The sequence below is a fragment of the Salmonella sp. A7 genome, assembly GCF_020181675.1.
Taxonomy (GTDB): Bacteria; Pseudomonadota; Gammaproteobacteria; order Enterobacterales; family Enterobacteriaceae; genus Salmonella; species Salmonella enterica.
Genome location: NZ_CP084001.1, coordinates 57,672 through 115,342, shown reverse-complemented (window position 1 = coordinate 115,342; position 57,671 = coordinate 57,672). Strand labels below are relative to the sequence as shown.

General features: G+C 51.4%; 53 protein-coding genes, 1 tRNA gene and 2 pseudogenes (1 of these 56 only partly in view). 23 read left to right on the top strand and 33 right to left on the bottom strand.

Annotated features, from left to right (window positions below):
• Together dut and slmA are read left to right on the top strand one after the other, a co-directional pair.
• Positions 1 to 188, top strand: partial view of a dUTP diphosphatase gene (dut, locus tag LCS67_RS00540; RefSeq protein WP_000976078.1) — the 3' end only. It extends 271 nt beyond the left edge of the window; 188 of the gene's 459 nt are visible here — the last part of the coding sequence; its start codon lies beyond the left edge, outside the window; it ends in the stop codon at positions 186 to 188.
• 107 nt (positions 189 to 295) lie between these two features.
• The gene (gene slmA, locus LCS67_RS00535) at positions 296 to 892 is read left to right on the top strand and encodes a nucleoid occlusion factor SlmA (RefSeq protein WP_000818607.1); all 597 of its coding nucleotides are present in this window, start codon (positions 296 to 298) and stop codon (positions 890 to 892) included.
• A 77-nt stretch (positions 893 to 969) separates the two neighbouring features.
• On the opposite strand, the gene pyrE is transcribed toward slmA, so the two are convergent.
• Positions 970 to 1,611, bottom strand: a complete 642-nt coding sequence (gene pyrE, locus LCS67_RS00530) for an orotate phosphoribosyltransferase (RefSeq protein WP_000806167.1) — start codon at positions 1,609 to 1,611, stop codon at positions 970 to 972.
• A 78-nt stretch (positions 1,612 to 1,689) separates the two neighbouring features.
• On the bottom strand, positions 1,690 to 2,406 hold the full coding sequence (rph, locus tag LCS67_RS00525) for a ribonuclease PH (protein ID WP_001247078.1): 717 nt from the start codon (positions 2,404 to 2,406) through the stop codon (positions 1,690 to 1,692).
• Positions 2,407 to 2,531: 125 nt separating this feature from the next.
• Between rph and LCS67_RS00520 the strand changes: the two genes are divergently transcribed.
• Entirely contained in the window at positions 2,532 to 3,395 is an 864-nt protein-coding gene (locus tag LCS67_RS00520) for a YicC/YloC family endoribonuclease (RefSeq protein WP_000621352.1), read from the top strand.
• Between the two features lie 49 nt (positions 3,396 to 3,444).
• Here the strand turns inward: LCS67_RS00520 and LCS67_RS00515 are convergent, their stop codons facing one another.
• Positions 3,445 to 4,347, bottom strand: a complete 903-nt coding sequence (locus LCS67_RS00515) for a LysR family transcriptional regulator (RefSeq protein ID WP_031567181.1) — start codon at positions 4,345 to 4,347, stop codon at positions 3,445 to 3,447.
• A 73-nt stretch (positions 4,348 to 4,420) separates the two neighbouring features.
• On the opposite strand from LCS67_RS00515, the gene LCS67_RS00510 reads away from it, so the two are divergent.
• Both LCS67_RS00510 and LCS67_RS00505 read left to right on the top strand, forming a co-directional pair.
• On the top strand, positions 4,421 to 5,302 hold the full coding sequence (locus LCS67_RS00510) for an HARLDQ motif MBL-fold protein (protein ID WP_001082972.1): 882 nt from the start codon (positions 4,421 to 4,423) through the stop codon (positions 5,300 to 5,302).
• 250 nt (positions 5,303 to 5,552) lie between these two features.
• Positions 5,553 to 6,170, top strand: coding sequence for a trimeric intracellular cation channel family protein (locus tag LCS67_RS00505; protein WP_000924334.1), 618 nt, complete (start codon positions 5,553 to 5,555; stop codon positions 6,168 to 6,170).
• Here the strand turns inward: LCS67_RS00505 and ligB are convergent.
• Positions 6,167 to 7,852, bottom strand: a complete 1,686-nt coding sequence (gene ligB / locus LCS67_RS00500; protein ID WP_001241852.1) for an NAD-dependent DNA ligase LigB — start codon at positions 7,850 to 7,852, stop codon at positions 6,167 to 6,169. The two genes, LCS67_RS00505 and ligB, sit on opposite strands and share 4 nt — an antisense overlap.
• 256 nt (positions 7,853 to 8,108) lie before the next feature.
• Here ligB and gmk point away from each other — a divergent pair, with 256 nt between their 5' ends.
• The 5 genes from gmk to recG are packed head-to-tail and all read left to right on the top strand — an operon-like array spanning position 8,109 to position 13,973.
• Positions 8,109 to 8,732 carry a guanylate kinase gene (gene gmk, locus LCS67_RS00495; RefSeq protein WP_000046966.1) on the top strand — a complete coding sequence of 208 codons (624 nt, stop codon included), beginning with the start codon at positions 8,109 to 8,111 and terminating at the stop codon, positions 8,730 to 8,732.
• Between the two features lie 54 nt (positions 8,733 to 8,786).
• Positions 8,787 to 9,062: a DNA-directed RNA polymerase subunit omega gene (gene rpoZ, locus LCS67_RS00490; protein ID WP_000135058.1), complete on the top strand. Its 276-nt coding sequence runs from the start codon at positions 8,787 to 8,789 to the stop codon at positions 9,060 to 9,062.
• An 18-nt stretch (positions 9,063 to 9,080) separates the two neighbouring features.
• A complete protein-coding gene (gene spoT / locus LCS67_RS00485) occupies positions 9,081 to 11,192 on the top strand; it encodes a bifunctional GTP diphosphokinase/guanosine-3',5'-bis pyrophosphate 3'-pyrophosphohydrolase (protein ID WP_000280481.1) in 2,112 nt (703 codons plus the stop codon).
• 4 nt (positions 11,193 to 11,196) lie between these two features.
• Complete coding sequence (trmH, locus tag LCS67_RS00480; RefSeq protein WP_001068433.1) at positions 11,197 to 11,886, top strand: tRNA (guanosine(18)-2'-O)-methyltransferase TrmH; 690 nt, start codon at positions 11,197 to 11,199, stop codon at positions 11,884 to 11,886.
• A gap of 5 nt (positions 11,887 to 11,891) precedes the next feature.
• On the top strand, positions 11,892 to 13,973 hold the full coding sequence (recG, locus tag LCS67_RS00475; RefSeq protein ID WP_031567165.1) for an ATP-dependent DNA helicase RecG: 2,082 nt from the start codon (positions 11,892 to 11,894) through the stop codon (positions 13,971 to 13,973).
• A gap of 35 nt (positions 13,974 to 14,008) precedes the next feature.
• Here the strand turns inward: recG and gltS are convergent, their stop codons facing one another.
• Positions 14,009 to 15,214 carry a sodium/glutamate symporter gene (gene gltS / locus LCS67_RS00470; RefSeq protein WP_000462249.1) on the bottom strand — a complete coding sequence of 402 codons (1,206 nt, stop codon included), beginning with the start codon at positions 15,212 to 15,214 and terminating at the stop codon, positions 14,009 to 14,011.
• Positions 15,215 to 15,442: 228 nt separating this feature from the next.
• Between gltS and xanP the strand changes: the two genes are divergently transcribed.
• Positions 15,443 to 16,834 carry a xanthine/proton symporter XanP gene (gene xanP, locus LCS67_RS00465; RefSeq protein ID WP_000115428.1) on the top strand — a complete coding sequence of 464 codons (1,392 nt, stop codon included), beginning with the start codon at positions 15,443 to 15,445 and terminating at the stop codon, positions 16,832 to 16,834.
• A gap of 120 nt (positions 16,835 to 16,954) precedes the next feature.
• Complete coding sequence (locus tag LCS67_RS00460; RefSeq protein WP_000766646.1) at positions 16,955 to 18,664, top strand: AsmA family protein; 1,710 nt, start codon at positions 16,955 to 16,957, stop codon at positions 18,662 to 18,664.
• Positions 18,665 to 18,766: 102 nt separating this feature from the next.
• Here LCS67_RS00460 and yicI read toward each other — a convergent pair whose 3' ends face one another.
• Together yicI and LCS67_RS00450 are read right to left on the bottom strand one after the other, a co-directional pair.
• Complete coding sequence (gene yicI / locus LCS67_RS00455; RefSeq protein WP_031567156.1) at positions 18,767 to 21,085, bottom strand: alpha-xylosidase; 2,319 nt, start codon at positions 21,083 to 21,085, stop codon at positions 18,767 to 18,769.
• 11 nt (positions 21,086 to 21,096) lie between these two features.
• Positions 21,097 to 22,479, bottom strand: coding sequence for a glycoside-pentoside-hexuronide family transporter (locus LCS67_RS00450; RefSeq protein WP_000834259.1), 1,383 nt, complete (start codon positions 22,477 to 22,479; stop codon positions 21,097 to 21,099).
• Positions 22,480 to 22,766: 287 nt separating this feature from the next.
• On the opposite strand from LCS67_RS00450, the gene LCS67_RS00445 reads away from it, so the two are divergent.
• A tRNA-Sec gene (locus LCS67_RS00445) sits at positions 22,767 to 22,861 on the top strand.
• Between the two features lie 35 nt (positions 22,862 to 22,896).
• Here the strand turns inward: LCS67_RS00445 and LCS67_RS00440 are convergent.
• Positions 22,897 to 23,236, bottom strand: a pseudogene (locus LCS67_RS00440) (transposase); the annotation flags it as partial.
• A gap of 385 nt (positions 23,237 to 23,621) precedes the next feature.
• Between LCS67_RS00440 and LCS67_RS00435 the strand changes: the two are divergent.
• The 3 genes and pseudogenes from LCS67_RS00435 to misL form a co-directional block, all read left to right on the top strand.
• Positions 23,622 to 23,732 (top strand): annotated as a pseudogene (locus tag LCS67_RS00435) (transposase); the annotation flags it as partial.
• A gap of 756 nt (positions 23,733 to 24,488) precedes the next feature.
• Complete coding sequence (locus tag LCS67_RS00430) at positions 24,489 to 25,106, top strand: helix-turn-helix transcriptional regulator (protein WP_000984812.1); 618 nt, start codon at positions 24,489 to 24,491, stop codon at positions 25,104 to 25,106.
• A 74-nt stretch (positions 25,107 to 25,180) separates the two neighbouring features.
• Entirely contained in the window at positions 25,181 to 28,048 is a 2,868-nt protein-coding gene (gene misL, locus LCS67_RS00425) for an intestinal colonization autotransporter adhesin MisL (RefSeq protein ID WP_080183735.1), read from the top strand.
• A gap of 94 nt (positions 28,049 to 28,142) precedes the next feature.
• Here the strand turns inward: misL and LCS67_RS00420 are convergent, their stop codons facing one another.
• Positions 28,143 to 28,607: a hypothetical protein gene (locus LCS67_RS00420; protein ID WP_023213975.1), complete on the bottom strand. Its 465-nt coding sequence runs from the start codon at positions 28,605 to 28,607 to the stop codon at positions 28,143 to 28,145.
• A 10-nt stretch (positions 28,608 to 28,617) separates the two neighbouring features.
• The gene (locus LCS67_RS00415) at positions 28,618 to 29,475 is read right to left on the bottom strand and encodes a winged helix-turn-helix domain-containing protein (protein WP_001278063.1); all 858 of its coding nucleotides are present in this window, start codon (positions 29,473 to 29,475) and stop codon (positions 28,618 to 28,620) included.
• Positions 29,476 to 30,260: 785 nt separating this feature from the next.
• On the opposite strand from LCS67_RS00415, the gene LCS67_RS00410 reads away from it, so the two are divergent.
• The gene (locus LCS67_RS00410; protein ID WP_000106461.1) at positions 30,261 to 30,941 is read left to right on the top strand and encodes an isochorismatase family protein; all 681 of its coding nucleotides are present in this window, start codon (positions 30,261 to 30,263) and stop codon (positions 30,939 to 30,941) included.
• Between the two features lie 162 nt (positions 30,942 to 31,103).
• Here LCS67_RS00410 and cigR read toward each other — a convergent pair whose 3' ends face one another.
• The 5 genes from cigR to LCS67_RS00390 all read right to left on the bottom strand — a co-directional run bounded on the left by cigR (position 31,104) and on the right by LCS67_RS00390 (position 35,540).
• Positions 31,104 to 31,583, bottom strand: a complete 480-nt coding sequence (gene cigR / locus LCS67_RS00405) for an anti-virulence regulatory inner membrane protein CigR (protein WP_001065322.1) — start codon at positions 31,581 to 31,583, stop codon at positions 31,104 to 31,106.
• Positions 31,584 to 31,684: 101 nt separating this feature from the next.
• Positions 31,685 to 31,771: a magnesium transporter protection protein MgtU gene (mgtU, locus tag LCS67_RS22730; protein ID WP_252515021.1), complete on the bottom strand. Its 87-nt coding sequence runs from the start codon at positions 31,769 to 31,771 to the stop codon at positions 31,685 to 31,687.
• A 12-nt stretch (positions 31,772 to 31,783) separates the two neighbouring features.
• Positions 31,784 to 31,876 carry a protein MgtR gene (gene mgtR, locus LCS67_RS00400; protein ID WP_001082118.1) on the bottom strand — a complete coding sequence of 31 codons (93 nt, stop codon included), beginning with the start codon at positions 31,874 to 31,876 and terminating at the stop codon, positions 31,784 to 31,786.
• Positions 31,877 to 31,897: 21 nt separating this feature from the next.
• Positions 31,898 to 34,624 (bottom strand): magnesium-translocating P-type ATPase, encoded by a 2,727-nt coding sequence (mgtA, locus tag LCS67_RS00395; protein ID WP_080183794.1) that lies wholly within the window; start codon positions 34,622 to 34,624, stop codon positions 31,898 to 31,900.
• A gap of 220 nt (positions 34,625 to 34,844) precedes the next feature.
• Positions 34,845 to 35,540 carry an MgtC family protein gene (locus LCS67_RS00390; protein ID WP_000392699.1) on the bottom strand — a complete coding sequence of 232 codons (696 nt, stop codon included), beginning with the start codon at positions 35,538 to 35,540 and terminating at the stop codon, positions 34,845 to 34,847.
• A gap of 505 nt (positions 35,541 to 36,045) precedes the next feature.
• Here LCS67_RS00390 and LCS67_RS00385 point away from each other — a divergent pair.
• The gene (locus LCS67_RS00385) at positions 36,046 to 36,948 is read left to right on the top strand and encodes an EamA family transporter (protein ID WP_000535970.1); all 903 of its coding nucleotides are present in this window, start codon (positions 36,046 to 36,048) and stop codon (positions 36,946 to 36,948) included.
• A gap of 42 nt (positions 36,949 to 36,990) precedes the next feature.
• Here LCS67_RS00385 and LCS67_RS00380 read toward each other — a convergent pair whose 3' ends face one another.
• The 8 genes from LCS67_RS00380 to dagR all read right to left on the bottom strand — a co-directional run bounded on the left by LCS67_RS00380 (position 36,991) and on the right by dagR (position 45,689).
• On the bottom strand, positions 36,991 to 37,920 hold the full coding sequence (locus LCS67_RS00380; RefSeq protein WP_000749536.1) for an Rpn family recombination-promoting nuclease/putative transposase: 930 nt from the start codon (positions 37,918 to 37,920) through the stop codon (positions 36,991 to 36,993).
• 235 nt (positions 37,921 to 38,155) lie between these two features.
• Positions 38,156 to 38,899 carry a 2-dehydro-3-deoxy-phosphogluconate aldolase gene (gene dagF, locus LCS67_RS00375; RefSeq protein ID WP_001186149.1) on the bottom strand — a complete coding sequence of 248 codons (744 nt, stop codon included), beginning with the start codon at positions 38,897 to 38,899 and terminating at the stop codon, positions 38,156 to 38,158.
• Entirely contained in the window at positions 38,886 to 39,995 is a 1,110-nt protein-coding gene (gene dgaE, locus LCS67_RS00370) for a D-glucosaminate-6-phosphate ammonia lyase (RefSeq protein ID WP_031567125.1), read from the bottom strand. Before dgaE ends, dagF begins: the two co-directional genes overlap by 14 nt.
• Before the next feature lie 3 nt (positions 39,996 to 39,998).
• Positions 39,999 to 40,859: a PTS system mannose/fructose/sorbose family transporter subunit IID gene (locus tag LCS67_RS00365; RefSeq protein ID WP_001614580.1), complete on the bottom strand. Its 861-nt coding sequence runs from the start codon at positions 40,857 to 40,859 to the stop codon at positions 39,999 to 40,001.
• Positions 40,856 to 41,605: a PTS mannose/fructose/sorbose/N-acetylgalactosamine transporter subunit IIC gene (locus LCS67_RS00360; RefSeq protein ID WP_000380259.1), complete on the bottom strand. Its 750-nt coding sequence runs from the start codon at positions 41,603 to 41,605 to the stop codon at positions 40,856 to 40,858. The genes LCS67_RS00365 and LCS67_RS00360 overlap by 4 nt, the downstream gene beginning before the upstream one ends.
• 145 nt (positions 41,606 to 41,750) lie before the next feature.
• Complete coding sequence (locus tag LCS67_RS00355; protein ID WP_001284295.1) at positions 41,751 to 42,236, bottom strand: PTS system mannose/fructose/N-acetylgalactosamine-transporter subunit IIB; 486 nt, start codon at positions 42,234 to 42,236, stop codon at positions 41,751 to 41,753.
• Positions 42,237 to 42,246: 10 nt separating this feature from the next.
• The gene (locus LCS67_RS00350; RefSeq protein WP_000214106.1) at positions 42,247 to 42,672 is read right to left on the bottom strand and encodes a PTS sugar transporter subunit IIA; all 426 of its coding nucleotides are present in this window, start codon (positions 42,670 to 42,672) and stop codon (positions 42,247 to 42,249) included.
• 218 nt (positions 42,673 to 42,890) lie between these two features.
• Positions 42,891 to 45,689 (bottom strand): transcriptional regulator DagR, encoded by a 2,799-nt coding sequence (gene dagR, locus LCS67_RS00345; RefSeq protein WP_031567119.1) that lies wholly within the window; start codon positions 45,687 to 45,689, stop codon positions 42,891 to 42,893.
• A 196-nt stretch (positions 45,690 to 45,885) separates the two neighbouring features.
• Here dagR and LCS67_RS00340 point away from each other — a divergent pair, with 196 nt between their 5' ends.
• Entirely contained in the window at positions 45,886 to 46,179 is a 294-nt protein-coding gene (locus LCS67_RS00340) for a YicS family protein (protein WP_000824215.1), read from the top strand.
• A gap of 105 nt (positions 46,180 to 46,284) precedes the next feature.
• On the top strand, positions 46,285 to 47,667 hold the full coding sequence (locus LCS67_RS00335; protein ID WP_031567113.1) for a glycoside hydrolase family 1 protein: 1,383 nt from the start codon (positions 46,285 to 46,287) through the stop codon (positions 47,665 to 47,667).
• Positions 47,668 to 47,726: 59 nt separating this feature from the next.
• Here LCS67_RS00335 and nepI read toward each other — a convergent pair whose 3' ends face one another.
• Complete coding sequence (gene nepI, locus LCS67_RS00330; RefSeq protein ID WP_001004800.1) at positions 47,727 to 48,920, bottom strand: purine ribonucleoside efflux pump NepI; 1,194 nt, start codon at positions 48,918 to 48,920, stop codon at positions 47,727 to 47,729.
• A 215-nt stretch (positions 48,921 to 49,135) separates the two neighbouring features.
• On the opposite strand from nepI, the gene LCS67_RS00325 reads away from it, so the two are divergent.
• The 3 genes from LCS67_RS00325 to LCS67_RS00315 all read left to right on the top strand — a co-directional run bounded on the left by LCS67_RS00325 (position 49,136) and on the right by LCS67_RS00315 (position 50,766).
• Complete coding sequence (locus LCS67_RS00325) at positions 49,136 to 49,495, top strand: type II toxin-antitoxin system RelE/ParE family toxin (RefSeq protein WP_001217953.1); 360 nt, start codon at positions 49,136 to 49,138, stop codon at positions 49,493 to 49,495.
• A complete protein-coding gene (locus LCS67_RS00320) occupies positions 49,479 to 49,802 on the top strand; it encodes a helix-turn-helix domain-containing protein (protein ID WP_001274842.1) in 324 nt (107 codons plus the stop codon). Before LCS67_RS00325 ends, LCS67_RS00320 begins: the two co-directional genes overlap by 17 nt.
• Positions 49,803 to 49,986: 184 nt before the next feature.
• The gene (locus tag LCS67_RS00315) at positions 49,987 to 50,766 is read left to right on the top strand and encodes an LEM-3-like GIY-YIG domain-containing protein (protein ID WP_000353909.1); all 780 of its coding nucleotides are present in this window, start codon (positions 49,987 to 49,989) and stop codon (positions 50,764 to 50,766) included.
• 27 nt (positions 50,767 to 50,793) lie between these two features.
• Here the strand turns inward: LCS67_RS00315 and LCS67_RS00310 are convergent, their stop codons facing one another.
• The 9 genes from LCS67_RS00310 to LCS67_RS00270 all read right to left on the bottom strand — a co-directional run bounded on the left by LCS67_RS00310 (position 50,794) and on the right by LCS67_RS00270 (position 57,553).
• Positions 50,794 to 50,955 (bottom strand): hypothetical protein, encoded by a 162-nt coding sequence (locus LCS67_RS00310; protein WP_000343619.1) that lies wholly within the window; start codon positions 50,953 to 50,955, stop codon positions 50,794 to 50,796.
• A 161-nt stretch (positions 50,956 to 51,116) separates the two neighbouring features.
• Positions 51,117 to 51,386: an HPr family phosphocarrier protein gene (locus LCS67_RS00305; protein ID WP_000621109.1), complete on the bottom strand. Its 270-nt coding sequence runs from the start codon at positions 51,384 to 51,386 to the stop codon at positions 51,117 to 51,119.
• 9 nt (positions 51,387 to 51,395) lie between these two features.
• Complete coding sequence (locus LCS67_RS00300) at positions 51,396 to 52,256, bottom strand: class II aldolase (protein ID WP_001131800.1); 861 nt, start codon at positions 52,254 to 52,256, stop codon at positions 51,396 to 51,398.
• Between the two features lie 62 nt (positions 52,257 to 52,318).
• On the bottom strand, positions 52,319 to 53,803 hold the full coding sequence (locus LCS67_RS00295; RefSeq protein ID WP_001113551.1) for an FGGY-family carbohydrate kinase: 1,485 nt from the start codon (positions 53,801 to 53,803) through the stop codon (positions 52,319 to 52,321).
• The gene (locus LCS67_RS00290) at positions 53,796 to 55,154 is read right to left on the bottom strand and encodes a PTS galactitol transporter subunit IIC (protein ID WP_000997826.1); all 1,359 of its coding nucleotides are present in this window, start codon (positions 55,152 to 55,154) and stop codon (positions 53,796 to 53,798) included. The genes LCS67_RS00295 and LCS67_RS00290 overlap by 8 nt, the downstream gene beginning before the upstream one ends.
• A gap of 75 nt (positions 55,155 to 55,229) precedes the next feature.
• Positions 55,230 to 55,517, bottom strand: a complete 288-nt coding sequence (locus LCS67_RS00285) for a PTS sugar transporter subunit IIB (protein WP_000041396.1) — start codon at positions 55,515 to 55,517, stop codon at positions 55,230 to 55,232.
• Positions 55,514 to 55,987, bottom strand: a complete 474-nt coding sequence (locus tag LCS67_RS00280) for a PTS sugar transporter subunit IIA (RefSeq protein WP_001152237.1) — start codon at positions 55,985 to 55,987, stop codon at positions 55,514 to 55,516. The genes LCS67_RS00285 and LCS67_RS00280 overlap by 4 nt, the downstream gene beginning before the upstream one ends.
• 17 nt (positions 55,988 to 56,004) lie before the next feature.
• On the bottom strand, positions 56,005 to 56,748 hold the full coding sequence (locus tag LCS67_RS00275) for a GntR family transcriptional regulator (RefSeq protein ID WP_000854957.1): 744 nt from the start codon (positions 56,746 to 56,748) through the stop codon (positions 56,005 to 56,007).
• Positions 56,749 to 57,100: 352 nt separating this feature from the next.
• On the bottom strand, positions 57,101 to 57,553 hold the full coding sequence (locus tag LCS67_RS00270) for a DUF1198 domain-containing protein (protein ID WP_001519640.1): 453 nt from the start codon (positions 57,551 to 57,553) through the stop codon (positions 57,101 to 57,103).
• Positions 57,554 to 57,671: the final 118 nt, after the last annotated feature.

Here is a 57,671-nt window from a genome sequence, read left to right as displayed (position 1 = left end):
CCGATTATCAGGGGCAACTGATGGTTTCGATCTGGAACCGTGGTCAGGACAGTTTTACCATTGAACCGGGCGAACGTATCGCGCAAATGGTGTTTGTTCCGGTCGTTCAGGCCGAATTTAATCTGGTGGAAGCATTTGACGCCACCGAACGTGGCGAGGGCGGCTTCGGTCATTCTGGCCGTAAGTAAATTTTACGCATCCCCATAACGTCATAATACTGCCGCAAGCGCTGAGTTTGCGGTTATAGCGTGGGTGCTCGCCTGGCAAGTGCTTATTTTCAGGGGTATTTTGTAACATGGCAGAAAAACAAACTGCGAAAAGGAATCGTCGCGAAGAAATACTTCAGTCACTGGCGCTGATGCTTGAATCCAGCGATGGAAGCCAACGCATCACGACGGCAAAACTGGCGGCCTCGGTCGGCGTTTCCGAAGCGGCGCTATACCGCCATTTTCCCAGCAAGACCCGCATGTTCGATAGCCTGATTGAGTTTATCGAAGACAGTCTGATTACCCGTATCAATCTGATTTTAAAAGATGAAAAAAACACCAGCACGCGTTTGCGCCTGATTGTGTTGCTGATTCTGGGTTTTGGCGAACGCAACCCTGGCCTGACGCGCATTCTTACCGGGCACGCGCTGATGTTTGAACAGGATCGCCTGCAGGGGCGCATTAATCAGCTTTTTGAACGCATCGAAGCGCAGCTCCGCCAGGTGCTACGAGAAAAAAGAATGCGTGAAGGCGAAGGCTACACGACGGATGAAAATCTGCTGGCAAGCCAACTGTTAGCCTTCTGTGAAGGTATGCTTTCACGGTTCGTGCGTAGCGAATTTAAATACCGCCCAACGGACGATTTCGACGCCCGCTGGCCGCTCATTGCCGCTCAGCTACAGTAACGCTGACTGGATAGTGGCTCACGCCTTATCCAGGCGACAGAAACATAGGCCCGGTAAAGCGCCACCGGGCAATTCGCTTACACGCCAAATTCTTCCCGGTATGCTCGCACAGCCGCCAGATGCTCAGCCATATCAGGTTTTTCTTCCAGATAGGCAATCAGGTCTTTCAGCGTAATGATGGAGATAACCTTACAACCATAGTCGCGCTCCACTTCCTGAATCGCGGAAATCTCGCCGCGGCCACGTTCCTGACGATCCAGCGAAATCAGTACGCCAGCCAGTGTAGCCCCGTGCGCCTGAATAATCTCCATCGACTCGCGAATCGCCGTACCTGCGGTAATCACGTCATCCACCAGCATCACGCGGCCCTGTAGCGCGCTGCCCACCAGACTCCCGCCTTCGCCATGATCTTTTGCCTCTTTGCGGTTAAAGCAGTACGGCAGGTCTTTATCGTGATGTTCCGCCAGCGCAACCGCCGTCGTCGTCGCGATCGGAATACCTTTGTATGCGGGGCCAAACAGCAGATCAAATTCAATACCGGAATCCACCAGCGCTTCGGCATAAAAACGGCCTAACAACGCCAGGTCGCGCCCGGTATTAAACAGCCCGGCGTTGAAGAAATAGGGGCTTTTGCGCCCGGATTTCAGCGTAAACTCGCCAAACTTTAGTACCTGCTTGTTAAGCGCAAACTCAATAAACTGGCGCTGATACGGTTTCATGGATTCGCTCCTTTTCTTACTTTCATCATTTACGAAATTTACGGACAAAAAAAAGGCGACTTTTCAGTCGCCTTAAAATCAATTTTCTAACGCCGCCTTCTGCGTCGCCACAATGGATTCAATTCCCCCTCGGGCCAGCGCCAACAAAGTGAGAAGTTCTTCATGGCTGAACGGCTCGCCTTCCGCGGTACCCTGTACTTCAATAATGCGGCCGTCTTCAGTCATCACGACGTTCATGTCGGTTTCTGCGGCGGAATCTTCAACATATTCCAGATCGCAGATCGCTTCGCCGTTAACGATGCCTACGGAAACCGCCGCCACCATGCCTTTCATCGGGTTGGTTTTCAGCTTACCGTTGGCAACCAATTTATTCAGCGCATCCGCCAACGCCACGCAGGCACCGGTAATAGACGCTGTACGCGTACCGCCATCGGCCTGGATTACATCGCAGTCCAGCGTAATGGTAAATTCGCCGAGCGTTTTCAGATCGACCGCCGCACGCAGCGCACGCGCGATCAAACGCTGAATTTCCATAGTACGACCGCCCTGCTTACCCTTTGCTGCTTCACGCGCGTTACGGGTATGGGTAGCGCGAGGCAACATGCCATACTCTGCGGTGATCCACCCCTGTCCTTGTCCTTTCAGAAAACGTGGGACGCCTTCTTCAATGGAGGCAGTGCACAACACTTTGGTATCTCCAAATTCGACCAGTACCGAGCCTTCAGCGTGTTTTGTATAGTTACGGGTCAGGGTTACGGGACGCACCTGATTAGCGCTACGGCCTGCTGGACGCATATTGAGATCTCCGGCTTAAAACGAATGTGGCTGCGCATTATACGGACTTCCGATGGTTATTCCTATCCTGACAAGGCCTGGATAGCTATAATCCCCTCATCTCTCCTTTAAAAACGGGAACATCTATGATCCGCAGTATGACCGCCTACGCCCGGCGTGAAATCAAGGGTGAATGGGGTAGCGCGACCTGGGAAATGCGCTCGGTAAACCAGCGTTATCTGGAAACTTACTTTCGTCTGCCGGAACAGTTCCGTAGTCTTGAACCCGTCGTGCGCGAACGCATTCGTACACGCCTGACGCGTGGCAAAGTCGAATGTATGCTGCGTTTTGAACCCGATGCCAGCGCGCAAGGCGAGCTTATTCTGAATGAAAAGCTAGCGAAACAATTAGTTAGTGCCGCAAACTGGGTCAAAATGCAGAGCGACGAAGGGGAAATCAATCCGGTTGATATTTTGCGCTGGCCAGGTGTCATGGCGGCGCAAGAGCAGGATCTGGACGCGATTGCCGCAGAAATTTTAGCCGCGCTGGACGGTACGCTGGATGACTTTATCGTCGCGCGCGAAACGGAAGGCCAGGCGCTGAAAGCGCTGATTGAACAACGGCTGGAAGGCGTCAGCGCCGAAGTAGCGAAAGTCCGCGCGCATATGCCGGAAATCCTGCAATGGCAGCGTGAGCGCCTGGTCGCGAAGCTGGAAGATGCTCAGGTTCAGTTGGAAAACAACCGTCTGGAGCAAGAGCTGGTGATGATGGCGCAACGCATTGATGTGGCGGAAGAGCTGGATCGTCTGGAAGCGCACGTCAAAGAGACTTACAACATTCTGAAGAAAAAAGAGGCGGTAGGTCGCCGTCTGGACTTCATGATGCAAGAATTTAACCGTGAGTCGAACACCCTGGCCTCCAAATCCATCAACGCTGATGTAACTAACTCCGCTATTGAATTAAAAGTGTTGATCGAGCAAATGCGCGAGCAAATCCAGAATATTGAATAATTCTGGCGCTCAATATGTCACAGAGCCCGCCTTATGCGGGCTCTCGCGTTTATCGGTAGTACGTTTTTAATTTCCGGCGAATAGCGTCGATAAGGCGTCGCTTCCACTCTACCGTTGAAGCCCGATACTGCATAAAAATAGCGCCTTCCGCCTGCTCCCCGGCAAGCGGCAGGACAAAAAGACCGCGCTTATCGGATAAATTTTCATACCAGGGGCGCGGTACAATCGCCATTAGCGGCGCCGACTGGACAGCAGGCGCAAGTTGACTGTAATCATGACAAACAAACGCCAGCGGACGTTCAAACCCGGCACGAGCCTGCTGCCTGTCCAGTTCGTTGTTCTCTTTTGTCCACGGCAAACAGTAAATGTGTTGATAATACTGTAGATCAGCAAAATTCAACTCTGCGGCATTCTCCAGACGTGAACGCAATGGCGCGCCATAAACCGCGATCAAACGCGTCGTCCCCACCCGCTCGTAATGCAGAGCGCTGACCTGCTTTTGATGGTCGCCAATTGCCAGCACCAAATCAACCGAGCTATCCAACAGTTCATCACGCCAGGGTCGGCGGGCAAAAGGAAGGCACTCGATCACCGCCTGATGAAGATGACCTTTCTCTGCGAGAACGGGCGTAAGCAGCGCGTTCAATGCGGGAGGAAGTACCACCCGAAAACAACGGGAGCCGTTCTCTTTATCGCCAAACAGCTCCTCATTAAGCGAAACAAACACAGGTGCCAATTTGTCACGCAGCGCCTGCGCATAAGGCGTAGGAATCTGGCGGTTCCCTTCCCGTCGAAACAACGGGTCGTTTAGCGCATCGCGCAATCTCATTAACGCATGACTTACCGCAGAAGGCGACAAAGCCAGCTTTTGCGCCGTTTTCCCCGTAGAGCTCGTCTCCAGCAGCACATACAGTACTTTTAACAGGTTCATATCCATTTGCAGCAAGTTCATTAAACGTCTCTCTTATTGAACCTGACTAAATTACTGCCAGGTATACTGCGGGCGCTTCAATCAGGAGAACATTATGAATCGCTATGCATTATTCTTTGTATGTATATTTTCAACATCAGCACTTCCTGCCATGGCGGCATTAGATCCTTCACAACCGTTATCACCCGCGCCTCCGTTATCACTGTTTAAAGCGTGGGCTAAGCCTATGAAGCCGTTTCAAATCACAGAAGGCGTGTGGTATGTCGGCACGGAAAATCTCTCTTCTATTCTGCTGACCACCCCGACAGGGCATATTCTTATTGATGCGGGATTGGATGAAAGCGCACCGCAAATTAAAGCGAATATTGAAGCGGCAGGATTCCGCCTCACAGACATACGCTATCTATTGAACAGCCATGCGCGGCTGGATCAAGCGGGGGGCATGGCACGTTTGAAAGCGTGGAGCGGCGCACAATTGGTCGCCAGCCAACCCAACGCCGATCAGATGGCGAGGGGTGGACGAGAGGATTTTGCGCTTGGCGATGCGCTCCCCTTCCCGCCCGTCACCACTGATAAAATTATCCACAACCAGGAAAGCATCAGCCTCGGAGGGATAACCGTGACAGCACTATTCACGCCCGGACATCTGCCCGGCTCAACTTCCTGGCGCGTAACGCTCCGCAACGGCAAGACGCTAATTTACGCAGATAGTCTCGCCACACCTGACTATCTGCTGATTAACAACAAAAATTACCCTGACCTGGTTACTGATATTCAGAGCAGCTTTAAGACACTGGCCGCCCAGCATGTTGATATCTTTATTGCCAACAAAGGTGACCGCTTCGGGCTACTGGAGAAACGACAGCAACTTCGCAACGGCGATACACAGGCATTCTTTGATTCCAATGGCTTGCAACAGTATGTGGAACGCTCACGTCAGCGCTTCATCACACAACTTACCGGACAGCAGCCATAATGAAATGACTCACCGGCGGCGCGTCCAGGGCGCCGTTCAGGTAATTTATCTAAGTCAAAACAGAAAAACCTTGCATACAATAAACCACAAAAATGATGTACAATTTATTGATATTTATAATAAATAATTATTAATCATAAATTTAAAATCATTACTAAAATTTATTAATCGTGTAATGCCTTAGAAAATCTCAATCGTGATACAGCGCACAAATCGTTAATCTTCGCCCCCAGTAAACTAGGGGGAAATCATGCTGTTGCACGTTCTTTATTTAATTGGCATCACTGCCGAGGCCATGACGGGCGCACTCGCTGCGGGTCGTCGTCGCATGGATACATTCGGTGTAATTATTATTGCTACCGCCACCGCCATTGGTGGAGGCTCGGTTCGCGACATTCTGCTCGGTCACTATCCGCTGGGTTGGGTGAAGCATCCCGAATATGTCATTATTGTGGCGACTGCCGCTGTATTGACCACTATTGTTGCTCCCGTCATGCCCTATTTACGCAAGCTTTTCCTGGTACTTGACGCGCTGGGGTTGGTGGTTTTCTCTATTATTGGCGCGCAGATAGCCCTTGATATGGGCGAAGGGCCAATTATCGCCGTGGTGGCCGCCGTCACTACCGGCGTCTTTGGCGGCGTGCTCCGCGATATGTTCTGCAAACGCATTCCACTGGTGTTTCAAAAAGAGCTATATGCCGGCATTTCGTTCGCCTCGGCGGTGCTCTATATTGCGCTACAACATTACGTCATGAATCCGGATGTCGTCGTTATCTCTACGTTACTGTTTGGCTTTACAGCAAGGTTATTAGCGCTACGTCTTAAACTTGGCCTGCCGGTATTTTATTACCGCCATGAAGGACACTAAGACCCAAATCCGGGAATATGCTGAGCAGCCAGCCATCTGCTCAGCGCTTTGATCTGCGGATTATCCCGCCAGTCGATAACTCTCCCGGCACGGCGCTCGCCCGTCGATGGCAACTGCCGCCAGTGTTGCTCTGTTCGCATTAATAACTGCTCCCATGAGCGATCGCCGCTGGCCTGTAATGCGGCCTGCGTTAAGGGGATATCCATCGCCATGATCCAGCGGGTAAACGGCTGCCGGCGAGCCAGGTTAAATTGCCGCCATATCTGCTCGCTTTTTCCTTTAGCAAAGCCTGGCGTGTTGGCTATTTGCGCTGACGTCAGGGCAAGCCAGGAGAAGATATGCTCAAAGCGATGCGTCTGATGCAAGGCCCGCCAGCTGGCTTCGCCCATTCCGTCCAGACCCAACGCCGACCGTGACCCCAACCATACCAGCCTGGAGATAAACTGTTCCTGACACGTTGCCGACGCGTAAAAGCAGGTCAGCGAGTTGAAATGGCTATCAGGCGGTACAGGCTTACTCCGCTCACGACTCCGCCAGACGACCTCATCAAGCCGGGGAATGCCTTGCCCGGCCAGACTCACCAGGATCTGATCGCCCGGCGCGATATCCCACGCTTCCCAACGCTTCACAGAACCGATATTGACCCGCTGAACCCGCTTATCATCCAACATAACGGGGACAAGCGACGCTACTACGGTAATTTTGCCGCTTTTACCCACCGAGAACTGAATAGCGCTCACTTGCGCGACCTGCGCTACTGGCGGATATTTCCATGCTGCCAGCCAGTCGCCCTGCCCGGGTCGCCAGTGTTGTGACGCGGGTTCTTTAGCCATGCGTATCACTACGCCATCCGTCACAAAGGGTAACGCTGACGTCAGCCATGACTGGCGCGCCCGCTCGACCTCGCTGGCATTTTTTACCGCCAGGGAATATTTCTTCGTCAGACTGAATCCAGCCTTAGCAAGTTGGCTTAACCTTTCGGGCATATTTGCCGGACCGTCCGGCCACGCCCAAATAAAAATACCCAACGAATTTAGCGCGGAGGCGTTATCCTGGCGCATTAACATTCCTGCGACTTTCGAGCGCGCATTCATCCCGCCCATCCGTTGCTGGATATGCCCCTCGCGCTGTAGAAAGATTTCGCCCTGCAACACCGCGTTAGCAAGCGTGCCTTGTGTTGTCTGCGGTATAGAGGGGATCAGGCGAATTTTTGGCGTCCAGTCCTCGCCTTGTAGTCCGTTACCCCGGCTGATAGCCCTGGTCAGTTTACCGTTTTGATAAACCAGCGTTACCGCTACGCCATCCACTTTTGGCTGTACCCAAAGCTCGCTGCGCCCGCGCATCCACTGTTCTACCGCCTGCCGGTCCGCGAGTTTACGTACGCCCGTATGCGCAACAGGATGCCTTGTTGTACCGTTTAACGGCGGTGAAACCGGAGTAGATGAAACATCCTGACCAACACAGCGTTGCCACTGAACCAGCCTTGCGCTGAGTTGGTCGTACACACTATCGTCAACCGCGCTAACACCTTGTTTCCAGTAGATGTCATTCCAGTCAGCGAGCTGTTGCTGTAAACGGGCGATTTCTTCAGCGGCCCTTGCTGGCGGCCAGGTCGGGCAAAGCGCCCCACTCTGCGAATGCCACAATAAAATTCCCCACGCCATGCTTTTCCATAATCTCATCACGACCTCCTGCGCACATTGCCCGGCAGGTATAGCGCTTTAGTGAATAAAAACCGACAGGTAAAAATGCATCATCCGAGCCACTTTCCAGATTTTTTGGTGGGTTGCTGCAACGACGCGATAAAAGCGGAAAAAGGGACGCAAAATGCAATAATCTGGCGCAAAAAGTGTGACAAAGACTACGTCGCATAACGGCGATGTGTATAATAAGCCCGTATCAAGGCTCTATTTCGATAATCACAGACGTAAGATACTCATGGCTCAAGGTACGCTTTATATTGTTTCTGCCCCCAGTGGCGCGGGTAAATCCAGCCTGATTCAGGCTTTATTAAAAACCCAACCGTTGTATGACACTCAGGTTTCCGTTTCACATACCACGCGCGCGCCGCGTCCGGGTGAAGTGCACGGTGAGCACTATTTCTTTGTAAATCATGATGAGTTTAAAACCATGATTGGCAGGGAGGCGTTTCTGGAGCACGCGGAAGTGTTTGGCAATTACTACGGCACTTCGCGCGAAACCATTGAGCAAGTGCTGGCAACCGGCGTTGATGTTTTTCTGGATATCGACTGGCAGGGCGCCCAGCAAATTCGCGAAAAGATGCCGCAAGCACGCAGCATTTTTATTTTGCCGCCGTCAAAGATCGAATTGGATCGCCGTTTACGCGGTCGCGGGCAAGATAGCGAAGAAGTCATTGCCAAACGAATGGCGCAAGCGGTTGCAGAAATGAGCCATTACGCCGAATATGATTATCTTATTGTGAATGACGACTTTGATACCGCGTTAAGCGACTTGAAAACCATCATTCGCGCTGAACGTCTGCGTATGAGCCGCCAAAAGCAGCGTCATGACGCTTTAATCAGCAAATTGTTGGCAGACTGAACCCACTTTCAGTATCATGCCCAGTCATTTCTTCACCTGTGGAGCATTTTAAGTATGGCACGCGTAACTGTTCAGGACGCTGTAGAGAAAATTGGTAACCGTTTTGACCTGGTACTGGTCGCCGCGCGTCGCGCTCGTCAGATGCAGGTAGGCGGAAAGGATCCGCTGGTACCGGAAGAAAACGATAAAACTACCGTTATCGCGTTGCGCGAAATCGAAGAAGGTCTGATTAACAACCAGATCCTCGACGTCCGCGAGCGCCAGGAACAGCAAGAGCAGGAAGCCGCTGAATTACAAGCCGTTACCGCTATTGCTGAAGGTCGTCGTTAATCACAAAGCGGGTCGCCCTTGTATCTGTTTGAAAGCCTGAATCAACTGATTCAAACCTACCTGCCGGAAGACCAGATTAAGCGTCTTCGGCAGGCGTATCTCGTTGCACGTGACGCTCACGAGGGCCAGACACGTTCAAGCGGTGAACCCTATATCACGCACCCGGTAGCGGTGGCCTGTATTCTGGCCGAGATGAAACTCGACTACGAAACGCTGATGGCCGCTCTGCTGCATGACGTGATTGAAGATACCCCCGCCACTTATCAGGACATGGAACAGCTTTTCGGTAAAAGCGTTGCCGAGCTGGTAGAGGGGGTGTCGAAACTTGATAAGCTCAAGTTCCGCGATAAGAAAGAGGCGCAGGCCGAAAACTTTCGCAAAATGATTATGGCGATGGTGCAGGATATCCGCGTCATCCTCATTAAGCTTGCTGACCGTACCCATAACATGCGCACGCTGGGCTCGTTACGCCCGGATAAACGTCGTCGTATTGCCCGTGAAACCCTCGAAATTTACAGCCCGCTGGCACACCGTTTAGGTATCCATCACATCAAGACCGAGCTTGAAGAGCTGGGTTTTGAAGCGCTGTATCCCAATCGTTACCGCGTCATCAAAGAAGTGGTAAAAGCGGCGCGCGGCAACCGTAAAGAGATGATCCAAAAAATCCTCTCTGAAATCGAAGGACGTTTGCAAGAGGCGGGAATTCCGTGTCGCGTTAGCGGTCGCGAAAAACATCTTTACTCGATCTACTGTAAAATGGTGCTCAAAGAGCAGCGTTTTCACTCGATCATGGACATTTACGCGTTTCGCGTCATCGTTCATGACTCCGATACCTGCTATCGCGTACTCGGCCAGATGCACAGTCTCTATAAGCCGCGTCCGGGACGGGTGAAAGACTATATTGCCATTCCCAAAGCGAACGGCTATCAGTCTTTGCACACCTCAATGATCGGCCCGCACGGCGTTCCTGTTGAAGTCCAGATCCGTACCGAAGATATGGATCAGATGGCGGAAATGGGGGTCGCGGCGCACTGGGCGTATAAAGAACACGGTGAGACCAGCACCACGGCGCAGATCCGCGCCCAGCGCTGGATGCAGAGCCTGCTGGAGCTACAACAGAGCGCCGGTAGTTCGTTTGAATTTATCGAAAGCGTAAAATCCGATCTCTTCCCGGATGAGATTTACGTTTTCACCCCGGAAGGACGCATTGTCGAACTGCCCGCTGGCGCTACGCCGGTGGACTTCGCCTACGCCGTGCATACCGATATCGGCCACGCCTGCGTCGGCGCGCGTGTCGACCGGCAGCCTTATCCGCTGTCGCAGCCGCTTAGCAGCGGTCAGACCGTCGAAATTATTACCGCGCCGGGCGCGCGTCCCAACGCCGCCTGGCTGAACTTTGTCGTCAGCTCTAAAGCGCGCGCTAAAATTCGTCAGTTGCTGAAAAACCTCAAACGTGATGACTCCGTAAGCCTGGGCCGTCGTCTGCTTAACCATGCCTTAGGCGGTAGTCGTAAGCTGGCGGAAATTCCGCAGGAAAATATTCAGCGCGAATTGGATCGTATGAAGCTGGCAACGCTTGACGATCTGCTGGCGGAAATCGGTCTCGGCAACGCGATGAGCGTAGTGGTCGCGAAAAATCTGCAGCAAGGCGAAGCCGTGGTGCCGACCGTTGCGCAATCGAATCACGGCCACCTGCCGATTAAAGGCGCGGATGGTGTGCTTATCACCTTTGCGAAGTGTTGTCGTCCGATCCCAGGCGACCCGATCATCGCTCACGTCAGCCCAGGTAAAGGACTGGTGATCCACCATGAATCCTGCCGTAATATCCGTGGATACCAGAAAGAGCCAGAGAAATTTATGGCGGTCGAATGGGATAAAGAGACGGAGCAGGAATTCATTACCGAAATCAAGGTGGAAATGTTTAACCATCAGGGCGCGCTGGCTAACCTGACGGCGGCGATTAATACCACCACCTCCAATATTCAAAGCCTGAATACTGAAGAGAAAGATGGTCGCGTCTATAGTACCTTTATTCGCCTTACCGCACGCGATCGCGTACATCTGGCGAATATCATGCGCAAAATCCGCGTGATGCCAGACGTTATTAAAGTCACCCGTAACCGAAACTAGCGCCATGAATCCAAAACGTTATGCGCGTATATGCGAAATGCTCGCCAGGCGTCAGCCTGATCTCACGGTCTGCATGGAGCAAGTCCACAAACCTCATAACGTTTCTGCAATCATTCGTACCGCAGATGCCGTTGGCGTCCATGAAGTCCATGCCATCTGGCCTGGTAGCCGGATGCGCACCATGGCTTCCGCGGCGGCGGGCAGCAACAGTTGGGTACAGGTGAAAACTCACCGTACCATTGGCGATGCGGTAGCCCATTTGAAAGGTCGGGGAATGCAGATTCTGGCAACCCATCTTTCTGATAAGGCCGTAGACTTTCGCGAGATTGATTACACGCGCCCGACCTGTATTCTGATGGGTCAGGAGAAAACCGGTATTACTCAGGAAGCATTAGCCCTGGCGGATCGGGATATCATCATTCCGATGATCGGCATGGTACAGTCGCTGAACGTTTCCGTCGCCTCCGCGCTCATTCTTTATGAAGCCCAGCGTCAGCGTCAGAACGCGGGCATGTATCTGCGTGAAAATAGCATGTTGCCGGAAGATGAACAGCAGCGCCTGCTGTTTGAGGGTGGTTATCCGGTGCTGGCGAAAGTCGCTAAACGTAAAGGTCTGCCTTATCCTCGCGTCAATCAGCAGGGCGAAATCGACGCCGATGCTGACTGGTGGGCGACGATGCAGGCGGCAGGGTAATCACCATGTCAGGCCGCTTGTTAGACGCTGTTCCGCTCAATTCCCTGACAGGCGTCGGCGCAGCGCAAAGCAGTAAACTGGCGAAAATTGGCCTGCATACCGTCCAGGATTTGCTATTACATCTTCCTCTGCGTTACGAAGACCGTACCCATCTCTACCCCATTGGCGAACTGCTGCCTGGCATCTACGCCACCGTTGAAGGTGAAGTGCTGAACTGCAATATCACTTTCGGCGGTCGTCGGATGATGACCTGCCAGATTAGCGACGGTTCCGGCATTCTTACCATGCGCTTTTTCAATTTTAACGCAGCGATGAAAAACAGCCTGGCGACGGGGCGACGTGTGCTGGCCTACGGGGAAGCGAAGCGCGGCAAGTATGGCGCAGAGATGATCCATCCGGAATATCGCCTGCAGGGCGATCTCAGCACGCCGGAACTTCAGGAAACGCTCACCCCCGTCTATCCGACCACCGAGGGCGTGAAGCAAGCGACACTGCGCAAGCTTACCGATCAGGCGCTGGAGTTGCTCGACACCTGCGCCATTGCCGAACTACTGCCGCCGGAACTGGCGCAGGGTATGATGAGCCTGCCGGAGGCGCTACGTACCTTGCATCGCCCGCCGCCGACGCTCCAGCTCGCCGATTTAGAAACCGGCAAACACCCGGCGCAGCGGCGGCTTATTCTTGAAGAGCTACTGGCGCATAATCTCAGTATGCTGGCGCTTCGCGCAGGCGCGCAGCGCTATCACGCTCAGCCGCTAAGTACCAACAACATATTGAAAGACAATCTGCTGGCGTCGTTGCCGTTTAAACCCACGAGCGCGCAGGCGCGGGTGGTGGCAGAGATCGAACACGATATGGCGCTCGATGTGCCGATGATGCGTCTGGTTCAGGGCGACGTGGGTTCCGGTAAAACGTTGGTTGCAGCGCTTGCCGCCTTGCGCGCTATTGCCCACGGTAAGCAGGTCGCGTTGATGGCGCCGACCGAACTGCTCGCCGAACAGCACGCAAATAATTTCCGCAACTGGTTCGAACCGTTGGGCGTTGAAGTGGGTTGGCTGGCGGGTAAGCAAAAAGGTAAAGCGCGTCAGGCGCAGCAAGAGGCTATTGCCAGCGGTCAGGTGCAGATGATTGTCGGCACCCACGCTATCTTTCAGGAACAGGTGCAGTTCAACGGCCTGGCGCTGGTCATTATCGATGAGCAGCACCGCTTTGGCGTCCACCAGCGGCTGGCATTGTGGGAAAAAGGCCAGCAGCAGGGCTTTCATCCGCATCAATTGATTATGACCGCAACGCCCATTCCTCGAACCCTGGCGATGACTGCCTACGCCGATCTCGATACCTCAGTGATTGACGAGCTACCGCCGGGCCGTACCCCTGTCACTACCGTTGCTATTCCGGATACCCGTCGCCATGAAATCATTGATCGTGTGCGCAATGCCTGCACAACCGAAGGCCGTCAGGCCTACTGGGTCTGTACGCTGATTGAAGAGTCCGACCTGCTGGAAGCGCAGGCGGCGGAAGCTACCTGGGAGGAACTCAAGCTGGCGTTACCGGAGTTGAATATCGGCCTGGTACACGGCCGCATGAAGCCCGCCGAAAAACAGGCGGTGATGCAGGCCTTTAAGCAGGGTGAACTGCATTTGCTGGTCGCCACTACGGTGATTGAGGTGGGGGTCGATGTTCCTAACGCCAGCCTGATGATTATTGAAAACCCTGAGCGACTGGGCCTGGCGCAATTACACCAGCTCAGAGGGCGCGTTGGCCGTGGCGCGGTCGCATCGCACTGCGTGCTGCTCTATAAATCGCCGCTGTCGAAAACGGCGCAGAAGCGTTTACAGGTATTGCGCGACAGCAATGACGGCTTTGTGATTGCACAAAAAGATTTAGAGATTCGCGGCCCGGGGGAATTACTGGGCACGCGCCAGACGGGTAACGCCGAATTTAAAGTAGCTGATTTGCTGCGCGATCAAGCCATGATCCCAGAAGTTCAGCGTATTGCCCGTCATATTCACGAACGTTATCCGCAGCATGCACAAGCGCTGATTGAGCGCTGGATGCCGGAAACCGAACGTTATTCCAACGCCTAATGAGCACGGCGGCTTTAATGCCGCCGTACAAACTATTATTGCGCGAAAATCGGTAACAGCAGGTACAGCTTGATTACCAACGCATTAACGATATCGATAAAGAACGCACCAACCATCGGCACCACCAGGAACGCCATATGCGAGGGGCCAAAACGGTCGGTAATCGCCTGCATATTAGCAATGGCGGTCGGCGTTGCGCCCAGGCCAAAACCGCAGTGACCCGCCGCCAACACCGCTGCATCGTAGTTTTTCCCCATCATGCGCCAGGTGACGAAGATCGCGTACAGCGCCATGAAGATGGTCTGTACCACCAGAATCGCCAGCATCGGCAGCGCCAGCGACGCCAGTTCCCACAGCTTCAGGCTCATCAGCGCCATTGCCAGGAACAGTGACAGACTCACGTTCCCCAGCACCGAAACAGCACGCTCAAATACGCGATAAAAACCCACCAGCGCCAGGCCATTGCTGAGGATCACCCCAACAAATAGCACACAAACGAAGACCGGCAGTTCAAGCACCGTTCCCGCCAGTAGCTGCGCTACGATTTTGCCCACGGTCAGACAGATAGCAATCAGGGCGATGGTTTCGATTAGCACCAGAGAAGTGATCATACGGCCCACATCCGGCTTTTCAAAGGCTGTCGGCACGGCCTGATCGTCAGGCATTCCATCCGGCGTGGTGGAGTGTTTCACCAGATAACGCGCTACCGGACCGCCAATCAACCCGCCCAGCACCAGGCCAAAGGTTGCACATGCCATCGCAACTTCGGTGGCATTGGCAAAACCATAACGTTCGACAAACAGTTTACTCCACGCCGCGCCGGTGCCGTGTCCGCCGGACAGCGTAATTGACCCGGCAATCAGCCCCATTAACGGGTCCAGCCCTAACAGACTCGCCATGCCGATACCGATGGCATTCTGCATCAGCAGTAATCCGACCACGACGACCAGGAAGACGCCAACAACGCGTCCCCCCTTGCGCAGGCTGGCAAGGTTAGCGTTAAGGCCGATCGTCGCGAAAAACGCCAGCATCAACGGATCGCGCAGGGTCATATCAAAGTTGACCTCCCAACCGACGCTTTTTTTCAGTACCAGCAGAGCAACCGCGACCAGTAGCCCCCCCGCCACCGGCTCCGGAATCGTATATTTCTTCAGTAAGGAGACAGACTGGACCAGCTTGCGACCCAGTAGCAGCACCAGCGTGGCGGCGACAAGGGTCGATAAGGTATCGAGTTCAAACATTTAAAGCTCCTGTAGTGCGCTGTGACATGTGCGCACAAATCATTTCCTGTGTCAGTTTTTTTAGCTCTTTGCGAGTCTTCGGCATGGATTTTAAGCAGAAAAAGGCAAAAAGTTATATAAAAAGGTGCATTTATCTTTTTTAAATATTAAGAATATTCGCTCGCAATCGTTTGCTTTTACCACCTGGTCAGATAAAATCACCGCTTTTCCACCACGAGAATGTCCCTGATGTCCGTTAACGCCATCGAGCCGGCAGATGCGCAACCGGTTGCGCAGACGCAAAACAGCGAATTAATTTACCGTCTTGAAGATCGCCCGCCGCTCCCTCAAACACTTTTTGCCGCTTGTCAGCATCTGCTGGCCATGTTTGTCGCGGTAATCACGCCAGCGCTGTTAATCTGCCAGGCGTTGGGTTTACCGGCGCAGGATACGCAGCACATTATCAGCATGTCGCTGTTCGCCTCCGGCGTAGCCTCTATTATTCAAATCAAAGCGTGGGGGCCGGTAGGATCGGGGCTGTTATCCATCCAGGGAACCAGTTTTAACTTTGTCGCCCCGCTGATTATGGGCGGTACCGCGCTGAAAACCGGCGGCGCGGATGTCCCGACGATGATGGCGGCGCTGTTCGGCACGCTGATGCTGGCAAGCTGCACCGAGATGGTGCTTTCTCGCATTCTACATCTGGCGCGCCGGATTATCACGCCGTTAGTCTCCGGCGTCGTGGTGATGATTATTGGCCTGTCGCTGATTCAGGTGGGGCTAACCTCCATCGGCGGCGGCTATGCCGCCATGAGCGACAACACCTTTGGCGCACCGAAAAACCTGCTGCTGGCCGGCGTCGTCCTGGCCATTATTATCCTGCTGAATCGGCAGCGTAATCCCTACCTACGCGTGGCTTCTTTGGTTATTGCCATGGCGGCAGGCTATCTTTTGGCCTGGTTTATGGGCATGTTGCCTGAGAATAACGCGCCAGTCTCGCAGGACATCCTGATGGTGCCGACCCCGCTGTATTATGGTCTGGGCATTGACTGGAACCTGTTACTGCCGTTGATGCTGGTCTTTATGATTACGTCGCTGGAGACCATCGGCGACATCACCGCCACCTCTGATGTCTCCGAGCAGCCGGTATCCGGCCCCTTGTATATGAAACGGCTAAAGGGCGGCGTACTGGCTAACGGCCTGAACTCATTTGTTTCAGCGGTATTTAATACGTTCCCGAATTCCTGTTTCGGTCAGAACAACGGCGTAATTCAGTTGACCGGCGTCGCCAGCCGCTATGTGGGATTTGTCGTCGCGCTGATGCTGATTGTGCTCGGCCTGTTCCCGGCGGTAAGCGGTTTTGTGCAGCATATCCCGGAACCGGTGCTCGGCGGCGCCACGTTAGTGATGTTCGGCACCATTGCCGCCTCCGGGGTGCGTATTGTCTCGCGTGAGCCGCTGAACCGCCGCGCGATTCTGATTATCGCCCTGTCGCTGGCCGTGGGTCTTGGCGTCTCGCAACAGCCGCAGATCCTGCAGTTCGCGCCGGAATGGGTGAAAAATCTGCTCTCATCCGGAATTGCCGCTGGCGGCATCACGGCTATCGTGTTGAACCTGATTCTCCCGCCGGAAAAACCGTAAAAACCCTGCGGCGGCGACGCGATTCGCCGCTGCTGTAACGCTCTTTCACCATTCCTGTCTTGAGGATTGCACGCAAATCGTGCATAAATCCCCTATGTGCATTTCACGGGATGGAAGACCATGAAATTGATTGGGAGGTTGCTTCTCTATGTGCTGATCGCCTGTTTAGTGGTGATTTTCGGCTTTTATTTTCTGCTGCAAACGCGCTGGGGCGCAGATCACATCAGCAACTGGGTATCAGAGAACAGCGGTTATCACCTCACATTCGACGTGATGGATCATCGTTTTTCCGCCCCATCCCATCTTTTACTGGAGAATGTGACCTTTGGTCGTGATGGTCAGCCTGCTACCCTGGTCGCGAAAACCGTAGATATCGGTCTGAGCATTCGCCAGTTAACCGCGCCGCTGCATGTCGACACGATTCTGTTACAGGACGGCACGCTGAATATTTCAGTGCAAACCGCCCCTTTCCCGTTTGAGGCCGACCGCCTGCAACTTCGCAATATGGCGCTCAATAGTCCCGGCAGCGAATGGCGGTTGAGCGCCCAGCGCGTTAACGGCGGCGTTATGCCCTGGCGCCCCGAAGCCGGTCGGGTATTGGGCAATAAAGCCCAGATCCAACTGAGCGCCGGTTCGCTGACGTTAAACGACGTTCCCGCCACTAATGTGCTTATTGAAGGCAGTATCGACCATAATCAGGTGATGTTAAACACCGTCGGCGCCGATATGGCGCGCGGAGCGTTAACCGGCGTCGCCCGACGTAACGCTGATGGTAGTTGGGTCGTTGAAAATCTGCGGCTGAATGATATTCGGTTACAAAGCGATAAATCCCTGAGCGAGTTTTTCGCGCCGCTGACTACGGTTCCATCTTTGCAGATTGGTCGTCTTGAAGTGACGGACTCCAGCCTGCAAGGACCAGACTGGGCTGTCACCGATCTTGACCTGAGTTTGCGCAATCTGACTCTGCGCAAAGAAGACTGGCAAAGTCAGGAAGGTAAATTATCGATGAACGCCAGCGAGTTTATTTACGGCTCGCTACACTTGCTCGATCCAATCCTGAACGCCGAATTTTCACCACAGGGCGTTGCGCTACGCCAGTTCACCACCCGCTGGGAAGGCGGTATGGTCAGAACTTCCGGCGCCTGGTTACGCGAAGGCAAAGCGCTTATTCTGGACGATACCGCTATCGCCGGGCTGGAGTATACGCTGCCGGAAAACTGGAAGCAGCTATGGATGAAGCCGTTGCCCGACTGGTTGAACAGCCTGACGCTGAAAAAATTCAGCGCCAGCCGCAACCTGGTGATTGATATCGACCCGGCCTTCCCGTGGCAAATCACCGCTCTGGACGGCTACGGCGCAAATCTGGAGCTGGTACAACATCATCAATGGGGCGTCTGGAGCGGCAATGCGACCCTCAACGCCGCAGCGGCAACCTTTAACCGTGTGGACGTGCGCCGCCCGTCGCTGTCGTTGACGGCTAATGCCAGCACGGTCAACATCAGCGATCTGAGCGCGTTTACTGGAAAAGGGATACTGGAAGCCACTGCCAGCGTATCGCAACTGCCGCAGCGTCAGACGCAAATCAGCCTGAACGGACGCGGCGTACCAATGGATGTGCTACAGCAGTGGGGCTGGCCGGCATTACCGATTGCTGGCGATGGCAATATTCAGCTCACGGCCAGCGGCAATATTCAGGCCGATGCGCCGTTGAAACCGACGGTAAACGGGCAATTACACGCGGTCAACGCACAAAAGCAGCAGATAACGCAGACGATGCAAGCGGGCGTGGTGTCCGGCGGGGAAGTTACGTCAACGGAGCCAGCGCTGTAATTGAGGGCTTGCCCGGTGGCGATGGCGCTTACCGGGCTTACGGTTCTTGCTCATTTGTAGGCCGGATAAGCGCAGCTCACAGCACCATCCGGCGATTCAGATTTAAAGCGTAATCACCATCTCATTTCCCTGCGGGGTGATCACTACGCCCAGTTCACTTTCCGCATATGAACCGCATTTGGTACCGCTAATCTGCGTAATATTACGCAGACACAGCGTCCAGTTGCGCGCCTCGCCTTCGCCGCTCACCGTAATGGTATTGCCTGTGCGTTTCGCCTGCAGCGTAAAGATTGTCGAACCATCCGTAGCAGGGACTTCGCAGACCGCTTCGCAGCCGTCATCCAGATGGAATAACTGGAAGGCCGTACCCTCATGCCAGGCGTAATCGGGCTTCTGGCTATTGTTGCCCAGCGCCAGTAGTGTATTGTCACGCACGTACACTGGCAGGCTCAGGAAGCCATGCTGCTGTTTATGCCAGCGACTGCCCTGCACTTCATCGTTGCGCCACAGGTGCGTCCAGCGGCCTTCTGGCAGGTAGAACTCCACGTCGCCCGCTTCACTAAATACCGGCGCTACCATGACCGCATCTCCCAGCATGTACTGGCGATCAAGATAATCACACGCCGGATCGTCCGGGAACTCCAGCATCATCGCCCGCATCATTGGCGTACCGGCTTCGTTGGCGCGCGCCGCTTCCCGATACAGATACGGCATCATCCGGCACTTCTGTTCGGTGAAGAAGCGCACCACGTCACAGGACTCGTCGTCATAGGCCCACGGAACCCGGTAGGATTTGCTACCGTGCAGGCGGCTGTGGCTGGAGAGCAAGCCGAATGCGCACCAACGCTTGTAGACATGCGCCGGCGCGGTATTCTCGAATCCGCCAATATCATGGCTCCAGAAACCAAACCCTGACAGGCCGATGGACAGCCCGCCGCGCAGGCTTTCCGCCATCGATTCGTAGTTGGCGTAACAGTCGCCGCCCCAGTGCACCGGGAACTGTTGCGCGCCCACCGAGGCGGAACGGGCGAACAGCACCGCCTCTTCAACGCCGACGGTCTCTTTCAGCACGTTCCACACCAGTTCGTTGTAGATATAGGCATAATGGTTATGCATTTTCTGTGGATCTGAACCATCAAACCACTGCACATCCGTTGGAATGCGTTCGCCGAAGTCAGTTTTGAAGCAGTCCACTCCCATCTCCACTAGGCCCTTCAGCTTGTCGGCATACCATTCGCAGGCTTGCGGGTTGGTGAAGTCGTAAATCGCCAGTCCCGGCTGCCATTTATCCCACTGCCACAAGGAGCCGTCCGGGCGTTTAAGCAAATACCCTTTCTCTTTTAGCTCCTGGAAGACCGGGGATTTCTGGCCGATGTAGGGGTTAATCCACACGCAGACTTTCAGCCCTTTCGCTTTCAGGCGGCGAATCATCCCTTTCGGATCGGGGAAAGTCACCGGGTCCCATTCAAAATCGCACCACTGAAAAGCTTTCATCCAGAAACAGTCGAAGTGGAAGACGTGCAGCGGTAGATTGCGCTCGGCCATACCGTCGATAAAGCTGTTAACGGTCGCTTCGTCGTAGTTGGTGGTAAATGAGGTGGTCAGCCACAGGCCAAACGACCAGGCGGGCGGCAGCGCCGGACGCCCCGTAAATTGGGTATAGCGGTTCAGCACGTCTTTCGGGGTCGGGCCGTCGATGACGAAGTATTCCAGATACTCGCTCTCAACGCTGAACTGGACTTTGGAGACTTTCTCGGAGCCAATTTCAAACGACACGCACTGCGGATGGTTTACCAGCACACCGTAGCCACGGTTGGTGATATAGAACGGGATGTTCTTGTAAGACTGCTCGGTGCTGGTGCCGCCGTCGCGGTTCCAGGTCTCCACCGTCTGACCGTTACGCACCAGCGCGGTAAAGCGCTCGCCCAGCCCGTAGACGGTTTCGCCCACGCCGAGATCCAGACGCTCGAACATGTAGTTGCGCCCGCTATTGGTTTCCTGTACATAGCCGTTATTTTTCAACTGGCTACCGGTGATACGTACACCGTTGCGCAGAAAATCCAGTGACCAGAGCTCGCCTTTGGTGACGCGCACGCTCAGGCTGCCGCTCTTGAGTTCGGCAAATTCGGCGTTGTTCTGCATCTCTACGTTGATATCTTGCAAGACATTGAGTGGATAATGTGGGCCGTTATCCAAAGCGCCCTGGAAGTGTTCCATCCGTACACCTATCACTCCTTCCTGCGGCGAGAAAAAGCGCAAGGTAAACAACGGGGTATCCAGTTGCCAGGTTCGTTCGCGGACATCGCGCGGCGCGGCATAGACCACCATCTCATTCCCCTGCTGTTCAACGTCGAACACCTGAACCGGGTGAATCAAATTAAGGCCAGGCTGGATCAGCCAGTTTCCGTCGCTAATTTTCATAGTCTGTTCCTTTAGTTTTGCAATTCTTTATGGGTAAATTCTTGTTCGTTGCGGTGTGCGCCCTGCGCCAGTTGTTCCAGAATGGTTTTCAGGAACGGGCTTTTCAGGGTGTAGTAGCGTTTAGCGATCGCGGCGCTCAGCAGATAACAGATGGCCGGGACGATAGTGAACAGAGCGATGATGATGCTGATCGTGGCGCTGTTTTGCGTTTTCGCCGCCGCGTCGTAACCGCCGCCTGCCAGCATCCAGCCAATCAGCGCCCCGCCGAGGGCAAGACCCAGTTTCAGCACGAACAACGTGCCGGCAAAACTGATCCCCGTCAGGCGTTTGCCGTTACACCATTCGCCATAGTCGACGGTGTCAGACATCATCACCCACTGGATAGGCGTGACTAACTGGTGCAACACGCCAATCACGAAGATAAAGACGAACATAGCGATCGTGGCGTGCATCGGTACGAAGAACATCGCCACGCTGATTACTGCGAGTAAAGCGTTGGTCCACCAGAAAACGCTCACTTTGCATTTCCAGTCGGTCAACGGTTTTGCCAGCGCCGAGCCAATCAGGTTGCCGACGCAATAGGTGGTGAGGAAGGCGACAAACACGCCCGGCTTGCCCAATATCCAGGTGACGTAATACATCATCGCCCCGCCGCGCACGCATACCGCCAGAATATTCAGGATGGTGAGCAGGCCGACTATGCGCCACTGGTCGTTGTGCCAGATATCACGCAGGTCTTCACGCATGGAGGTATGGGTGGCAGGCGCTTCAACGCGCTCTTTGGTGGTAAAGAAGCAGAACGCCAGCATCAGGAACGCCACCACCGAGAGCGCCGCGATACCCCCCTGGAAGCCCAGCGCCTTATTCTCGCCGCCAATCAGTTTCACCAGAGGCATCATCAGTACGGTAGAGAGCATTCCGCCCGCCGTTGCCAGCACAAAGCGCCAGGATTGCAGGGAGATACGCTGCGTTGGGTCATTGGTTATTACACCCCCCAACGCGCAGTAAGGGATGTTGACCACAGTGTACAGAAGGGTGAGCAACGTGTAGGTGATGGCGGCATAAATCATTTTGCCGTTCAGACTGAGATCCGGCGTGCTATAAGCCAGCACACAAACGATACCAAACGGCAACGCGCCAAACAGCACCCAGGGTCGGAATTTGCCCCAGCGAGAGCGGGTGCGGTCGGCCAGCAGGCCCATGCAAGGGTCGGAGATGGCATCAAGCGCACGCGCCAGTAAAAACATGGTGCCGACAAAACCAGCAGGAATGCCGAAAATATCGGTATAGAAGAACATCATATATAACATGACGTTATCAAAGATGATGTGGCTCGCGGCATCGCCCATACCATAGCCAATCTTCTCCTTAACGGAGAGAATTTCACTTTTCATTACGCATCCTTAACGCTCACAACGCTCACTGATACCGGTTACAGTTTTTGTAAACCTTCCCTGCGAGCGTGAATATTCCGTTATTTAGTTATCAAATTACGATTCTTGTTTTCTGTGATCAGGGTAGCGTCAAAAAGTGTGATGAAATGTAACTAATGGATTTTATGGGGATTTACATGAAACCGATCATGGCAGAAGGAAAGGGAAGTTAAAAAAGCACGGGAGGGGATGTGGAAACGCCAGGAAGTAGCTATAATGCGCGCGCCTCCATGTAGCAATCGAGGCGCGGAAGATCGTCGTCTCCGGTGAGGCGGCTGGACTTCAAATCCAGTTGGGGCCGCCAGCGGTCCCGGGCAGGTTCGACTCCTGTGATCTTCCGCCAATTAACCTCTTCTGACCTCAATAAAATGAATCGCCACGCGCCCGTGGACTTCGGTATCCGACCCGAGCCTTTATCCCCACACGTTGCATCAACCACCAGACTTTGCTTACACCGCATTGTTCCTGATATCCCGCAGATCGAGACAGATCTTGCGATAGCCATAAACACAGCCCGATTCCAGCCAGAACTGCCTGTATGCCCCGTCAGATTCAGGTCAACATGATGCCGTCGTGAATGTGGCGGCTTTATCCAGGCGTAAAGACTATGGGTAGTAATATCAAGACGTGTTGCGACGCTGGAAACAGAATGGCCGCGCTCAATAACCTGTTTTACCGCTTTAATTTTAAACGCTTTGGGATAACATTTACCGCTCATGGGCTCCTCTCTTTAAGTCATCTTAAATGACTCTGCGGTGTCTGTTAAACCTGTGGCGATTCACTCCTCCGTTTTATCCAGACGAAATTATCCTGATAATGTGCTGTAGCGGCTGAATGACTTAATGTCACATCATCCTAAACATTGAATAGTTTCTCAGTTACCTGATTTTTCATTGTTATCTATTAGATACTGCAAGCATTTCATCTTTATACCCTTGTTCTCCATACGTCCTGTTTATTCGTAACCCCTCCCATTATTATATTTCAGTAGTAAAATATCCGTATACATTCTTATACCAGGTACTCATATTACTCCACATAATCGTGCTATTCACATTTAGAGATCACGTAATCGATCTACTGACGAAGACGAAGGAATCTCTATGCGTAAAGCCCGTCTCACTGAGCATCAGAACATCGCCGTAATTAAGTTGGTCGAAGCTGGACGAGCGGTTAAAGATATCTGCCAGGAGGCGAATATTTCTGAAGTAACTGACGACATCTATGGACATTAGGTTTGACCACATCCTGTTTCTCACTAATGTGCTCCGGGAAAGAGTTTTCATCAGATGAACAATTGAAAAGAGAAGCCAGAAGCTGAAGTTGCTTCGACCGATAACTCTGTCAGGTGCTCAGACCGTCACATTCAGAATTAAGTTAGATCAACTTATTGGCAAGGTATAACTCCCGGCGTTAAGTTACAAGATTTTCTCATGGCATTAGCATTACACCCTCTTAAAGTTTACATGTGTCTCTATAAAATAGTCTTAAATTTGTATATAAGAAGTTGATGAGAGCACAAATGTCACCATTAAGTCATTGAATAACAATGCAATAAAAGAAAAAATCTTAAATTAGGTTTTAATAATAAGAATTCATTACAGGTTTACAGGAATTACTTTTATATTTCATCACATCACTCCGATAGTGACGAAGGCAGCAGATAGATGGTATTGAGAACCGTTATTTATCACTCTCATGATTTAGCAAATAGTGCTGTTTTAAGATTTTTTATGATATTGGAGATTATGTATAAAAATCCCAATGGGTGAAATAAAAATCCGAAATGATGTATTACGACTGTCGGATCTGTCATGGTTCCTTAAAGCTGTATTTTAGGTCTTTCCAGGAGTTTATGACACTGACAATAATTCACGACTTTTGACAGCCGTAGCACTGTATATTATCTGGATTGACACATTTATTTACCAATGAAATATTAATAGAAACATCGACGGGAGTCGTTCAGGATGATGAGAAAGCCTTCACAAATTGTCCATTGCATTAGTTGCGATTTATCCTGTCAATTATTCCCTGACAGCGCAGTACGGGTGCAATACTGTCATAATGCGGCATTTTCCATCTGGCCAGATGGTAATGCTTTCCTGAAAAAAGGGTTTATTGAAAAGTTATTGCTTGATAGACACAACCATTTATCCAGCGGTTTTATCTTTGTTGATTTTTCTTTCCCGAATCTTCGACGATTTACCGATTTACAATGGGCTGACAGTCTGGCAAACAGTGGTATGCATATTGTTCTGATTTCTGACAGAAGTTTAACTCCGCTGGCCAATTACTGGATTTTGAAAAGCAATAAAATACAAGGAATTATTTATTCCGATGACGATGATATTGTGCAACAGCAAAAGATGCACCGCTTGTTTACCGGTCGGCTTGCCAACAGTAAACGTGGACGAACGCTTAACTATACGGAATTTATATTACTGAAGCGCTTTGTATCAGGAATAAGTATTCAGCAGATTGTAAATATTGACAATATTGATATTAAGAAACTTTATGTGCATAAGCTGCGGCTTGAAAATAAGCTAGGGCATAGCATTCATAAAATAATATCAAATATTTTATAGATCCGTTTCCATTTTTATTATTTCCATATTATTGCGATGTGGAAGACGCTTTACGCCATAATGCAGGAGGCAGAATGCCAACTCCCCAAAATTACTCATTCATCGCCATAGCGGTATCAGCAGCATTAGCCTCTATGGTATTTCCCTCCCAGGCGGCCTGGGTTGACGTTGATAGTCTGCCATCCAGTGGGCTGGTCAGCCAGTTGCCGCCGGAATTACAGGCTATTATTCCCGCTCAGGCCAGTACCGGTTTCACCAAAGTCGGTACCATGCCCAACTACGTTTATCAGTGGAACACCGGCACCATCCCGGTTTATGGCAATGGCCTCACGCTTAATGGGCCGGGCGCGGAGGCGTTTGAACACACTGTCACGGTTATTCAAAACAGCGGGACGGGAAGTCCGGGCGTGATTTTTGGCAACGACCTGACCATTCGGACGCAGTCGGCGAATGCCGCGAATAATGGTAGAGACGTCGATGGCATCCGTACTCACGGCGCGAATACTCCGGATAACCCGGTATTTATTATTACCGGTGACCGTACCCGCATCTACGTGGATGGTCAGGATGGTGACGGTATTAACGCCGGATATAACTCACTGGGCCAGGGTTGGACCGGATCGGCCAATATTTACGTCGGCGACGATCTGTATATCAAAACAACAGGTAGCCAGGGACGTGGAATTACAGCTAACGCCATGCGGGATGCGTCACGTGCCAAAAATACGATTGTCGTCGGCAATCGTGCACATATTGTTACTACCGGCGACAGTTCGGAGGGGCTGCGTACCGGACAAAGTGGTTCGTTGATTCGTCTGGGTGACGATGCAACCATCGAAACCTCCGGCGCATCCTCAACGGGGATTTACGCAGCATCCTCCTCCAGAACCGAGCTTGGCAACAACGCTACTATTACGGTGAACGGTGCCAGCGCACACGCGGTATATGCAACTAACGCTACCGTTAATTTGGGAGATAATGCCACTATTAGCGTCAACAGCGCCAGTAAGGCTGCATCCTATAGTAAAGCCCCTGCCGGTTTATACGCCCTCTCCCGAGGCGCCATTAATCTGTCAGGCGGTGCGGCTGTTACTATGGCGGGCGATAACAGTAGCGAAAGTTACGCCATCAGCACGGAGACTGGCGGCATTGTTGACGGTTCTTCAGGAGGACGTTTCGTCATCGACGGTGATATTCGTGCTGCTGGCGCCACCGCTGCCAGCGGTACGCTACCGCAGCAGAACAGTACGATTAAGCTCAATATGACGGACAACTCGCGGTGGGACGGGGCATCATACATCACCAGCGCTACGGCGGGCACAGGCGTTATCTCTGTACAAATGAGCGATGCGACCTGGAATATGACCAGCAGCTCAACGCTCACTGACCTGACGCTGAATAGTGGCGCAACCATTAACTTCAGCCATGAAGATGGCGAGCCATGGCAAACGCTCACCATCAATGAAGATTATGTAGGCAACGGCGGTAAGCTGGTCTTTAATACTGTGCTCAACGATGATGATTCCGAAACGGACAGGCTGCAGGTTCTCGGCAATACTTCAGGCAACACATTTGTTGCAGTAAATAATATTGGAGGAGCCGGGGCGCAAACCATTGAAGGTATTGAAATTGTTAACGTTGCTGGCAATTCCAACGGTACTTTCGAAAAAGCAAGCCGTATTGTTGCCGGAGCCTATGACTACAACGTGGTGCAGAAAGGTAAAAACTGGTATCTGACCAGCTACATTGAGCCGGACGAACCGATTATTCCTGATCCAGTAGACCCTGTTATCCCTGACCCTGTCATTCCCGATCCGGTGGACCCTGATCCAGTAGACCCGGTCATCCCTGACCCTGTTATTCCCGATCCGGTGGACCCTGATCCTGTAGACCCTGAGCCAGTAGACCCGGTCATCCCTGATCCGACAATTCCTGACATAGGGCAATCTGACACACCGCCGATAACAGAACATCAGTTCCGTCCGGAAGTGGGCAGCTACCTTGCCAACAACTATGCGGCAAATACGCTGTTCATGACGCGTCTCCATGACCGTCTGGGTGAAACTCAGTACACCGACATGCTGACGGGCGAGAAGAAGGTCACCAGCCTGTGGATGCGTAACGTCGGCGCCCATACTCGCTTCAACGATGGCAGCGGGCAGCTAAAAACCCGCATCAACAGCTATGTGTTACAAGTGGGAGGCGATCTGGCACAGTGGAGCACTGACGGTCTTGACCGTTGGCATATTGGTGCAATGGCAGGTTATGCCAACAGCCAGAACCGCACGCAGTCGTCCGTGAGTGACTATCATTCCCGTGGTCAAGTCACCGGTTACAGCGTCGGCCTTTATGGCACCTGGTATGCTAACAATATTGATCGGTCTGGGGCTTATGTGGATACCTGGATGCTGTACAACTGGTTTGATAACAAGGTGATGGGTCAGGATCAGGCCGCTGAGAAATATAAATCCAAAGGAATTACCGCCTCGGTTGAAGCCGGTTACAGCTTCAGGTTAGGTGAAAGCGCGCATCAAAGCTACTGGTTGCAACCCAAAGCGCAGGTGGTATGGATGGGCGTGCAGGCTGACGACCATCGCGAAGCCAATGGTACCCTCGTCAAGGATGATACCGCCGGTAATCTGCTAACCCGCATGGGCGTAAAAGCCTATATTAACGGCCACAACGCTATTGATAACGATAAATCTCGAGAGTTCCAGCCATTCGTGGAAGCGAACTGGATCCATAATACGCAGCCTGCCAGCGTGAAGATGGACGATGTCAGCAGCGATATGCGTGGTACGAAAAATATTGGTGAACTGAAAGTGGGTATTGAAGGACAAATTACCCCGCGCCTGAACGTATGGGGTAACGTGGCGCAACAGGTAGGTGACCAGGGCTATAGTAATACCCAAGGCCTACTGGGGGTTAAATACAGTTTCTGATTCAGGTAACAACAGAGCCGCTGATCTTCAGCGGCTTTTACCCGGAAGCGCCTTCATTTGGCTGATACGTTCCATGAACGGCTCCCAAAACCGCTTAATGTGTACAGAAAAATATCGGGCGTTTCCCGATGGTGAACATAAAGCCACGATGGCCCTGAGTCAGGATGGTGTAACTGATACTTTTCCCTGGATAGACATAAAAATCGGGTAAAACCGTCTCGATAACCGCATCGGACAGTGTTTCGTCACGCGTGACTTTGTTGATATCCGTCGATATAAAATGGGTGCTGTCTTTATTTTCACTCCATACATAGGAAACATCACGGCGGATCACACCGCTCATTTTATTATCGACGTAATACGTTCCGCTGATGGAAACCACCCCAGTGCGTTTTTTCAGCGAATACATAAAGTCCAGCGTCAGGTTAGCCTGAGTGTTGTTATAAAACACAATCACAGGCGCCGTACATTTCTCAGGATCCCGGTTCTTTTCCGTATATAAATGAACAAGATGCCCAAGCCCTACTCCCAGAAACAGTAGCGTCAGGCAGGCTAACATCAGTGCCTTTTTACCCATGTGTCACCCCGCGGAAAAAAAGCGTCACGCAGCCTGTATCACCGCGCGTTTTATAAGGTTGCTGACAAATCAATGCCGTAACCGCTGGGGTGCGACTGCTGGAAGGGAAATAGACCCATGGGTATTTCTGACAATCCATACCGGTTTTTAGAATCATTGACTTATAGCTTGCAAAGCGGCTACCGCTTTCGATATCTTCATTCCGCGAGAAAAAATGACAGCCCTGAGTTGTTTCAACCAGCGTGTAGCGATCATAAAAATCCTTATCAGGAACGGTTTGCCAGCTGATAGTGCCAAGCAAAATACCGACAGCAAATGTCCCGGTCATCCAAAGTACAGGTACATAATGTTTAAACCAACGCCCTGACGTACGCGGCGGCGCCTCACCCTTTTTTTCTATTGTCTGAGCGAAGTCTTTGCGGATAGTCATGAGGCTCACACCAGGCTCAATCTGAAAGCCTCTACGCGGAACCGTGATTATCAGCGTATCTTCATTTTCGCCAACGGTACGTAATCCGCGGCGAATAATGGAGATATTCTGATAAAGCGTATTTGCCGACACCACCATGCCGTCTTCTTCCCACACTTTTTGAAAGAATGTTTGTTGTGAGACGACAGAGGGGGCGTTTTCCAGCAGAAGGCGCAAGCAACGGCTGGCGGGCGTTGTCAGAATAATGTTGAGATCTGGCCTCGATAATGACGCCAGGCGATTCATTTCTGGATTAAATTCAATATTATCGTTAATTATCCATAACATCGCATTGTTACCATGCCAAAACATAACGTAGTTGGAGAGGGTTAATAGACACCACTGAGTATAGTCTGATGCTGTGGCTGCGTAGCAGGACATGGATTGTCCCCTGCACATACCGATCATATAGAAGAGCGAGAGGCATAAGACATTAACAGGTAAGCGTAAACACCGCTTTTCTCATTATAGCAGACTCAGGGGTGAAAGTACGTTTGGTTTTCTTGTTCGTTAAGTCACCTGTTTTGTATTGAGGTGAGAATATCACCTTTAATCAGGTGGCCAAATTTACTGTGCCGCTACGCTTTAATATCTCATATATAAATCATGAGAAAATATATCCTGACAATCTATATCATATGAAAGACAGGGTTTTATTTAAAGTGTTCTCTATAATGGCTTGTAATATCCAAAAAAGCAGCACTCGTTATGTAGGGATAGTTTTCAATTTATTAAGAGTTACAGTAGCCATACTTAATAGCAGCACGCTTCCCACTTAATATTTAAGCTACGCTTTATATTATTTAAATATAAATAAGTTAATCCTTAAATTGAACTATTTCAAATTTATACTAAATAAGTTTAAAACTATCTATCAGAAACAATTTGTAGGGACATAGTTTGTTTTTTCAATCAATAATTCTCTCTGACATGTAAAATAGAAACATTTATTCATAATATGAATATTGTTGTGATAACAAATTCGCGTGAAAGTAAATCGACTGAAGGTGATGCCGATGAATATTCCTTCAGAAAGAACTCAACAGGGTAATCCAAAATCGGCAACGGATTACTGTCATCAGCTTAAAAACGGAAATCGCCCCGGCGATTAATGACTTTAACACTGATAGTGATTATCAGTGAAAGGCAACAACAAGGAATGAATTATGTCTACACCCGCGAATTTTAACGGTCAACGCCCTGCCATTGATGCTAACGACGCAGTAATGCTGCTGATTGACCACCAAAGTGGCCTGTTTCAGACCGTCGGCGACATGCCGATGCCGGAATTACGCGCGCGCGCCGCGGCGCTGGCTAAGATCGCTACCTTATGCAATATGCCGGTCATTACTACCGCATCCGTACCACAGGGACCGAATGGTCCGCTGATTCCGGAAATCCATGCGAATGCGCCACACGCGCAATATGTCGCGCGTAAAGGGGAAATTAATGCCTGGGATAATGCCGATTTTGTACAAGCGGTAAAAGCGACAGGCCGTAAAACGCTGATCATCGCCGGTACTATTACCAGTGTCTGCATGGCTTTTCCAGCCATCAGCGCCGTCGCGGAAGGTTACAAGGTATTTGCGGTAATTGATGCCTCCGGTACGTACAGTAAAATGGCGCAGGAAATTACGATGGCCCGCGTGGTGCAGGCGGGCGTAGTACCAATGGACACCGCGGCGGTAGCCTCTGAGCTGCAACGTACCTGGAATAGGGAAGATGCCGCAGAATGGGCGGATGTATATACCAAAATATTCCCGGCCTATCAGCTACTGATTGAAAGTTATACCAAAGCGCAGGAAGTAGTAAAAAATAATGAACTGCTGGATTCTCAGCGCGCATAAATAACGCCCTGAAGCGGCTAAATAGCCCCATTTAATGGGGCTATTTTACTTGCCATTTTGGTCCTGGGCAGAAAATCCTCACGTACTACGTGTACGCTCCGGTTTTTGCGCGCTGTCCGTGTCCAAACTGGCTGCGCCAATAACGCCTGGTGGGATAGGCTCTTAATCAAATACGCCATTAATAATCGCCGTGACCACCGCGGTACTGAGCGCGATCAGCACCAGATTATCCCCAATGATTTTCCACTCATAGCCCGGATAATAAGGTAATTGTCCCAGCATAGACGCCGGCACCGTTTTTTTAGCGATTCCCGGCGGCAGCGGTTTTCCTCTCGCCAGATTTTTCGCAATCCCCGGAGGTAAAGACTGATAACCCGTCAGCCCTAAATTCACTGCCAGTTGCCTGGCGACAGCATAGCTAATGTCCGACTCGACGTGATCCGGTTTACCGCCATTTTTACGGTGTTCCGTTTTTTGCCCGGCATTTCCTTTATGTCCGTTACCGTTATTACCCTGATTAGCCGCGTTATTACCATGTCCGCCGCCATTGCCATTTCCCGGATTCGCCAGCACAGGCGTAGCGCTCAGGGAAAACGTAATCAACGTCGCCAGGACGGCGGTTAAACCACGACGATTATTCATGATATTGCCCTTCTGATGTGGGATACCATGAAAATAGCGCCCCGCCATAAAAAGAACAACTACATCGATTCTTATTTTAAGCGGGGCTCGCCAACAGCAGCTTATCGTATCCAGATAGTCAGTAAAATCAGGATGATTGCTATCAGGACAACCTGATAAAAAATTTTGTCCAACCCTCTTTTTTGCATGGCGTCACCTCGTTATAAAACGATTTGCCAGAGGGCTAAACACAACACCAACAGGCTAATCAGTAAAAATATCAGCGCGATGATTTTATCGGGTGAGCGATTCATCTGGGCGATCCTCAAACATCATTAAAACCACTGGCCAAAGCGTTTGATATAAAAGCGCTTCATGCCTTGCGCCACCAGACAGTAGCTCAATAATGTCGCCACCAACCACGGGAAGTAGCTCAGCGGCAGCGGCTCCAGTCCAACCATCGCACCCAAAGGTGAGAATGGAATATAAATGCCTATCGCCATAATCAAGCCGGTCGTCAATAATACCGGCAACGTCGCCCGACTTTGGATAAACGGTATTTTCTGCGTCCTTAGCATATGCACGACCAGTGTCTGCGAGAGCAGACCCTCAATAAACCAGCCGGACTGAAAGAGCGCCTGCGCCTCTACGTTATTAGCCGCAAAGACGTACCACATCAACGCAAAGGTTGTGATATCGAAAATAGAAGACGTTGGGCCAATCCATAGCATAAAACGACCAATATTTTTCGCGTCCCATTTCCGCGGCTTACGCAGGAACTCTTTATCCATTTTGTCCCACGGCAACGACAACTGCGAAATATCGTACATCAAATTCTGGATCAACAGATGAATCGCCAGCATCGGCAGAAACGGAATAAACGCGCTGGCTACCAGTACCGAAAAAACATTGCCGAAATTAGAGCTGGCGGTCATATTCAGGTATTTAATGATATTGCCAAAGGTTTCCCGCCCTTTGATGACGCCTTCCTCAAGCACCATGAGATCTTTTTCCAGCAGAATAATATCTGATGACTCTTTAGCAATATCGGCGGCGCTATCGACGGAAATCCCCACATCCGCATCACGAAGCGCGGGCGCGTCGTTGATCCCATCCCCAAGAAAACCAACGGTATGACCATTTTTCTGTAGCGCTTGCAAAATACGCGTTTTTTGTAACGGCGTCAGCCGGGCGAATACTGCGCGTTTCTCCACTTCAGACGCCAGTTCGGCATCTGACATCGCCTCAACCTGGGTTCCGGTCAGGATATCGTGCGTATCAATACCCACTTCCAGACAGATACGCGCCGTCACGACCGGATTATCGCCGGTGAGGACTTTGACCGCCACGCCGTTATCCCGCAACGCGGCAATCGCTTTTCCGGCGCTCTCTTTCGGCGGATCGAGAAAAGTGAGCATCCCTTCGATGGTAAGTTCGGTCTCATCCTCCACACTTAATGTCGGATTGTTCCCGGAACCATCCAGCTTACGTGTCGCTATCAGCAATACACGGAATCCCTGCGCATTGTAATCTTCGGTTTTCGCCAGCAGCAGCTCGCGGCGTGTTTCCGTCAGCGCCACCACACGATCGCCTTCGCGAAGATGGGTGGCTACCATCATCATCTCTTCAACAGCGCCTTTGCAGATCAGGCATCTGTCTCCATGCTGCGTATCCTTCACCAGGACCGATACCCGGCGACGTACAAAGTCGAATGGCAGTTCATCGCGTTTAATGAAGCGCGCTTTTGTCGATGGCGCGATGCGGCCCTCGCCAAAACGCAGTATGGCGCGATCCATCACATTCCGGGCACCGCTCTGGCTGCTACTATTCAGCCAGGCCAGCATCAATACCCGGCTGCTTTTTACACCGCTCACATCCAGATGATGCTCCAGAAAAATATTGTCCTGGGTTAAGGTGCCGGTTTTATCTGTACACAGCACATCCATCGCGCCGAAGTTTTGAATAGCGTTCAGGCGCTTGACGATCACTTTGCGCCGCGACATCGCAATCGCGCCTTTTGCCAGGTTGGAACTGACAATCATGGGCAACATTTCCGGCGTCAACCCCACCGCAACCGCCAGCGCGAACAGCGAAGCCTCTACCCAGTCTCCCTTACTGAAACCATTGATCAGCAGGACAACCGGCACCATGATCAGCATAAAGCGTATCAACAGCCAGCTCACGCTGTTGACTCCGCGATCGAAAGCCGTCTGGGTACGCGTACCCACAATGGATTTCGCCAGCGAGCCGAACCAGGTACGGCTTCCCGTCGCAACCACGACCGCTTGCGCTCTGCCGCTGGTTACATTGGTTCCCATCAGACAGATATTGCCCAAATCTAACAGGCTCTTATCTTTGTCAGGCAATTGCTCGCTGTCTTTACCTGCCACATCAGCCATAACATCGTATTTTTCTACGGGTAATGATTCACCACTAAGAATTGACTGGCTGATAAAGAGATCGCGCGACGCCAGCAGTCGAACGTCGGCGGGCACCAGATCGCCTGCGGCCAGAAAAACCACATCGCCCGGCACCAGTTCTTCAATGGGAATCTCTTCCTGCACCGCGCCTATATTGCCCGGCCCACGACGCAACACCGTGGCGGTGGTGCGCACCATCTTTTTCAGCGCCTGGGCTGCTTTGTTAGTGCGAAACTCCTGCCAGAAACGCAATAACCCGCTCAAACTGACCATCGTCAGAATAATCAGCACGCCGGTGAGATCGGTCTCTTCGCCACGGCGTAACGGGAGCCAGTAATCCGTGATGAAACTAACCCCTGCCAATGCCATCAGAACGTAAATAAACGGGTTATTGAATGCCTGCAGAAGTTGAATCAGCGCCGGAGGAACTTGCTCATGCGCCACTTCATTGCGCCCATACACTTTCAACCGTTCGCTGGCCTCTTCTATCGTGAGGCCCTGACGATGGCTGTTCAGCCGCGCCAGTGTCTCCTCCGGGCTATGAAAAGCTTCCGCTTCGATCGGAAATACTTTTTTATGCTGCTTATCATTTTCTGACGCCGGGCGATTGAGTTTCCGGTTTTCAATGTTCATGTCAGTCATGATGAATCCCCAAAATTAAGGTGTAGTGTTTCCTGCATATCACGCCCAGGGAATAGTAAACTCACGATTTGAAGGTGAATGCCCCGGGAGAATTATCTATGCATAAAAAAGAGTTATTACTTACTCACTATTTTGAGTGGGTTTTATTTTATCGACTCGGGAATAGCCATCATTCCCCCCTTATACGCCTGGCGTAATGTTGTAATTGAATAAAAAACTATTATTGACTATCAATGCTCCAGTGAATTGCGGTGATATTATCGTTATCACCTATTCTGGATATAATCAGTTCTCGCGTTTTACGATAATCAGCATGACCCACGAGCTCGGCACGGATTTCTTTATAGCCCTGTTCCTGAGCGGGGACCGAACCTAACCCTTGTAAACAGATCGCGGCCTCTTTTACGATATTCAGTAACCACTGACGAACCGCGCTCTCATCTTCTTTATTACAGGTTACTTTCAGGATATAACGTTTTTCTCCCTCGGCGGATACCGGGAGTTGATTTATACGCTGCGCCGCTTCACGCAGTAAAATATTGGCACAAAGAATAATGATCGTCGCCGCCAGCGCATTTTTGAACTGCCCTAAGCCGCATAACACGCCGATGCCCGCCGAACACCATAGCGTTGCCGCAGTGTTCAGTCCGCGCACATTCATCCCTTCGCGCATGATGACGCCCGCCCCCAGAAAGCCAATACCAGAGACAATCTGCGCCGCAATTCTCCCGGGGCTGTCTGGCGATGTCGTCATGGAGCTCAGAATAAAAACGGCGGCGCCTGTCGCCACCAGCGCATTAGTGCGTAATCCCGCCATACGTTGACGCCATTGTCTTTCCGCGCCAATCAGCGCGCCCAACAGCATAGCGGCCAGTAAATTCAAAATATAAGGAAACATTAACATACGTTCCTCCATTTTTTCTGGAAGAATAAGTACGTGCTATATTTAGCACACGACAAATTTCTGCCCTGAGGCAATTAGCGTCGTGTTGACGGCGGAGGAAATAAAGCGTGTTTAAACATGAACATGACGATTACCTCGCGACAATGCGCGTGTTGTAACATTATTGGGATGACAATCGTCACAAGGGGAGATTGCTGCCCACCGGTTCGGCAAGCAGCGCAGGAATAGCGTGCGTTAACTTGCCAGATGATTTACGTAAAAGTGACTGTCCAACATATTACTCCTGCATGAATTTGCGCTTATTATAGTCAGTCAATATGTTCTGTAAAGTGCAAAGGCGGGGATAGTGACGATTTGTTTAAGTTTGTTTGATATTTTCTATGACAAAAAAATGACAATATTATGTCAATAACAGGCTCGTCTGAAATCATTAAACAATAAATTCCTGCTTAATGCCGGCGATAGCTCTGTTATGATGCCTGCACGTAAAAAAATAAAACAACATGACGAGGAAAAAATGGGTTCCACCAGAAAAGGGATGCTAAACGTCCTGATTGCCGCCGTATTGTGGGGGAGTTCAGGCGTTTGCGCGCAGTACATCATGGAGCAAAGCCGTATGTCGTCACAGTTCCTGACGATGATACGTTTGTTATTCGCCGGGCTGATACTGGTGACCTTCTCCTTTATGCACGGCGATAAGATATTTTCGATTCTTAAAAACCGCAAAGATGCACTGAGTCTGCTGATTTTCTCCGTGGTGGGTGCGCTCACCGTTCAGCTAACCTTCCTGCTCACGATTGAAAAATCCAATGCTGCCACCGCGACAGTGCTGCAATTTTTATCGCCGACCATTATTGTAGCGTGGTTTGCATTAGCGCGAAGAACACGACCAGGCATTCTGGTCTTAACCGCCATTCTTACATCGCTTATCGGCACCTTTTTACTGGTGACTCACGGCAATCCAACATCGCTGTCGATCTCTTCAGGCGCGCTGTTCTGGGGTATCGCCTCCGCATTTGCCGCCGCCTTTTATACGACCTGGCCTTCCAGGCTAATCGCCCAATACGGCACACTGCCAGTGGTCGGCTGGAGTATGTCCTTTGGCGGCCTTATTCTGCTGCCCTTCTACGCTAAAGAAGGAACGCACTTTGCGGTGAGCGGCAGTCTGATTCTGGCCTTTTTCTACCTTGTAGTGATCGGTACGTCGCTGACGTTCAGCCTGTATTTGAAAGGCGCGCAACTGATTGGTGGCCCCAAAGCCAGCATTTTAAGCTGCGCGGAACCGTTAAGCAGCGCCCTGCTGTCGCTACTGCTGTTGGGGATTAGTTTTACCTTGCCGGACTGGCTGGGCACGCTGCTCATTCTCTCGTCAGTGATTCTAATCTCCCTCGATTCCCGTCGACGCGCGCGGGCCGCTTAACGCCGTTGATAATCACGATGACCGGGCGGAAGAGGGAAAAGTTTAATGGCGCTTTGCCTTAATCTCTTCGTCAGAAAGCCCGGTAATCATCAGCACCATCTCTCGCTCGATCCCCTGTTCCAGCATCGTATGCGCAATACGCAAGGCCTCCTCCTGCTTACCTTGATGTATACCTTGTTGCACGCCTTCACGCTTACCTTTTCTGCGCCCCGATTCACGTATTCTGTCTACGATCGTCATTAATCTCTCCTTGTGTTGGGGAACACGACGCGCCACCTCGCGGATAAACTTGCCAAAACGAGGCGTGCTGCCATGCTGTATTAGCAAATAATTAAACAGCGCTTTTAGCTGACTGTCATTAGCGTTTCCCGTAATCAGAAGTACCGCTAAGCGCTCGACCAATCCCATCAGGTCGCGCTGACGTATATGCTTTTGTACCAGCTCCAACATCGCGATACGTCGATGCTGCATAATCTCGTTATCCGGCACCACCGTAATGTCTACCAGTGGAAATGCCGTCGCATAAAGCTGACGCGCCAGTGCAGGATCGTCAAACTCATCCAGCCAGCACAGCGAAAAGGGATACGGGCTTTTCGCGCCATGGTAAAACAGCATGGGAATCACCAGCGGTAACGTTTTATGGCCAGCATCCAGATGGCGCTGCATCGCGGCAGTCGCGTAACGCATTAACCGGAACGCCATATGCGCGTCCGGCGTACTCTGATGCTCTATAACGACATAGATATAACCGTCGCCTTCACACGTTTTTAGCGACCAAAGGACATCGGAATAAAACGCGCGTAAATTTTTCTCGATAAAACTGTCTGGCGCCAGTTTCAACGTCGTCAGATCGCAACGTATTCTTAGCGAATGGGGAAGATGAATATTGAGAAAATCCCGCGCGGTATCCGGATGGCGTAAAAACGTTTTGAATACCGCATCATGGGGCGTGGACGTGGGGCTTTTTTTCATGGCGATCCGTCACCTGAGGAATAAGATGACGCCACTGTACTCGCCAAAAATACAGACAGCATTCAGGAAAATTTAACCCTGCGAGGAGGCCCGAAAGGGAATCACTGACGGCTGCAATACGTACATTTTTGCCCGGCCTGCTACGCATTATCGCCCGGTAGCGTAACGCTAACCGGGCCTACAAATACACGTCATCTGTAGGCCAGGTAAACGCAGCGCTCTTCGGCGATAAACCTCACACCAGCGCTTTGACTATCTCCATCAACCGAATGATGTCTTCGGGGCGCGTATTGCCGGTTTGCGGATCGATAATCGAGCTGTAAACATGCGGCATGACGCGCGGCACGCCTGCCTCCAGGCAGGTTTGCAGGATAATACCGAAATTATCCAGTGAGATACCGCCGGTCGGCTCGATGAGCGTCATGCCTTGGCGGGCGGCGGTTGTCGCCAGCGCATAGAGTTCCGGTAACGACTTCTCGCCGCCCATCGGGAAAAACTTCGCCGCATGTGCGCCCATATCCTGCATCATGCGTACCGCCGCTTCACAGGAAACGCGGGCTGGCGTTCCCTGGCTGCTGCTGACGCCGGTAGAAATCACCACCTCGCCAGGCGTTCCCGTCGGGCTGACCAGGGCGTTAATATGTGTTTGCTCGCCGCCTGTCGCCGCCAGTGCGCCCGCTGCGAAGCCGCTGCCGGTAAAGGTCTGGTTGACATGGGCCGGGTGAGTATGGGCGGCAATCATCGCCGCTTTGTAGTACTGCGCCGGGTCGCCTGCGCCCAGACCCACTGAGATAGACGGCACCTCCGCCATCCAGCGTTTCACCTCCGGCACGCCCTCTTCTACCGTAGCGAACTGCGCGGAAAGTACGCCAATGACCGCATGGCCTTCGGCGGCTTCATAGATAGCCTTCGCGTTGGCGATATCTTTCGCCAGTACGTTAATCGCCACCCGCTGACGATAAAAATTAATCTGCTGCATGTTCTGCAATCTCCCTGAGTCGCGCCACAATCAATGCCATTTCCCCTTCGGCTACCGTGCGTGGATCGAGGCTAAAAACCCCCTGATGAAGCTGATATTTGCGGGCGTAAATCGCTATCTCACCGCCGCGCAACTGCGCTTCGACGTCCTGCGCATTCAGTCCCAATTCAGATGCGTTCACCCGCACACGAATACGCCAGATTGCACGCCCGGCCTCATCCTGTTCGATATCGGCATAAAGCCCGCGAATGGCGGAAATCGCTTCCGCGACCGGCTGTAACTGTGCTGCGGTCACGGTCGTCTGGCCCTGGTGGTAATTCTCCAGCGCATACACCAGCCCAACCATGTTTTCCTTGCCGATTTTCATTGCCCTGGCAATCCCCTGGTGCTGCGCTTTGCAGGCGGCAATCCACGTTTTCCTACCAGTGATAAAGCCAGAGGTTGGCGCATTAAAGGCTTTCGCGCCGCTATAGATAACCATATCCGCGCCGCTCGCCACCCAGCCGCGCAAATCCTCTTCCGCCGCGGCATCGACAATCAACGGCAGGTGGTTGGCCTGCGCCACCTGTACAAAATCGTCAATGCTCAACATGCCTTTCTGTACGCAATGGTGTGATTTCACATACAGTAGCGCGGCGGTCTTTTCGTTAATGGCGCTTTCCAGTTGCCAGCGGGCCGCCAGATTGCTCGACCCCACTTCCACTATGCGCCCGCCGCCAAGACGAATGGCGCTGGTGACTGGCGCGCCGTAGTCCACATTATGCCCGCGCAGCATCACCACCTCATTGGCCATACCGCTACTGTCCGGCATCAGGGCGACGCGCGCCCGATCGCCGTGGGTGATAGCGGCAGCGACGGCAATGGCAATACCCGCCGAGGCGCACGAGGTGATATAGCTATCTTCAGCACCCGTATAGCGCGATACCAGTTCGCCGGTTTTTTCCACCAGCGCGTCAATCTCGACGAAAGCGGAAGCCGCGCGCGCGGTGGCCTGCATGACCTCCGGCGCGACGCTTGAGACGCCCAGAATGGTCATTTTGCCGCAGGCGTTAATGACCTTTTTCAACCCCAGTTGTTGATAGATATTCGGCGTCATGATTTACAGCACTCCCAACAACGAACAGACTATGCTCAGTGCGACAATCGACAGTAAAATGGTGGTGTAGCGCGGCCCTTTTTTTACCAGATAGAAGTAGATGGCGAATACCGCCGCCAGTGGCAGTAAGCCCGGCGCGATAGAGTCGAGGATCTGCTGAACCACCACTTCAGATCCTTTCAAAGCGCTAATTTTTAACGGCGTGGTGATTTTGACGTAGCTGGCGGAAAGCGCGCCCATCATGATCAAACCCAGCACGTTGGCCCCGTAGATCAGTTCTTTGATTCGCCCCCCTTGCAGCAGGCCGATAATCGAATCACGCCCCAGCGTATACCCCTTGTGGACCATGCCGTAGCTGATCGCCAGGGTGATCGCCGGGTAGAGAATCAGCGGGATAATACCGCCCATCGCGCTGCCATTTGCCGCGAACGGAATAAAGATCGCTATCAGCACCGGCATCACCGCCGCCCAGATAATCGAGTCGCCCATCCCGGCAAGCGGCCCCATCAGGCCAGTTTTAATGCCGGTGATAGACGAGTCGTTAATCGGCTCGCCGCGCGTTTTTTGTTCTTCCATGGCAATAGAGATGCCCTGAATCACCGCGCCGAAAGTCTGCTCGGAGTTAAAGAAGTTAAGGTGGCGTTTTAGCGCTTCTACCTGCTCCTCTTTTTGCGGGTAGAGTTTTTTGATGATCGGCGTCATCGAGGCGCAGAAAATCAGGCTTTGTAAGCGCTCATAGGAGCTGGAAACCTCGGCGCCCAGCCAGTAGATAAACCAGGCTTTGGTGATATCTGCTTTGGTCAGCGCCCCGCTTTCCCGCGCGCGCTCAACCAGTTCATGCTGCATTACGTCACTGCTCATCATGCTGCTCCTTCATTTTTCGCCAGGCCTTTAATCAGGAAGGCGACACAGGTGCCGAAGATGGCCATCGCCATGATGTCGACCTTGAGGTACAACACCGCGAAGAACCCGCCGATAAACCACGGCAACAGGCTCTTTTTACCGATCACCATAATGGTGATGGCAAAGCCCAGCGCCGGCAGAATGCCGCCCATGATTTCAAAGGAGTGGGTTAACCAGTGCGGCATCAGTTTAAGGAAACTTTCCACCACATCCTGGCCAAAGTAGTTAGCGGCAAAGACCACCGGGAAGCGCAGTACCAACCCCAGCAATGCCGGGTAAAGAAAGGCGCAACGCATGATGCCCGCCATGTTTGCCGTTTCCGCGTGTTTATCCGCCATATGCACCCAGGCGGCGTTCAGCGTGCGCCTAAGCTGATCGAGAAACACGCCAATCACGCCAAACGGGATTGCCAGCGCGATCGCCAGGTTTGGGTCCATACCGGCCTTCACCGCGATAGGAATGGAGATACAGGCCGCCAGCGCCGGGTCCGACGGCACGTTGCCGCCCGGCGTTGAGGTCACGCCCAAATAAACGAGCTGCATCCCTGCGCCGATAATCATCGCGGTCTGCATATTGCCAAGCAAAAGCCCGACAAATACCGCGATCACCACCGGTTGTAACAGCATCGCGGAGAAGGTGTAGCCGAGGCGTAAACGGGCAAACCAGTAATACAACCCCATCAGGCTTGCAAAAAGTAAGGTATCCATAGTGTTATCCTATACACTTCATCCTTCAGGCTGCCTCTTTGTTGGCTGCCTTCGCTCACCCCAGTCACTTACTTTAGTAAGCTCCAGGGGATTCACTCAGTTGCCGCCTCGATGCATCCAGAATGATTTTGTGTCTATTAAAGGGTTAGAATTTTTTCAGGATATCGTCGAGCGGCTGCGGCTTATCTTCCGGGATGGTCTGGAAAAATACCTGAACGCCACGGTTTTTCAGGTCGTTAAGAATGCCGACGTCTTTTTCATCCAGCGTAATATTCTGAAAAACCGCCTTGCGGTTTGGCCCGCCGCCGAGACCGCCAACCTGAATGCGGGTAACGTCAAAGCCCAGTTGTATGGCGTCCTGCACCGCCGCCAGTGAGGGAAAAAGCACCAGCACGTTACCGTCGCCAAGCTGATTTTCTTTCCATGCGGCGGCAAAACTCTGGTTGCCGAAGCAATCCACTTTGATATTTGGCGGCGCGGCCATCAGGTAGATATTTTTCATAAACGGATCGGCATCCAGTTCATCACTCACAACGGCTATCCGGTTCGCCTGAGATTGTCCGACCCACTTCGTGACAACCTGCCCATGAATGAGACGGCTGTCGATGCGGCATAAAACGATATTGGCCATGATGTTTTCCTTAGAGTGATTGTTGTAGCTGACGTACATGGGCGACCACATCCAGGCAGCTACTGCGCCCGGCCTCAACTAACTCATCCACGCAGGCGGTTAGCATCCCTTGTTCGCGCCTGTCCAGCGCCTCCAGCAGTAGCGACGCATTCAGTCCGGCAATCACCGCCACCGGATAATCGGCGCTTAGCCGCGCCGCGACGTTGGACGTCGTGCCGCCGACAAAATCCGTCAGGATCAGCGAGCCTTCCGGCAGCGTTTTCACCACGGCCTCGACGCGTTGATAAAACTCGCCCAGCGTATCGACAGGCATTAGCGCGATTTCCGTCACGCCTTTAATTTCGCCCGTGACCATACGCAGGCTGTTGCAAAGCGGTTGTCCCCAGCCGCCATGCGTCAGCAGCAGGATGTGGGGCAACGGTTGTGTGGTAGTCAAAATGGCCTCCTGGCGCAATTACATGAGGACACCGGCATATATTGCCCGGTGGCACTGCGCTTACCGGGCCTACAGGACACTCCCGGTAGGCCGGATAAGGCGTTTACGCCGCTATCCGGCATAACGCATCATCAGAAGAGCAAAGGTTGTGCCAGAATTTGTGTCACGCGAGGAAGAAGAAAGGTCTGGCGAGGCGCGAAGCCCCGCCAGTAAAAGGATTAGCTATAGAGCAGTTCGTAGATATAAAAATATTCCGCATCCGATAAACGGATGGCGTAGGCGTCTTCGATCGGCAGAAAAGCGGATTTGATGACACTAAACGCGCGCGCGTCCAGATTCGGCTGACTTTCCAGCGCCATCTGTAACGGTTTTCGGTTAATCACAATACGCTCTACCATACAGCAGCAGTGGATCAGGAAGCGTAGTGTCACCTGGCGGCTTGGTTTCAGGGAAAGCGAAGACGTCAGATGGTTAAAAACGCCCTCCATCTCTTTCAGAATACGCTGCGGGTTAAGCACGGAAATATGGTTGATGATGCTCTCCATCGTTAGCGCGCTGATAAAGCGCATCGCGCTGCGCTCCATCTCCAGACGGCGTTCAGCGTTGGACAGATCGGGCGTTAACAGGCTCAACACCAGTTCCGGCCCTTGTTCGGAGAAAAGCTCTTCCAGCGAAATAAACGGAATATCCGGCAGCCCCGGCTGGAAAGTGCCGACAATCCCCGCCAGCCGCTCGCTGGCATTCAATGCCTGCTGAACGCGCTCCAGACTACGTACCTCGTTATAATCAAGGATCACCATCCTGGTATCTTGCGACATCAGTTCGCCAAAGCTCTCCTCCAGCACCTTTTTGATTTTTTCCGCCGTTCCCATGCCGGTAATACAGGAGATGACCAGCACTTTGCCGCCGTTCTCCTGCTGCGGCGTACAAAGCTGGCAGGGGATATTTTTACTCTGCAGGAGCGCCGTCAGCTGTGGTAAATCGCTGGTTTCATAGCTTAAATCCAGCCCGACTTCCAGCAGACTGGTCAGCGTGATGTTCGGCATGAGCAAAACATCTATCTGGAATAACTTACTGATCGTAATGCCAAAATGGATCAATGAACCGATGTCCACCAACAGGATAAGCCGCCGATATTGGCGGGTTTGAATCATTTGGGTCAGCGTTTCCAGCGTGTCATGCACCGACTGTTCAAACGGCATGTCGATGGCGCTGAACAGCTCGCGCTCCAGCACACGGTTGACATATTGCGCCTGACTGGTGGCGGTGGTCGCGCCGTGGGCGATCAAAATGACCCCGCAGTCGGGACTGGCATCGATGCGCTGACGATAATGGCGGCACTCTTTCAGGAACAAGCATAGCCAGACCACTTCCGTCGCCGGACACTGAATATGCAGCAGTTCGTTGATTTTCCGACACAGCAGCGCGGCGTTGTCATATTCGTCTTTGCAGCGATCCAGGATCAAACTGGAAGAGTAAAGCTGCGGGATCAGGCCACGCTGCACGTAGCCTATCAGCGCCAGGAAGTGTTTACGCAGTGGGTTAACCAGATTTTCCGGCAGCGAAAAGCCCAACACCTGCTCTACGCAGCCAATCAGCAGCGTCACGCGCTCTTCAATCTGGTCGCCATAGCGCGGCGGATGCGCCACGCTGTCGCGGCTGTAGAGACCGTATTCAAAAATCGAGCTGAGTTTATTTTTCAGGATCGCCAGCGTCTCCGCCGGGGGGACGTTACTGTTGCGCAAATTAACATATTCGCGCGTCAGGAAGCTGTAAAAGAGGTCGCTCTCTTCAATTTCCGCCCCGGTCGCCAGCGACGTCTTCAATGCGGGCAGCGTGCGCGCGTCTATATTTAGCCGCGCTTTACCGTCAAACAGAGTATCCACCAATAGACGCTGTTCCGGCGTCGGGTTAACCGACATCTCCGCCAGCCGTTTATCCAGCTGTAGCGTGTCGTTATGCTCGGTCATTCCCGATGCCCACGCCTGAGCGCAAAGAAACTGAATATCGCTTTTTAGCTGACCGATATTGCCTTCCAGGGGTTTATTCAGCAACCAGAGCAACAACGGTTTATCAATGCTGACCGTGCGTTCTATTTTGCGGCTTTCCCGCTGTAAGAACCCCACGATCAGTTCGATCTGTTCTTCAACGGAGCGCTGGCGAATGCCCGGCAAATCAATGCATACCTGAATACGCCGCTGGAAAGTACGTAACAGCGCCGACCCGACCGGCTCGGTAGTGGCGCAAATCAGGCGTACCGAAATTGATCGCGGCTGGTTGCTCACGCCGAGCGGACGGTACTCGCCTTTATCCAGAATAGAGAACAGCTTTTCCTGCCCTTCATAAGACAGACGGTGCACCTCGTCCAGCAGCAGATAACCACCGTCCGCCTGCTCCACAAGGCCTGTTTTATGTTCATTCGCACCGGTAAACGCCCCCTGCCGATGACCAAACAGATGCGAGGAGAGCAGTTCCGGGTTATGGGCGTATTCCGCGCAGTTAAAGTAGACCAGCGGCGGGATAGCGCCGCTCGCCTGTTCACAGGCGAAACGGTGCATCAGTTCCGCAAAAAAGGTTTTACCGACGCCGGACGGCCCGGTAAGCAGAACGTGTAAACCGTGCGGATAGAGCACTGCCGCACGGCCTTTTTCTACCGCATCGCGCAGGCTGCGATCGTAACCAATCAGGCTGGTAAACGGATCGTCGGGCGCATAATGCTCTTCATGCGGCAGCACATCCGCCACCGACCGCACCTCGCGTTCAGACTCTTCCAGCTGTCGTCCCAGCAACGTTTCCAGCGCCTGGCGATGCAAAAAATAGACCGGGCGGCCACGGCTTTTGATTGCCAGGCCGTCATTCCATAACTGATTGAGATCTTTGCTGACGGAGTTACGCGCCAGCCCAAGATTGAAACCTATCGCCTCCGCCGTAAACGCCGTCTCCTGCGCCAAATCGGCAAGACATAGCCCGCGCGTCAGCCGTTCCAGCTCTCCCAGTACGATCTCAATACGTCTCATTACACTACCGCTTACGAAATAAAAGAGGGTTCAGAACATACACTATTCTGCCACGCAAGAAAGTGAAGGCGCAGCGAGAAACCGCCTTCCCACTTTTGCCTGACTTCAACGCCAACGGATAACACGCCCCGATGAGTGAACGTCGCACGGTCTACACTTACTCTTGAAAAAGTGCAAACCGATAAGGATACCGTTTATGAAACGAAAAACGCTTCTGCTTATTGCCGCGCTTGTCGCGCTACCGGGCGTCACGTATGCCGACTCTCCGTTTAGCTCGCTTCAGACGGCACATGAAAAAACCACGATTTTAAAGGATTTGCGCAAAATGTGTACGCCCAAAGGCGCGCTAACCGATGAAGCCTGGGAGAAAAAAATCATGGCGAGCGAGGGGAACCAGCAGCATATTCGTGAGGCGATGATCGCGATAGAGCGCAACAATCAGCATAACTACTGGCAGGCTCTCGGTAAGGTGGAATGCCCGGAGATGTAGCACACCTTTTCCGTTTTTTGGTCGCGAAAATGCGGACTGTAACCGGTTTCTGTTCGCCAAAAGCGCGTATTCTGGAGCGAATTTACGCGATCAAGGAGTACGACAATGCGATACCGTTTTCCCGATAACTTCTGGTGGGGCAGCGCCTGCTCAGCGTTGCAAACCGAAGGGGATAGTCTGAATGGCGGTAAAAGCCAGACCACGTGGGATGTGTGGTTCGAGCGCCAGCCAGGTCGTTTTCATCAGGGCATCGGTCCAGCGGAAACCTCAACGTTCTATCGCCACTGGAAGCAAGACATCGCGCTACTGAAACAGTTAAAACATAACAGTTTTCGCACCTCGCTAAGCTGGGCGCGGCTCATTCCAGACGGCGTAGGCGAGGTGAATCCACAAGCGGTGAGCTTCTACAATCACGTCATCGACGAGCTACTGGCACAGGGCATCACGCCGTTTATTACGCTGTTCCATTTTGATATGCCGATGGTCATGCAGGAGAAAGGCGGCTGGGAAAATCGCGACGTCGTAGAGGCGTTTGGTCGGTACGCGCAAACGTGTTTTACCTTGTTTGGCGACCGCGTGAAGCACTGGTTTACCTTTAATGAGCCGATTGTGCCGGTGGAAGGCGGCTATTTGTACGACTTCCACTATCCCAATGTGGTGGATTTTAAACGTGCGGCCACCGTGGCGTACCATACCGTGCTGGCGCACTCGACCGCCGTGCGCGCCTGGCGCGCCGGGCGCTACGACGGTGAAATCGGCGTGGTGCTGAATCTGACGCCGTCCTATCCACGCTCGCAGCATCCCGCCGATGTGCAAGCCGCGCATCATGCGGATCTGTTATTCAACCGCAGTTTTCTTGACCCGGTATTAAAGGGAGAATACCCGGCGGAGCTGGTGGCGCTGCTGAAAACCTATGACCAGTTGCCTGCCTGTCAGCCAGGCGACCGTCAGCTTATTGCCGATGGCAAAATCGATTTACTGGGGATTAACTATTATCAGCCGCGCCGCGTGAAATGCCGTGATACAGCGGTGAATCCGCAAGCGCCGTTTATGCCGGAGTGGTTATTTGACTATTACGACATGCCGGGGCGCAAGATGAACCCTTACCGCGGCTGGGAAATTTACGCGCCAGGAATTTACGACATCATCACCAACCTGCGGAATAATTACGGCAATCCGCGCTGTTTTATCTCCGAAAACGGGATGGGCGTTGAGAACGAGCAGCGTTTTGTGCAAGCGGGACAGATTCACGATGATTACCGGATTGACTTTATTTCTGAGCATCTTAAATGGCTGCATAAAGGCATTAGCGAGGGCTGTCACTGTCTTGGCTACCACATGTGGACCTTTATCGATAACTGGTCATGGCTGAACGGCTATAAAAATCGCTATGGTTTTGTACAACTGGATTTAGCCACCCAAACGCGCACGGTGAAAAAAAGCGGAGAATGGTTTGCCGCCACCGCAGAGCATAACGGTTTTGATTAAGCGTTTATTATTGCCGGATGACGACTAACGTCGTATCCGGCCTACAAATGGCAGCAATATCAACTCATTGGCGTAATACGGACTTTCGCCGCCACGACTAACGCCGTCAACAGCATCAGACCGCCGGAAAGCGCCAGCGGCGAAAGCAGCCCGAAATTGTCGAGCGCATAACCGCCCACCGCCGCGCCACAGGTATTTGCCAGTTGAATCACCGCGACCTGGATGGAACCGGCTTTTTCCGCCTGATCGGCAAGGGAACGAGTGATCCACGTTGACCATCCCACCGGCACCAGCGCAAACGCCAGTCCCCAGATAATCGCTATGACCGCCGCCACGGTTTTGTCGCTTCCCCACACAATAAGCGTCAGCGCGCTCAGCGCCAGTAGCAGCGGCGCACCGGCCAGCGCCAGTTTTACCGAACGTTTCAGGACATAAGATGAGAAAGAAGTGCCAACGAAGCTGGCAATACCAAAGCTTAGCAACACCAGCGTCAGACCATCAACGTCAAAGCCCGCCAGATTCATATAGACCGGGCGAATATAGGTAAAGAAAGCGAACTGCCCGGCAAAAGACATAAAGATGGCGATCATCCCGGCCATCACGCCAGGGCGTTGCAACAGGCTAAACATATTCTGTTTCTGGTGAGAAGGTTCGCCCGGCAGCGACGGCAGTGATTTCACCACCCAGATGACGCACAGTACGCCCATCACCGCAGCGGCGTTAAAGACATTACGCCAGCCAATAATACCGCCCAAAAAACTGCCCAGCGGCGCGGCGATCACTAACGCGATGGAAACCGCGCCAAAAATCACCGACAGCGCTTTCGGCACGGTACGCGCGGGAACCAGTCGCATGGTCAGCGACGCCGACATCGCCCAGAATCCGCCCAGCGCCAACCCAAGACAGGCGCGGCCCAGCAATAGCAGCGTAAAGCTGTTGGCAAAGGAGACCATCAGACAAGAAGCCGTCAGCAAAACGGCGAACAGAATAACGATATAACGCCTGTCGGTCGCCTGAATAATCTGGGTAATGAACAGGCTGGAAAACATCGCGACAAATGCCGTAACGGTGACCGACTGACCGGCGACGCCCTCGGAGATCCCCAGATCCTGCGCCATCGGCGTCAACAGACTAACGGGCAAAAACTCAACGGTAATCAGGCAGGCGACACAAAACGCTACGGCAAAAACGGCTGACCAGTTAGGCCTGGCAACCCCATCAGCGCGGAATTTTTCTGCGATATTTTCATTCATTGTGGTTACCTGCGTCGTTTTAGTGCGGAAAATTCATGCAGTGTAACATTACAAAATGTGATCTGATTAACGTTTTAGCAACTGACATTGTTGCGCTGCATTTTGCGAGGCTGGTCGAGCGTTGAGAATTAACTTCTCTCGCTGCGTGCAAAACCAAAAGGTAAGACATAGTGTATCACCTGGTGCTATACTTTAGATTACAGGATGTCAACCTGATGCGAATCTTCAAAACCAGGTGGTTTAACAGAGAAGCGAAGTCCCACACGATAAAAGATGACGAGTTAAGCGAGGCCATCAACGCCGTACTGCAAGGAAAAGCAGATAATCTTGGCGGCGGAGTTTATAAAAAACGTCTCAATCAAAATCGCGATCGCGCAATCGTGTTGGCAAAGGGAGGCGAGCATTGGTTTTACACCTTCCTGTATGCCAAACAGGATATGGCCAACATTAGCTATCGTGAACTCGCGGGTTTCCGTGAGTTAGCAAAACACTATGCTTGCCTGACCGAAGATCAGATAACGGCACTCATTAATAACAAAGAACTGGTAGAGGTGCGCCATGTCAGCAAAAACTAAATTCAAAAGCCCTGCCTTTGAAGCGATTCATAGCGCGGCATCTGGATTATTTAGCGTGGATGCCATTCCCCAGGAGACAATGCGCAGTTTTGACACGGCCTGCTTAAGCAGCATCAAAGATCTGCAGCCACTTGAAATAAAAGCGTTACGAGAAGAACTCAACGTTAGCCAGTCGGTTTTCGCTCGCTACCTGAATACCAGCGTATCAACGGTTCAAAAGTGGGAAAGCGGCGCCAAGCGTCCCAGCGGGATGTCACTGAAACTACTTAATGTTGTCCAAAAACACGGGCTAAAGGTGCTGGTATGAGGGTTTTACCGATGGTCTGTTAAGGCTAAGTCGGATGTCTGGGGTTGGGCAAAGTTAAAATGTCCGCTAAGCGCCAACAGCAGACGCTGCTCACTTTATCAATCATCGGGAAAGATTAATGAGTACTATAAGTTGTTAATCGACAGTATCATGGTTTTATGAATCAATTGATAGGCGTTATGACATGGATATTAATGAGTTTCCACCGGGAGTAATGGAACACCTTGGCTGGTATGTGTATCGATTAATTGATCCCAGGGACGGAAGTACCTTCTACGTGGGGAAGGGAAAAGGCAATCGTGTATTTGCTCATATGCGCGGTGAGGTCGCAGCAGTGGATGATGATGAGTTACTTAGTAACAAGCTCAAGCAACTTCGAGAGATAAGATTAGCTGGTCTTGAGGTCATTCATGTTATTCACCGACACGGTATAGCTGATGAAAAGACCGCTTACGAGGTTGAAGCCGCCCTTATAGACGCCTACCCCGGTTTAACTAATATCATGAACGGTGCTGGCAGTAATGAATATGGCGCTGCACACATCAAAGAGTTAATCGCCACGTACCAACCTGAAACAATTGTATTCCAACATAAAGCCCTGATGATCTCTGTTAACAGAAGTTCAAAAGATGTGGACCTTTATGATGCCGTACGTTTTAGCTGGCGGGTCAGCGTTGAGCGTGCCCGTAAGGCTGAAGTTATATTGGCTACAGTGAAGGGAATCGTAAGGGGTGTATATGTCGCTGATGAGTGGCTCAAATCTACCCGTGAGAATTTCCCAGAGATATCCTCATGGGATGAAGACGAGGAGTTTGAAGCTACTCAAAATTCCCGCTTTGGATTTCGAGGAAAAGTAGCGCCACCTGCGATAGCACAGCTTTATCTCGGTAAAAAGATTCCAGAGGATCTTAGAAAGAAAGGTGCGATGTCACCTGTGAGATATTCTCCTGGTTTCGATTCCTAAAGAGTCTGTCAGTAATTCTGTATAACTTTAAAGGTGATCGCTCAGGTGGTCACCTAACTTGAGAATAAAACGACTCACCGCCAGTTTTGGATCGGCATACTCCATTTTTTCGAACGTAGCAACAATTTCGCGCGGGGTCATCCCTTTAGTCAGTTCCGCCGCAAGGGCTTTGAGTTTCTTTTCGTCCATAATTTGCCTGTCCCGTTGTTGAAATGAGCACTTCAACAACGGGTAATTAAACAAATTTAATAACAGTCTCAGACGGGATTGTTTTCCGGGTGGAGACGATTCATACGATAATGAGTGCAGGAAGCCTCTACAACTTCCTGCGCCGTTTGACGGGAATTGCACTATACTGACTCACCAAAGCCATCAGCAAATGCAGATTTTAATTCATCCATAAAAGCCAGTTCATCCTGTCCATCACAAATTAAATCAATCATTGTGTTTCCCTTTACGCCAGCCCCCAAAATACTCATCATTCCTTTAATGGGAATTTCTTTGTCATTATTAACTAGCGTTAATGAAGACTGGTATTTTTTGACAATTTTCGCAAGCGTAGCGGCTGGCCGCGCATGAAGCCCCGTACTGTTCATAACGCGTACTGTTTGTCTAATCATATATTTTCCTTAAGAGACTTTGCGGAATGCTGAGTGATGTTTATTCATCATCTTAATTTTAGAATAAACATCATCCTCAACTGCCTGTTTTGCGTTCGCCATGACACGCGCCAGATTAGCCTCGTTGTTATTATTTACCCAAGCCTTACCAACAGTAGTAATAAAGGCTTTGCGCAAATCACTCGCAATATTCACTTTGGCTACTTTGTAATTAACAAAGCTGCGAAGAATATCCGCGTCAATACCAGAACCTCCATGAATAACCAAAGGGACCGGACTGACAGACGCGATGCGTTGTAATAGCGGGATATCAATGCGTGGGATATCTTCAAGACCATGTACATTACCAATTGACACTGCCAGCATGTCGCACCCTGTCTCCTCAACAAAGCGCTGAACCTTCTCAGGTTCAGTTTTGCAGTCAGCCTCGCTGACATGATCATCTTCCTTACCCAGAATAGCGCCTAATTCCGCTTCGACGGGAACACCAAATGATTTACAGAAATCGACGGCTTCTCGGGTAAATGCAATATTTTCTTCTAACGGTAGCGCCGCGCCATCAATCATTACTGAGGTAAATCCGGCCCGGACAGCCTGCTTAACATCTTCCAGAGTTTTCCCATGATCCAGATGCAGGCTGACAGGAATATCCATTTTATCGGCATGTCGCTTAACTATTTCATAAATGTAATCGTAACCTGAAAGCTGTGCATTAGTAGGAGCAATTTGAATAAAATTGGGCAATCCGGAACGTTCTATTGCATTAAGAATGGAAATTGTTGTCTCCAGGTTCGTTGTATTAAATGCCCCCGCAAGGACATGTTTTTCCTGAATACAATTGAGCAGGATCCTACCATTGACTAAAGGCATATTAACTCCAGATATTTATGTGAGCAGTGTAAGTAAATTATCGAACTATTGAGTTATCACAGTTATTCACCAATAAGCGCCCCTTCTTGCCGCAGTTTAAATTGATAAAATGACAGCCATTGCTGCTGATATATTTTCAACTTTGCAGAACGAACCGCGTCAGGAAAATATCGCTCAGCCACAGGAACAGTCGGGGGGACAACATTCGGACAGGCTATCAACAATGCTCCAAGGGAGACGGTTTCATCAAAAGCAATGGCCTCAATTGGACACTGGAGGATGTCAGCCTTCAACTGGAGCCAGTATGGGTTTTTCACCGCAGGGCCAATGACTTTTACTGTCCTGCCCGCCGGGATATTAAAGCACCCGTGACAGTGTGCAAACTCCATCGCCAGGCCGATAAAGACACTCTCAAGCAGAGACTCCGGAGGAAGTGAATCCGTCAGACCAAAAAGCAGGCCACGGGTGTGCCGATTTTTATTTGGCGAACCCGAGCCCCGCAAATGAGGAATAAATACCGGCACATGCTCGACAGACCAGGAAGGTTTGAGGTATTGCTCCATGGCTTTTTCCAGGCCTGTGCTTATTTCCTTATCAGTTAAACGAAAGGTTTTTTTCACCCATTCAAGCGCATAACCGCCGACAGGCAGAGAAGCGAAAAGCGTGAAAAATTCACCATCGGAGTAACAACCATTTGCCAGCTTATCCCTGCGAGCCTGCACATCAAGCGTTGGTTGTGTATTCAGCAGTAAAATACCCTCTGTCGTGCCGGTAGAATTCAGCACATCGCCCGGTTGCAGCTGTAATGCGCGGGCACCGACCATATGATCGTGCCCGGCCAGGGTAACTTTTACCTCATGAGAGAAGCCCAATTCCTCTCTAAGCGTTGCCGTCACCCATCCGGCCACTTCACCTGGCTTTATCAACGGAGCCAGTACACCGAACGGTATGCCGAGAATCCCGGCAGCATTACGAGACCAGGTACGGCGAGCAATGTCCAGACACAACGTTCTACTGGCCAGGGATATTTCCGTCTTTTTCGCACCTGTCATTCGCCACAACAACACTTCTGGTGCATGTAACCAGCAGATATCTTTTCTTTCATGCAAGGAGTAGTTATCAAGCAACCATCTCATTTTAAATGCTGAGTAATTACTGTGAGGTGGCAATCCCGTTATAGAATACAGTTCTTCAGCCTCTGCCTTGCTTAATGACGAGAGATAAGATTCACCACGTCGATCATACCAGGCCAGCATCGGGGTAAGAATGACGCCCTCCTTATCCACAAAGACACCAGACTCACCGAAACTCGCAATACTGATATTTTTTACCGGAAACGGTACTGAAGCCACCAGTTCAGCCATTACCAGTCGCAGTGCCTGCCACAGCGCTTCGATATCGAAATCTACCTCGCCTTTGTCCGACGATATTATTGGCGTCGGAAACTTGCGGACTTCCAGAACTGACACGTCATGACAGGAATAACAGCTGACTTTGCAGTTAGTTGTGCCAATGTCAATGACAAGCGCTGCGTGGTAATCAGGCATAGACCGTTCCTTTTGTCAGGCGAAAAACACCATAAATAATCAGCGCAAGCACAGGAATTAGCCCGATAGCAACAATATTTCCGTTGAATATTTCAAGCAGCCAGAAACGGAAGGGGTTACCGCCATCAAGGAAGCTTGATACCTGACCACTTGACCCCTCAGCCATTTTGAAATTGACATCTTTAGCCATACCGGTAATAAATGGCGCAATTTTGGTCGCAATCCACAAGTCGGCGACAATAACAGGAATTGCGGTTATCACAGCCCGGAAAATATTGCCACGACATGCCAGTACAATCATGGAAGCCATGACTGCCAGGTTCGCAAGGTCTCCGAGTGGCAGGACTTTATTGCCAGGAAGAAGGAATGCAATAAAGACAGAGATGGGTGTCAGAATCAGTGCTGTAGATATAATGGCTGGGTTACCTACTGCTACCGCGATATCCAGTCCGATAAAGAGATCATCACGGCCAGGATATTTGGCATTCAAATATTTCTTAATGGCTTCAGACAGAGGTAATAAACCTTCCATCAAAATTCGTACCATACGCGGAAGAATGAACATGACACCGCCAATGCTGATCCCCAGCAATAGGATATGTTTAAAGTCATACCCGGCAATGATGCCCAACAAGACCCCCAGAATAGTACCCACCATCATAGGCTCACCGAAGATTCCCATTTTTTTCTGAACGTTTTCCGGATCAATATGAATACGGTTAACGCCAGGGATTTTGTCGATAATTTTGTCGAACAGCAATCCAATCGGAAAGAAGACGACAGATGACAGGGTCGGAAGTGAAATACCTTCCAGACCGAAGTACTTTGCCACTAATGGCGCAGACCAGTCCGCCAGTTTGAGAACCACGATCGCGGCAATAGCGGCTGCGGACAGACCCAAAACAAAACTCCCTGTGCTGTAGTAAACCAGCGTTCCAGCCAGGGCAAAGTGCCAGTAGTTCCACATGTCGACATCAACAGTACGTGTCTTATTCAGAGCCAGCATGGCGACATTAATCAGCATCGTCAGCGGAATGACAAAGGGTGCGATTGGTGAGCCCCAGGTAATTGCGGCCAACGGTGGCCAGCCTAAATCGACCACAGGCAGACTAATACCAGTTCGCTCAACCATTGCCTGTGCAGCCGGGCCTACATTGCTGGTAAGTATGTCAAAGATGGCATAAATTCCGACAAACCCTATTCCGACAATTAATGATGAGCGAAGTGCTTTGGCGGGTTTTACTTTGAAGAACAATGCCAGGAAAAAAAGGACCAGCGGCAATAAAACCGTTGGGCCAAATCCCAGGACATATTGCACAACGGTATAGAGAGTATGTGCTATATCATTCATATCCGACCTCTTATTCAGATGTGACCAGACCTCGCGTTAGCGCCTGGGTAATTTATCTGTTTTTTATTTATGAAATCAGGCTTGGCCTTTAAGGATTGAAACTATTTTTTCAAGAACTTTATCTTCACCTACTCCGGTAATGATTGGCAGACCACTAACAACCGGAATATCCAGTTCATAAGGAACTTTCGTTGTTGATACAACCAAAGCTGCACCATCGGTATTGTTTGGCAATGAGGCTACATTAGTTTGGGAATAATTAACATCAAGCCCATTGTCTTTACAATATTCCATTACTTTTTCTGCCACAGCCGTGGAAGTAGCAACACCCGTTGCGCAAACAAATAGTATCATTTTACTCATACTTCACCTCTTTCAGATATGCGTGTGTAAATTGACTGATAAATTTCATCATCATTCATGACCAGTAACTGCTGCATAAAATCCTCATCCTGGATCACATCCATAATCCAACCCAGTACGTTGAGCTGCTTATTGCTTTCACCTAAAGCAAGCATAAACACCACCCTGACAGGTACGGGATCTGGTTCCCCGCCCATATCTTCGAAATTGACGGGTTCTGCCAGTATTCCAACGCTAATGGCGTTTTGGCGAACATACCTGTGATCAGTATGTGGAATAGCGACACCTACAGGCTCAACCGGTAGACCCGTTGGAAAATTCTGTTCTCGCGTAATGACGTGATCGGCAAAATCAGATACAACCATACCATCGTTAATTAACGGACTGGCAAGAGCCTTGATTATGTCATTCTGACTCACCTCTTTAGGGAGGTGGCGAACATAATGACGGCGAAAATGAATATCCTGCATAGATTCCTCTTTGCTAGTTAGGCATCCAGGCGCTGTAAAATAGTGCCAAGATAATATTTATTACCTTTTAACCAGACGTTACCAAAATCAATGGCCAATCCACTAGAGAAAAATACCAACTGTTCCAAATGCAAAACAGGTGCGTCTTCGCCAATATCAAGATAATGGCCTCGCTCATTACCAATTAATTTTGCTGCGTAACGGCTTTCAGAAAAACTTATTTTCTTATCGGATAATCTTTCTATTGCTGAAAATAAATTCTCCCTGGTAAAATCTACATCAATAATACCGGGGCAGAGATCAATGTTGATACGATTTTCAATCAACATGACTTTTTCATCGCCAATACAACGAAGGCGTTTAAGAAATAAAACATCTTGTCCCGGTTTGATACTCAGTTTCTCTGCTACAAAGCGGTTAGCGGGTTCCAGTCGGGAGGTTATGACGCTGGTTGTGAAGTTTATCTTCTGGCTGGCTAAGGCTTCAGCAAAGGAGAGCAAACCTTCACCCAGTGGGTAAGCAACATTTTCCTTCTTTACGAAAGTTCCTTTACCCTGCACTTGCACAAGAACACCTTCCCGGACAAGTTGGTCAACCGCTTTTTTAACGGTACCGCGACTCACCTCCAGCATATCCATGATTTGAAACTCTGAAGGTATCCGGTCATCCTCAACTAATTCTCCGCTATAAATACTTTCCCTTATCCACTCCACAACCTGTTGATACAGTGGGATGTGTGAACTTTTACTCAATGTTTTCATGGGGCGCGCCTAAACATTTAGAGTTGTCTATAGACAATCATGTACAACTTCGAGTTTATGATAAGAAATTTTGAGACAGGAGGTATGGCAAGGAGTCACAGTTTTGGTGTTCAAAACAAGATCACATTTCCGTGATATATGTCACGGAAATGATGAGCTATAAGTCTCTGACGTTTTGGCGTCGTTAGCGGTTATTCGGTGCGTTACTTCTGTGGTTCACCCTTAGCAAATACGATGGCGGCTACGCTTTATTTGGCTAACGATGAATCGCGCCATCTGGCCGTTAATCGTGGCTCGCCGCCCCTGCCAGCCTCATTCATCTCGTCTTTTGTTAACGAGATAGTGAAGAGTATCAATGCAGCCAGTGGACACCCTCTTCCGGCTGAAAAAAGGCGTTATAGCGCAGTTGAAACGCGTTGATCTCCTGCATATCGGGTTCCATTTCGCGCAAAAAACCCAGCGCCAGCCGTACCTGTGTATCGGTGATCGGCGCGGCTAAACGCGCTTTTTGCAGCAACCGATGCCACCGCTGCAAATTCTGATCGCCGCCATCGACAATCACCATTTGCCAGATCAGTAACACCTGAGCGGCATTTTGCAAATGCGACTCATCAGGGCGATGCAGATACTGTAAAAACTCACCGCCCGCCGTTTTACCCATCTGATCAATCATCGATTCTATCGGCACTACATCAATATTCAGACGTTCGCTCAGGCGGCGAATCGCCCGGCGAGTATCCGATGTCAACACCCGAAAACCCACAATAAACACCACCACAAACGTGGCCAGAATCAACCAAATCATGCGCACATCCGTCACCAAACAGGATGCCCATCATAACGGTAAATTTATAACTGTCGACGTTCTGGCCTGTCAGGATGTGATTTATTAACGCCTGTCTTCATTTACGCAAGACGCCGGA

Coding starts and splice junctions, on each gene's coding strand:
- LCS67_RS00365 (WP_001614580.1), bottom strand. CDS start 40,859: ATGATGAGCAGTGACGTAATGCAGCATGAACTGGTTGAGCGCGCGCGG.
- rpoZ (WP_000135058.1), top strand. CDS start 8,787: ATGGCACGCGTAACTGTTCAGGACGCTGTAGAGAAAATTGGTAACCGT.
- LCS67_RS00340 (WP_000824215.1), top strand. CDS start 45,886: ATGAAACGAAAAACGCTTCTGCTTATTGCCGCGCTTGTCGCGCTACCG.
- LCS67_RS00450 (WP_000834259.1), bottom strand. CDS start 22,479: ATGAAAAGTGAAATTCTCTCCGTTAAGGAGAAGATTGGCTATGGTATG.
- LCS67_RS00285 (WP_000041396.1), bottom strand. CDS start 55,517: ATGAGTAAAATGATACTATTTGTTTGCGCAACGGGTGTTGCTACTTCC.
- LCS67_RS00380 (WP_000749536.1), bottom strand. CDS start 37,920: ATGAAAAAAAGCCCCACGTCCACGCCCCATGATGCGGTATTCAAAACG.
- nepI (WP_001004800.1), bottom strand. CDS start 48,920: ATGAATGAAAATATCGCAGAAAAATTCCGCGCTGATGGGGTTGCCAGG.
- recG (WP_031567165.1), top strand. CDS start 11,892: ATGTCAGGCCGCTTGTTAGACGCTGTTCCGCTCAATTCCCTGACAGGC.
- LCS67_RS00420 (WP_023213975.1), bottom strand. CDS start 28,607: ATGTTAGCCTGCCTGACGCTACTGTTTCTGGGAGTAGGGCTTGGGCAT.
- LCS67_RS00290 (WP_000997826.1), bottom strand. CDS start 55,154: ATGAATGATATAGCACATACTCTCTATACCGTTGTGCAATATGTCCTG.
- LCS67_RS00355 (WP_001284295.1), bottom strand. CDS start 42,236: ATGGCCAATATCGTTTTATGCCGCATCGACAGCCGTCTCATTCATGGG.
- LCS67_RS00275 (WP_000854957.1), bottom strand. CDS start 56,748: ATGAAAACATTGAGTAAAAGTTCACACATCCCACTGTATCAACAGGTT.
- LCS67_RS00505 (WP_000924334.1), top strand. CDS start 5,553: ATGCTGTTGCACGTTCTTTATTTAATTGGCATCACTGCCGAGGCCATG.
- LCS67_RS00280 (WP_001152237.1), bottom strand. CDS start 55,987: ATGCAGGATATTCATTTTCGCCGTCATTATGTTCGCCACCTCCCTAAA.
- gmk (WP_000046966.1), top strand. CDS start 8,109: ATGGCTCAAGGTACGCTTTATATTGTTTCTGCCCCCAGTGGCGCGGGT.
- LCS67_RS00335 (WP_031567113.1), top strand. CDS start 46,285: ATGCGATACCGTTTTCCCGATAACTTCTGGTGGGGCAGCGCCTGCTCA.
- LCS67_RS00310 (WP_000343619.1), bottom strand. CDS start 50,955: ATGGACGAAAAGAAACTCAAAGCCCTTGCGGCGGAACTGACTAAAGGG.
- LCS67_RS00515 (WP_031567181.1), bottom strand. CDS start 4,347: ATGAACTTGCTGCAAATGGATATGAACCTGTTAAAAGTACTGTATGTG.
- LCS67_RS00305 (WP_000621109.1), bottom strand. CDS start 51,386: ATGATTAGACAAACAGTACGCGTTATGAACAGTACGGGGCTTCATGCG.
- LCS67_RS00390 (WP_000392699.1), bottom strand. CDS start 35,540: ATGGAGGAACGTATGTTAATGTTTCCTTATATTTTGAATTTACTGGCC.
- dagF (WP_001186149.1), bottom strand. CDS start 38,899: ATGCAGCAGATTAATTTTTATCGTCAGCGGGTGGCGATTAACGTACTG.
- gltS (WP_000462249.1), bottom strand. CDS start 15,214: ATGTTTGAACTCGATACCTTATCGACCCTTGTCGCCGCCACGCTGGTG.
- ligB (WP_001241852.1), bottom strand. CDS start 7,852: ATGAGATTATGGAAAAGCATGGCGTGGGGAATTTTATTGTGGCATTCG.
- rph (WP_001247078.1), bottom strand. CDS start 2,406: ATGCGTCCAGCAGGCCGTAGCGCTAATCAGGTGCGTCCCGTAACCCTG.
- LCS67_RS00315 (WP_000353909.1), top strand. CDS start 49,987: ATGGATATTAATGAGTTTCCACCGGGAGTAATGGAACACCTTGGCTGG.
- cigR (WP_001065322.1), bottom strand. CDS start 31,583: ATGAATAATCGTCGTGGTTTAACCGCCGTCCTGGCGACGTTGATTACG.
- LCS67_RS00520 (WP_000621352.1), top strand. CDS start 2,532: ATGATCCGCAGTATGACCGCCTACGCCCGGCGTGAAATCAAGGGTGAA.
- LCS67_RS00460 (WP_000766646.1), top strand. CDS start 16,955: ATGAAATTGATTGGGAGGTTGCTTCTCTATGTGCTGATCGCCTGTTTA.
- LCS67_RS00295 (WP_001113551.1), bottom strand. CDS start 53,803: ATGCCTGATTACCACGCAGCGCTTGTCATTGACATTGGCACAACTAAC.
- trmH (WP_001068433.1), top strand. CDS start 11,197: ATGAATCCAAAACGTTATGCGCGTATATGCGAAATGCTCGCCAGGCGT.
- dagR (WP_031567119.1), bottom strand. CDS start 45,689: ATGAGACGTATTGAGATCGTACTGGGAGAGCTGGAACGGCTGACGCGC.
- dgaE (WP_031567125.1), bottom strand. CDS start 39,995: ATGACGCCGAATATCTATCAACAACTGGGGTTGAAAAAGGTCATTAAC.
- LCS67_RS00300 (WP_001131800.1), bottom strand. CDS start 52,256: ATGCCTTTAGTCAATGGTAGGATCCTGCTCAATTGTATTCAGGAAAAA.
- slmA (WP_000818607.1), top strand. CDS start 296: ATGGCAGAAAAACAAACTGCGAAAAGGAATCGTCGCGAAGAAATACTT.
- xanP (WP_000115428.1), top strand. CDS start 15,443: ATGTCCGTTAACGCCATCGAGCCGGCAGATGCGCAACCGGTTGCGCAG.
- mgtU (WP_252515021.1), bottom strand. CDS start 31,771: ATGCAAAAAAGAGGGTTGGACAAAATTTTTTATCAGGTTGTCCTGATA.
- mgtR (WP_001082118.1), bottom strand. CDS start 31,876: ATGAATCGCTCACCCGATAAAATCATCGCGCTGATATTTTTACTGATT.
- LCS67_RS00270 (WP_001519640.1), bottom strand. CDS start 57,553: ATGATTTGGTTGATTCTGGCCACGTTTGTGGTGGTGTTTATTGTGGGT.
- mgtA (WP_080183794.1), bottom strand. CDS start 34,624: ATGACTGACATGAACATTGAAAACCGGAAACTCAATCGCCCGGCGTCA.
- yicI (WP_031567156.1), bottom strand. CDS start 21,085: ATGAAAATTAGCGACGGAAACTGGCTGATCCAGCCTGGCCTTAATTTG.
- LCS67_RS00410 (WP_000106461.1), top strand. CDS start 30,261: ATGTCTACACCCGCGAATTTTAACGGTCAACGCCCTGCCATTGATGCT.
- LCS67_RS00320 (WP_001274842.1), top strand. CDS start 49,479: ATGTCAGCAAAAACTAAATTCAAAAGCCCTGCCTTTGAAGCGATTCAT.
- misL (WP_080183735.1), top strand. CDS start 25,181: ATGCCAACTCCCCAAAATTACTCATTCATCGCCATAGCGGTATCAGCA.
- LCS67_RS00385 (WP_000535970.1), top strand. CDS start 36,046: ATGGGTTCCACCAGAAAAGGGATGCTAAACGTCCTGATTGCCGCCGTA.
- LCS67_RS00325 (WP_001217953.1), top strand. CDS start 49,136: ATGCGAATCTTCAAAACCAGGTGGTTTAACAGAGAAGCGAAGTCCCAC.
- LCS67_RS00430 (WP_000984812.1), top strand. CDS start 24,489: ATGATGAGAAAGCCTTCACAAATTGTCCATTGCATTAGTTGCGATTTA.
- LCS67_RS00360 (WP_000380259.1), bottom strand. CDS start 41,605: ATGGATACCTTACTTTTTGCAAGCCTGATGGGGTTGTATTACTGGTTT.
- LCS67_RS00510 (WP_001082972.1), top strand. CDS start 4,421: ATGAATCGCTATGCATTATTCTTTGTATGTATATTTTCAACATCAGCA.
- pyrE (WP_000806167.1), bottom strand. CDS start 1,611: ATGAAACCGTATCAGCGCCAGTTTATTGAGTTTGCGCTTAACAAGCAG.
- LCS67_RS00415 (WP_001278063.1), bottom strand. CDS start 29,475: ATGTCCTGCTACGCAGCCACAGCATCAGACTATACTCAGTGGTGTCTA.